A 57,671-nucleotide genomic window follows, 5' to 3' on the forward strand; every position below is an offset into this window, starting at 1 on the left:
TTTTTACTGTTCGGGGGCGTCCTTTGTCTGTTCCCGTGGTTTCTTTGATAAAAAAAAAGCAACTTCGGGTCCCACTATCTCTATCCATTGTTTTCTCAAGTGCCCTTCTATTGTTTCCAGGTTATCTAATGCTTCGGGGGGAGTGTTTCTGTATAAAATTTTGGCGATTTCAGCAGTATGAGCTTGTAAGCGTGCTCGGGTAGTCAGGCGTCATGTTTAGTCTCTCCAAATTATTTATTGACTATTGTAACTCTTGAGACACTCTATTCTTCAGTTCCTCTAAAATGGCTGATTGACTCTCAAACATATTTTTGGAGGAAGCTAAGTGTTGGCTTTTCCCAAAAGCAGCGCATTTTATCATACTTTTGTATACTTGCAAAATCGGGATGCTCCCCGTTAATCTGCGTGCATCTGCGGTAAAAAAAACTCCCTTATTTCAACATCAAAGCAACTTCCTTAGCAAAATAAGTCAAAATCAAATCGGCACCAGCCCGTTTGATACTGGTCAAAGTCTCCAAAATTATCCGCTTTTCATCAATCCAACCCAACTGTGCAGCAGCTTTTACCATTGCGTATTCGCCGCTGACATTATAAGCAGCTACGGGCAAATTAGTTGCTTCGCGCACTTGGCAGATAATATCCAGATAAGCCAAAGCAGGTTTTACCATCACAATATCTGCACCTTCTGCTATATCCAAAGCAACTTCTTTCAGTGCTTCTCGTGCATTAGCAGCATCCATTTGATAAGTCTTTTTGTCTCCAAATTTTGGGGCAGAATCGAGGGCATCTCGAAACGGGCCATAATAAGCAGAGGCATATTTTGCTGAATAAGCCAGGATTGCTGTATCGATGTATCCTGCCGCATCTAAAGCTTTGCGAATTGCGCCGATTCTGCCGTCCATCATGTCGGAAGGTGCTACCATATCCGCACCGGCGGCGGCTTGAGAAACTGCCATTTTTACTAAAACTTCAACAGTCGGATCGTTGAGAATTTTACCAGTTTCGTCAACTAAACCGTCGTGTCCGTGTGATGTGAAAGGGTCGAGGGCTACGTCGGTAATTACTACTATTTCTGGAATGTTTTGTTTGATAGCTTTGACTGTTTGCTGGACTAATCCTTCTGGGTTGTAGCTTTCGCTGCCATTGTCATCTTTTTTGCTGTCTGAGATGACTGGGAAAAGGGCGATCGCATTAATTCCTAACTCCCAACATTCAGCTATTTCTTTTAGCAATAAATCCAAGGAATAGCGATAACAACCCGGCATAGAAGCAATCTCAACTTTTTGCCCTTCCCCTTCCATCACAAACATCGGATAGATGAGGTCGTCAACTGTCAGGTGATTTTCCCGTACCATCCGCCGCAAAGCTGGTGTACGGCGGAGGCGGCGGGGACGGATGGTTGTGAGGGAGGGATTTTGATCGCTTGGAGTGGGAACGGCGGACTCGACGTTATTTGCAGATGACATAGGAACTGCGTGCAATAATGATAATCATTATTATTACATTATTGCACGCAGTGGTAGCGCCACGGAATTGAAAAAACAACTCCTCATGCCTGTGTGACAAGCTATTTCAGCAATCTGTTCTATTTTGAGCAGAATAGTATCGGCGTCGCAATCGTAAAATATTTGTTTGACTTTTTGGATGTGCCCGGATGTCGCGCCTTTGTGCCAAAATTCAGAGCGCGATCTGCTCCAATAGTGTGCTTCTCCTGTAGCTAGAGTCTGCTCGATCGACTCTTTGTTCATCCAAGCCATCATTAAAATGGTACCATCTCGATCGTCCTGGGCGATCGCCGGAATCAAACCTCGATCGTTAAATTTTAAAGCTTCAATCCATAAATATTTTTGATCCATATTCAGTTTACAGGAGTTGTATTTTCTCAAGTAAGATTTTTTACCGCAGAGGGCGCAGAGGGCGCAGAGGGAGGAAAGGGAAAGAAAAGAGAGATAACAGGATGGAAATCAAATTCTGACTCTCTTTTCTTTTGTCAGCGCGGGCGGACGAAAGTTTGTATATCAGCGAATTTTATTCGCAGATGATTCTAGTGAAAGCTTGATTTGTGCGCGATTAAACTCATAAATTCTTGACGAGTTCTGGAATCTTCAGCGAACACGCCACGCATTGCTGAAGTCGCAGTCCAAGAACCTGGTTTTTGCACACCGCGCATTACCATACACATATGAGTTGCTTCGATTACAACTGCTACACCTTGAGGTTTTAGCAATCCTTGAAGTGCATCCGCAATTTGTGCAGTTAAGCGTTCTTGTACTTGCAATCTGCGGCCGTACATTTCACAAATTCGAGCAATTTTTGACAGTCCAATTACTTTCCCGTTGGGGATGTAAGCAACGTGGGCGCGACCAATAATTGGCAGGATGTGATGTTCGCAAGAACTGAAAATATCAATGTCCCGCACTAACACCATTTCGTTAGCATTTTCTGTGAATACTGCTCCGTTGAGCAGTTCGTCGAGAGATTGACGATAACCTCCAGTTAAGAACTGCAAGGCTTTCACAACTCGTTTCGGTGTATCTCGTAACCCTTCACGGTCTGGGTCTTCTCCCAATCCTAGCAGCAATGTACGCACTGCTTGTCTCATTTCTTCATCTGAAACAGGGGGTTGAGATTGGGTAGGAATTGATGACACTACACCATTTGGAGAAGTCAGTTCGGGGCGAGTAGATAAAGTCATGCTTGCAGTTTGTGAAATGTTTAACACTGGGTATGGACTTTTATTTGGCATTTGATTATAACAAGATTTACAAAATAAAAAATTAAAATGGTTTAGTTTTTTTTAATGATTTTATAGATGAATATATGAAATTAACCGTTGGTATTTACACGGTTTTTGCTGTCAAAAACTGCAACTACTAACGGCGTAATTAAATCTAAAATCTCTTGGCTATGGACGTGATACTGAGATTGACGAAATCTTAAACTAAACAACTGTTAAGTTGTTCTCGAATTTGAGCGGTATCTAAGTTGCGGCCGATGACTACGAGTTGATTCTTAGGTGGAGTCAACCATTCGTAAGCATTTAGTTCATAGCGCGCGCCGCTAAGTTGAAAAATGTGTCTCATCGGACTTTCTTTAAACCAAAGAATGCCTTTTGCCCGAAATACATCGCAGGGCATTTCTTCGGTGATAAATTCTTGGAATTTGTCGAGATCAAAAGGTCGATCGCTCTGAAATGATAGTGAAACAAATCCGTCATTATCTAAGTGATTCGAGTGATGTCCGTGATGGTGATGTTCATGATGATGCTCGTGTTCGTGATGATGCTCGTGATGGTGATGTTCGTGATGATTTTCGTGTTCGTGATGCTCGTGTTTTTCCTCAGTTTCAAAACTATCGAAAAGATCGGCTTGGGTTAAACCTACACCCAAAATCAAGGGTAAAGGAACTTCACCATATTCAGAGTGTAAAATTCTCGCTCCTTCTTTCACAGTGCGAATGTAAGCTTCTAATTCTTCTACTTTTTCTGAAGGAGCTAAATCGGTTTTGTTCATCAGCACGATATCTGCAAATGCTACTTGTTTTAAAGCTGCTTCGCTGTCAAAATGGTCTGTGGTGAATGTTTCGCTATCGACTACAGTGAGTACAGAATCTAGACTGGTTAAATCCCGCAATTCCGTGCCGAGAAATGTCAATATAATCGGCAGTGGATCGGCAACTCCGGTGGTTTCAATTACCATGCAATCGATACGGTCTTCCCGTTCTAAAACTCGGTATACTGCATCAACTAAGCCTTCATTGATGGTACAACAAATACAGCCGTTGCTCAGCTCTACCATGTCATCTTCGGTAGAAATTAAAAGCTGTGAATCGATGTTAATATCGCCAAATTCGTTCACTAAAACTGCTACTTTTAAATCTTGACGATTTTTGAGTATTTGATTGAGTAAAGTCGTTTTTCCGCTGCCGAGAAAGCCGGTAATTATGGTTACGGGCATTCCTCTTTTGGGAAAATCGGAAACTAAATCTGGGGTTTGTACAGTGAGATTAGTCATTGTCCCTCGTTGATTAATTGTAGAAGCCCTGCTGTCAATTTGGAACGCCGCTAAGCATCCCAAAGCTCTTGTGGATAGCACTTCCTAGCCAAAATTTAGGTACGATCGCCTGTATCGCACTGGATCGACTATGATAATCATTATCATAATTTAGATGTGCTTTAAGCGCAAGCCCTAGAATTATTGCTCAGCTAGCTGATGACTCATAAACACTTCACTGTCATCCCTTTTCCAGATAAATCCCATGTTACAAACGGGAATTTAAAACAATGTATTGAGGGCGAGTGCGATCGATAATTCCCTCCTCCTCCAGCCGACACATCAGGCGCGTCACCGTAATCCGCGTAATTCCCATCGCCTCAGAAATCTCCTGGTGAGTCAATCTCAGATCGATCAAAACTCCTTGTGCTACTTCCCGACCAAATTTTTTTGCCAACCAAGCTAATAGTTGCAACAGTCGATCGCGCAGACATTCGCTGCGAACAATGCAGAAAAATTCTTGAGTTTGCTGAAGATGTCGGAAAACTTCATCTAAGGATTGATAGCACAAATTTTGAGGAATGTAACTAATTTCTACATGAGTTTTGCTCTCAATTTGATAAGGTTGAACGCCTGACAACGAATGACCGAGTACGTCTCCAACTCCCCAATATCCGAGGGTTATTGGTGTTCCCTGTTCGCTCCAAGTCATGGTTCGGACGGTTCCCCGCTCAATTCGCAGCAAGCCGTTAAAGGGCATGGGTATCAACTGACGGCAGGTGAAAGTCTGCTGTCTGAGATTAGGGCACAAGCCAGGAGTGCAGGTTAAAAGAGTCATAGGATTTAGGCCTAGCGTCACCGCTACTTTGGATAGAACGTACAGCTTAAGCTAATTGATAATTTATGTCAACTAACTGGAAGTAATTGCCATGCCCGACTGCTAAGCTTGAAACCCTTTGCGGGTGGTGTAAGAAACGTTTCGGAACTTGACAGTATCCGTGTCTGGGTCGTAGAGAGTATAATTTGCTTGTCCGCTGAGCCGACCCACATTCCCGACTCCGATCGCCCTTCGCGCTGTTGCAGACACGGTTGCAGGCGGCTCTTGAGAGTCCAGAGTCATTACCCAGTTATTGATAATGGTGGGCTGTAGTTGATACTCAAATGCTAAGCCCGATCGCCCGCAAAACAAAGTATTGGCATCAGCGCGGATAACGCGATCGAGCATCACAGGCGGCGGAGTCTCCGGGGTAAGCTCATCAGACGCGCTAACCGTACTCCCGTGAATCAACAAACAATCCAATTCATGAAAACCAAAATTCAAAGAGCGCAACCACTCTACAGTTTTCCGGCTGACAGAATCCCAGAGCAACTTAATCGTATCTGCGCCGTATTTTTGTCGCAATTCTGCCGCATCAGGGCTAGAACCTATTCCGTGTAAGTTGAAACACTGTTCTTCCCACCACCCGATACAAATTTGAGGTTCGATTTCTCCTCGTTTGGGCGATCGGACTCGCTGCACTAATTTTTCGCATTCGGGATTCGGACCGACTAAATCACCCAATATATACAACTCCTCAACACGAATTCTCAGGCGCTTGATGTCAGCTAGTACAGCTTCATAAGCAGCCAGATTTCCTTCGATTCCACTTATTATTGCCCAGTTTTTCATACTTGTTAATTGTTAGTAATGGTCGAGGTTTTTGCCTGGTTAGTTTAGATTTTTTTTTCTGAGCGTGTTTTGAACGGATATCTTACACCAATGTCAAAAACTTGTAGGGGCGGGTTTTACCAACAATAATCGCCAAAAACCAATAATCTTATAAACCCGCCCCCACCCAACGGTAAATCACAATCTACCTCTTTATTGAACAGTCAACAGTTAACTGTCAACTGTCAACTGTTTATCTATCTTTCACAAACATGAGTCGGATCGTCAGCTCTTTCGGCATATTCCAAACCCCTAGCCAAACGCCAAGCAAAAATTGGCGGCAAACCTTTTTCAATAATTGCAGCGCAAGTAGCTTGATAGTCATATTCGACTTCTCGCAATATCACTTGTTGAGCGTCAACATCGTAAATCACGTAGGTAGCATTCGGCCTCCCGTGGCGTGGTTCTCCCACGGAACCAACATTCACAATCCGCTTTAAAGGAGCAGTAAAACTTAAATCTTTTTCTCTATCAATACTCGGCCCGCTTACCCGAACCTGCATTTTTCCAGCATCTAAAGTACGAACGTAGGGAACGTGAGTGTGACCGCAAAACAGCACGTCAGCACTCGCAGAAAATACCCGCTCTAACGCAGAAAAAGCATCCATTGTCGGCAGTAAATATTCATGATTGCTGTGAGGGCTACCGTGGACAAAACACATATTGTCTTCTCGCAAACTGTGCGGCAAAGTGGCTAAATATTCCCGCGTTTCTAAGGGGATTTGTGCGTTTGTCCATTCGTGGGCTAATTTTCCTCTTTTTTCGGCTAAAACAGACGGATAGCTGCATTCGCAGGAGTTCAAACCTTCGACAATATCTTCGTCCCAGCAGCCGGCGCAAGTGGGAATGTCGAGGGAGCGAATCATTTCTACGACGGCGTGGGGATGGGGGCCGTAGCCGACTAAATCTCCGAGACAAAAGATTTTGTCTGCTTGTTGTTCGTCAATGTCTGACAAAACGGCATTTAAGGCTTCGTAGTTGCCGTGAATGCAGGACATAACTGCTATTTTCATGTTATTTATTCTGCTAATAAAAGTGCTTGTTTGACTTGTTGTTGGTAATTCAACAGAATTGTTTCGGACAGACAGCAATCTTCTAGGGTTTGTCCTAATGCTGTTTCATCGAGATTTTCGCCGACTATTTCTATGCCGCTAAATCTTTGGGGGCGGCCTTCGAGCCAGCGGGGAAGTGGCAATTCTTCGTGGGCGGTTTCTTTGAATTCGGCAGAGAAATCGAAGTAAAAAGATCGACCGTCGGCTATGTCAAAAATGCCTTTGGCTCTGTGAACCTTGCCGTAGGCTCCTTGGGTCATTTCTTGGTACCAAAACAGATCGAGGCTGGCTGGATCGAGGACTTGTCCGCTAGCGGGGCTGCGCCAAATTGATAGTTTTTCTGGTTCGCCGCTAACGGCTATTCCCTCGACAATTACATCTGCCCATTGATGCCATTCGGTGTCTTTGATTTCTGGCGGGACTACAGCAAATCGGCGGCTGGGAAAGCTTTGGAGTAGGTTTTCTACTGCTGTCAGTTGCAGGTAAAATCCCAGTTCGATGTAGGCTGAAACGCCGTTTTCTAGGTGTTTCGCGAGCTCGGATTCTTGGCCGTCTGTCAGGGTGGTGATTTGCCCAAATTCGGCGGCGATGCACGTTTGGTCGATCGGCACATTGCCGCTTCCGGGGCAAAAATACAGCAGGGGCGGGGTTTCGGCTGCTAGCTGCTGTCGAATCCAGGTTGTTTTTCCGCTTCCGGGCGGGCCCGCTACGGCGGTGATTGTTGATTGACTCATAAATACAATGATAATCGTTCTCAGCAAGGTTAGCTCTTCTATATTTAGATTTAATTTTGCGATCGGGCGGGATGCCCGCTCCACCAAGGTCAATCGATTTTAGATTTTAGATTTTAGATTTTAGATTTTAGATTTTAGATTTTAGATTTTAGATTTGACCCCACGGATAAATTCGGGGGGCAAGTTTCATCAGATACAGGTTTTTTATTTCTCCAGGGATGAATCCGGGGGCTTGTATCCTGGATGCTTTCGGTCATTGGATTTCAGATTTGAGATTGGTTCTGGGTGCCGGTGCGTCCTGGACTATAGATTTTAGATTTAAAATTCATCTTGATGCGAAGGTAAAAGTATGTGACAAGCATCACATACTTTTATGCGTTATATCACTGTAATTAAAATTAACAATTTGTTACATTTATTTACATAAAGCAACAAAACAAGGAAAAACACATGACTTCACGTAACATGATGGTCGATGACCAAGGTCTGCTCAACAACTTCGCGATCGAGCCCACGATGTATGTAGATGCCAACGTCAGCACCGGATTTACCGAGTATGCAGAGAAAGTTAACGGACGTTTTGCGATGATCGGATTTGTTTCTTTGCTGGCGATCGAAGTTTTGACTAAACAAAGCTTTATCGGCTTCATCAAAGATATTTTAGGATAGGGCGATTTATCAGCTTGAGATTTTATTCAGAAATAGGACAACTTTTTACCTACAGTCTAGCCGCTGTTGCCCTAACAATTGCTTTCTGAGTGTATATTTTAAAACTGTTTTAAATACAACAAATTAGAGAATAAAGTCTCAGCAATTGTTGAGGCTTTATTTGTTACTTTTACATCCATTACATCCGTTACATCTTGTACACTGCTCGTTGCGGAACTTCCTTGTGCTATTTTAATTCAAACAGCTTTGCTTGCCAAAAAAACTCTCATGTACCGATTCACTAACTGCGGCTGTTCCTGCTGCACCCAGTGGCTGCAATTAGGAATGTAATGAATCTGAAAATCTCGCACGTAATCTGCTGTCCCGTAGGTTAACTCTTTACCGAGGGCGACATCATTTTCTCCCCAAATCATCAGCGTCGGAACTTGCAGCACGCTCCAATTCTGGCGATCGAGAAATCCCCGAGCCATATTGCGGTAATAATTGATAGTAGCAGTCAGAGCGCCCCGTTTGGCTGCCGCATCTTTGTAAGCTTCGATATCTGAGGGGCTAAAGGTGCTTTTGTCCACTGCCATACCTTCCAAAGCAGCCGAAATTGCCTGATAGTCGCCCAACTGAATTAACAACTCCGGCAAAACTGGCAACTGAAACAAAAAGATGTACCAACTTTTCAGCAATTGTTGGGGAGTGCGTAGCCCTTCAGCAAACTTGGCCGGATGTGGTAGATTCATCACAATTAATTTATCCACCATTTGGGGATAAGCATAAGCAAAACTCCAGGCGATCGCACCTCCCCAGTCGTGACCAACTAAGACGCAACTTTCGTATCCCAAACCCTGAATAATTCCCTTGACATCTTGCACAAACTCTGACATCACGTAAGCAGATTTATTATTAGGTTTGTCGCTGTCGTTGTAACCCCTGAGATCCACAGCGACAACTTTATAGTCTGATGCAAATTCTGGGATTTGATGCCGCCAAGAATACCAAAATTCAGGAAATCCGTGCAGCATCAGCATCAGCGGCCCAGAACCTTGAGTGACATAGTGCAGTTTAATGCCGTTCGCAGCGATAAATTCGTGTTTCCAAGCAGCTTCTAGCACAGACATATTTGATCCTTTCTCTAGGTATCGAGAAATCGTAACAGTTCCTCTCTTTAAGAGGAACCAACTTTAGGCATATCTAGCAATTCTCCCAGCACTTGTAAACTCTTCCTTTTCGATTCATTTGTGGAACAGGCGTCCCGGCGGTGGTTCTTCGCGCAAAAAAAGCCGTAGCACGGGCGAGGGCCCGACGCCATCGCCCATTTCCCGAAAAGATTGCTGTATCGGTTAAAATATTAGTATAATGTTGCTGCCATCCCGACAAGTGTCAAGCCAAAAATAACTCATTTTCGAGCGGCTAAGAATCCCGAGACGCAAAAATTTGAGGATTTGTGAGAGTGCAAGGTAAATAATTAAGATCGGGCGAGTATACTAGGAATTGAAGGAGTTAATACCATGTCTGGCGATCGCCTGCAAAACATTGTTAACCGCTTGACAGATCGTCTCAAGCGCGACGTATTAATTGAACAATCCCTCTATGACATTCGAGAAATTTTGCAGAGCGATCGCGCGGTGCTTTATCATTTTTACAAGCAGTGGCAAGGTCGAGTGACTTACGAGATGTTGAGTGCGATGGAACTCTCAATCTTGGGTTTAACCGGGCCTGATGATTGTTTTAACGGCCACTACGCTGCTTTGTACGAAGCCGGCAGAGTTAGAGCAATTGCAGATATTGAAGTAGAACCAATTAACCCATGCCACCGAGATTTTCTGCTTAGCCTGAAAGTTCGCGCCAATTTAGCCGTGCCAATTTTAACAGCAAAAGGGCTGTGGGGGCTGTTAATTGCTCATCAGTGCAGCGGGCCCCGCACTTGGTCGCGATCGGACATTGAATTTATGCAAAAACAAGCGCAAAATATAGCAATGTCTCCCACAATTCAAGATAGTTAATCTTTCATCCAAAATCCTGCTTTGTGACTGTTCGGGTGCATTGTCTGTGCAATGGAAAATTACCAACTGTCCCAAAATATGGTGTTCTATTGTTAGGCAGAGGTTTGTAGCGACTCATAGGGCTGGATGAGAATCTCAGCGGGAATTCCTAACTCTTGATTCAGCTTCCGAATCATTTCCAGAGTCAAGGATCGTTTGCGAGATAATATCTCAGAAACTTTAACTCGACTGCCAATACATTGTTCCAAATCGCTACCAGACCATCCGCGAGCCTCCATGTAGTATTGAATGGCTGCAATTGGATCGGGTATTGCGATCGGAAAGTGTGCCTTCTCGTAAGCTTCTACTAGGGTACTGAGCACATCTAGGCGATCGGACTCAGGTGTATTAGGATCTGCATTAAACAGCAACTCAACCTCTCGAAGGGCTTCCTGATAGTCAGTTTGCGTTCTAATTGGGCGTATTTCCATATATCAATTTGTGTTTAGATTGTTTCTGCATCTATCTTGTCATACTCGGCATGAGTGCCAATAAAGCGGATAAAAATAATGCCGATGTCATAACGAATGGCAACAATCAGCCGATAGGAATTGCCTTTGATGTTAAACACAACACGATTGTTCGCAATGATGCTGGCATTACCATGAGCGGACTTAACATCGACTGGACTCTGCCAATCGGCGTGAGACGCTTCGTAGTACCAAGTTTTTAGTGCTTCTGAGGCATCTGGATGAGTTTCCCAGAAGTTTCGCAAGGTGCTGCGGGACAACATACGCATAGAACTTTGTGACTGGAACTCCCGAAACACGAGACAATTGAAATATCGGTTCTGCCATTGTCAGAGGGCAAAGAATAACGTGCTATCTCATCATTTTATCACAGCATCTTTGTCTCTAGGAATAGTTGGTGGCAAGGAGTTTTCGGATGCTGGGGGAGCGAAACCCAAGAATGATATCTTGAGGAGACACGCCACGTTTAATCAGTTCTCGATCGATATAGATTTCGGTACTGTTGTGTTGAATCCAGATTTGATTTTCGATGATATCAAGCTGCATGGCACAGCCATAGATGCGATATTCGTCGCGCCATTCGTTGTGCATCACGAGGTATCGATCGCGGGCGTAATCGAATATTAACTGAGCATTTGCATCATTTTTAGAAAAGTCTTCGAGAAAGTCACAAACAATTTTGCGGTATTCGTTTAGTCTATCCATTTTAATATCAGTTATCAACTTATTTTCCTAAAAATACTGTTAATATGTGCTTTAAAAATAGAATTTAGCTGAAATTTTGCTAGCTCTTTTCTGGGAATTTTTTCTACTAAACCGCGTCTGACTAAAGATTGTAGAATGTGCATAAATTTAGCTTGAGATACTTCCATATTAGCAGGTTTTTGGGAAATCTCTATCGGTTCATCTTGATGAGCCAACCAGTGTATCACATTTTTTTCTAAGTCTGATAACCGCTCTAAATGCGATTCTAAATTGGTTTCTATGTCACCCAAAAACAACTCATTTTTATCTGCCAGAAAAAGGGAAACCATCCCGTTCAAAAACTCTATAATAGTTGAAGAAATAATATTTAGCCAAGCTGGATGACTTTGATATAGTGTTATTAATTCATCCCATTTTCCCTCATCTTGTAAATCTTTTTGTCTCAAGATTTCTTTGGCTTCTTCTCCTAATCCTTGAAGTTGTAATACTCTTGTGTATTTGTTTTCTTTTTCTAAAGTCTCTATTTCTCCAGATTTTTCCCAACTAATTAAAATTAAACAACTCTCATGAGATAAGGTAGCAATTTGCTGAAAAAATTTACGATAATCTTTATATTCTGTTAAATACTGACCCGCGAAGTTACCAGTTTTAAAAATATTCTGCACGTCATCAAGGATTACTAAACAACGAGATGAGCGAAAATAATCTATTATTTCTGGGAATGGATTTGCGTGGGATTGAGAAAAAAACTGTTTAAGTTCATCTTTAAGGTTAATCAGTTTAGGCAAATGCTCAAGACTGCGATAAATAATATAATCGAATTGTGTGTTAATTTCTGAGATTAATTTCAGGGTTAAAGCCGTTTTTCCGATACCACTCAATCCATAAATTGTAATTAATCTAGTCTTATCTTCTAAAATCCATTCTTTAAGAGTATGAATTTCTGAATTACGCCCGTAATTATAGTTTAATTCTGGTGCTGTTGTTAGATCAATGATTGGGAGTTGATTTTGGACTTGGGAAGAGGGCGATCGCTTTTCTATATCCTCTAAAGATTGAGGATTTTCTCTGCAAATATTAACGTGACTATTAATATAATTACTAATAGTGTGTGAAGCATTACCGAAATTATTGATAGTAGAACCAGCTTTATTTTCCAAAATAGAACCAAGATTCTTTTGTTCAATCTCTTCTGAAAAAACATCGGAGAGAAGTTTCCATAATTTTGCTCCCTCTTTTTTAACATGATCGTAACTATACCCATTAGTTACCGCAATTTTCTGAAAATTTTGACGTTGTAAAACACTTTCTAATATAAATTTTTGTAAAGAATCAAGATGTTGTCCTTTTTTAGCGAATACCTGTTCATCAGTCCATTTTGACAATTCTTGAACGTCCATATATTTTTAACCTCACTCAATCTTTTTAGTTTAGCCACCCAAACCCACTTTTTGCCACTAAAAGTTAAGTTTTGTAACTATAGAACTAAACAGCACCACGCAATCCCACTATATCACACCAAATCCCACTATATCAATTTTCCTACTAAATGCCACTCTAATCTAAATCCTATCAATTACAATCTGAAATATTGCCCAATTTTTCAGAATCAATCCCATGAAAACACAAACTTTGGAGAGACCTGCAAGTTCAGTGCCTTTCACTCTAAATTTTGTCGAGAAACTAGACCCAGCATTGTACGATCGAGCTATTCAGGATTCAGATATCCTAAAACAATCCTACGATCCGGAAACTCAAACATCGAATATTCCTGTTTCTGCTGCTGGTACTTCGTTGAGCTATCGTGATACTACCACCGGTATTCTTGGGGCTAGAGATGATTCAAAGGAGGTTGATAGTTAAAGCTGACAGTGGCATTAGTTGAAAACCACGGTCTTTCTGCATCAAACAACATTGATTATACGGTACGGTGGAGTGCGGGGCATTCTATCGTACCCCTTTAAAGTGTTAGGGATTGTCAGTAGAGAAAGCCTGATGTAAACCATCAATATCAATTGACCACCAAACCTGATTTATTTCCCAAAAACGATGTGAGAAATTAAATATGCTCTTAATTTTTACGAATAAGCAGGATGTCCACAGTGATGAAGTTATTAGAAACCTATATAAAAAAGGGATTGAAGTTTTTAGGTTGAACTCAGAAGATTTACTGACAAAATATAAGATAAATCTTCATATTGATAAAAATGGGTTATGGACGGGACAGATTACTGACGAACTCGGGAGAATCTTAAACTTAGATCAACTAAAAGTAGCCTGGTTGAGAAAACCTGACTTTGATTTTTTTGGAAAAATTGATCGATCTACAGAGGAACAGTTTATCGCTTCAGAAACAAAAGCTTTTATCAATATACTATATTCTATACCCAGCATAAGATGGATAAACGATCCATTTATCGCCAATAAAGCGAAAGTAAAATTTCAACAACTTTTACTGGCTAATAAATACGGGATTAAAATCCCCAAAACACTGATAACCACCCAACCAGAAACAGCGAAAGAGTTTTTTATAGAGTGCGGAGAAGAGATTTTAGTTAAAACCATTTATACTGGAAATGTTACCATCGATGGGCTCGATCAAGGAATCCCCTCAAGAAAGATTGGCAAAGATGATTTTTATAAGTTCTATCAAAACATTTCTTTGTCACCGACTCAATTGCAAGAATATATCGAAAAAGCTTTTGAATTAAGGATTACAACTATTGGCAAAAAGGTATTTGCCGTTAAAATTGATTCACAAGCCCATGAAGAGACCAAAATTGATTGGCGGCTCCATACTCAAATTAATCCACATTCTATCTTTGAACTACCGGCAAAAATAGAAAAATTCTGCATCAAATTTTTGGAGGAGCAAAAACTATTATATGGGGCGATGGATTTTATTGTGACTCCCAACAATGAATATGTATTTTTAGAAAACAATCCTTTTGGTCAATACCTTTGGCTAGAAATAGAAACAAAAATACCATTAACGGAAGAGATTTGTAATTTATTAATAAGCTATCTTGATGCTTGATTACTTTTTTTGGGGCTTCACCCTTCGAGTATTTTAATTGTAGGGTGCGTCAGGTGAGTTTCTTAAACGATTATTGAAGGTTTAAATATCTGACGCACCTGACTAATTGTGATAATTGCGTAACCGTTGTTACTATTAACTAACAGCTACAGCCTCCCCTAAAGGATGCTGCTGCAAAACAGCTTGCAAATACTTCCCAGTATAAGACCTCGGATTTTCCGCCACATCCTCCGGCGTTCCCGCCACAATAATCTCGCCGCCCTTATCTCCCCCTTCCGGCCCCAAATCGATCGCCCAATCGCTGCACCGAATCACATCTAAATTGTGTTCGATTACCAAAATTGAATTACCCTTATCCACCAATCTTTGCAGCACATTTAACAAATGGTGAACGTCGTAAAACGACAAACCAGTCGTCGGTTCATCGATCAAATAAAGCGTCTTCCCAGTAGCGCGGCGCGACAGTTCCGTTGCCAATTTTACCCGCTGCGCTTCCCCCCCAGAAAGCGTCGGCGCCGGCTGTCCCAACTGAATGTAACCCAAACCAACATCAACCAAAGTTTGCAGTCTGGCGCCCGCCCTGGGAATATTTTTAAACATCTCCAAAGATTCCTCGACAGTCATGTTCAAAACATCAGAAATCGACTTGCCTTTGTACTTCACTTGCAGCGTTTCCCGGTTGTACCGTGCACCTTTGCAAACCTCACACTGCACGTAAACATCCGGCAGAAAATTCATCGAAATCACGTTCACGCCTTGGCCGCCGCAAGCTTCGCACCTTCCCCCTTTCACGTTAAAAGAAAACTGCCCCGCTTTGTAACCTCTTGCCTTCGCTTCAATGCTTTCGGCAAACAAATCGCGAATCACATCAAAGACTCCCGTGTAAGTAGCGGGATTAGAGCGCGGGGTACGACCGATGGGAGATTGGTCGATGACAATTACCTTATCAACCACATCCTCTAGAGAGCGTTCCCCTTTAGTTTTGAGGGCGTCCATGTCGGGCGGTAAAGGCACTTTTTTGGTGATATAGTGTTGCAGCGACGGGTACAGCAATTCATTGATTAAAGTTGATTTTCCCGAACCGGAAACCCCCGTCACGCAGACGAGTTTTCCCAGCGGAATTTCCACATCAATATTTTTTAAATTGTTGCGCCTCGCATTTGTGATTGAAAGAGCTTTGCCGTTGCCTTTTCTCCTTTCATTAGGGGTTTCAATTACTCGCTTTCCCGACAAATAAGCACCAGTCAAAGATTCCTCTGCCGTTAGCAAATTTTCTAAACTTCCTTGCGATATAATTTTGCCACCGTGAACGCCGGCACCGGGCCCGATATCGACAATATGGTCGGCCGCTCGCATGGTTTCTTCATCGTGTTCTACGACAATCAAAGTATTGCCTAAATCGCGCAATTTTGTTAAGGTTTGCAGCAGGCGAAAATTGTCTCTTTGGTGCAAACCGATGCTGGGTTCGTCCAAAACGTAGAGCACGCCCGTCAAACCAGAACCGATTTGAGTTGCCAGCCGAATTCGCTGGGCTTCTCCGCCAGAAAGTGTCATTGCTGCGCGGTCTAAAGTCAGGTAATCTAACCCGACATCGAGTAAAAATTGCAGCCTTGCTTTGATTTCTCTCAGGGCTAAATCGGATATTTGGAATTGCCGATCGCTCAATCCCAAATTATTTACTCGTTCGCGACATTCGCGAATCGAAATACTCGTTAAATCCACAATTCCGTACTGTCCCAACCGCACCGAAAGCGCCTCGGGTTTCAAGCGTTTGCCGTGACAAACCTCGCAAGAGCGATCGACCCGATACTGTTCCAACTTCTGCTTGATCAGATCGGAACCAGTATCGTCGTACTGGCGCTGCAACATGGAAATTACGCCCTTAAAATCTCTTCTCAAATCGGCGGTGTTGCCGTCTCGCTTCTTACTTTCGGAAGTACCCTTGGACTCATTGCCGTACAAAATCACCCGCTGGTGTTCGGGCTTTAATCGATACCAAGGAGTGTCGATATCAAACCCGCAAGTATCAGCAATACTGCAAAGCAAAGAAAGATAATAAGAATTGTCTTTGTCCGACCAAGGCGCGATCGCACAATAAAGAGGCGCTTTCTCGTCGGGAATTACCAACTCCGGCGCAAAAGTCCGCAAACTCCCCAAACCGTGGCAGTTTTGGCACGCGCCGTAAGGCGAGTTAAACGAAAATAACCTGGGTGAAAGTTCCTCCATTACTGCGCCGTGTTCGGGACAAGCAAAGTTTTCGGAAAATACGATCGGCCCCTGTGGTTGGGAATTTTCATCAGTCGGTAACTCTTCAATTATCGCAATTCCCTCAGAATGGCGCAAACAAGTTGCCAGAGAATCAACTAAACGTTCTTCTAAACCGGGTTTTTTAATTAACCGATCGACAACTATCTCGATATTGTGCGTATGATTTTTATCTAATTCGATATTTTCCGACAGTTCTAAAATTTCTCCGTTAACTTTGACGCGAATAAATCCTTCCGCAGCTATACTCGACAATAATTTGCGGTGAGTGCCTTTTTTTCCGCGCACAACTGGTGCCAGAAGGTGAAAGCGAGTGCCGTCGGGAAGTGCCATAACTCGATCGCACATTTCATCAATTGTCTGCGGCGCAATGCAGCGATCGCAAATCGGACAGTGCGGTTCGCCGGCCCTGCCGTACAGCAATCTGAGATAATCGTAAATTTCTGTAACAGTGCCGACAGTCGATCGCGGGTTATGAGAAGTTGACTTTTGGTCGATCGAAATAGCCGGACTCAACCCCTCGATCGCGTCCACATCTGGTTTGTCCAACTGTCCCAAAAACTGGCGCGCGTAGGCGCTGAGAGACTCGACGTAGCGGCGCTGTCCCTCGGCAAAAATTGTATCGAAAGCGAGGGAAGACTTGCCAGAACCGGAGACACCAGTAAAAACGATCAGTCGATCGCGCGGCAGTTCCAGATCGATATTTTTCAGGTTGTGCTGTCTCGCACCGCGAACCCGAATCGTATTTTGGTTGTTAGAGTGAGAATTCGTCACATTATGCCCGTTGCGGGATGCACTTGGCTGGCTGTTTGAGGTTTCGGCGCGTTGGGACATGAGAGTAGTGCAAAACAGTGCTTAACCATCTTAGCGCTGCCTTTGGAATAGCTGGCATCCAAACTCAAGAATATCAAAGAATTGTCCAATAGGTTTCCGTCGGCCCGTCGGGCAAAACCTTCAATTTTTGATTTTTCAAATCAATTTCAATTCCCAAGGCTTCCATCGGAATCACGCCTAAAAGTGGCGTTTTCCCCTCTGGCAATTCCAAACACTCAAAAGTCCCTTCGCGTCCGCACAGAGAAATCTTGGCATCTTGAAAAATCCTCGCCTCACTAATACCCGTGGCTGTTTCCACAACCACTTGCTTGAGAATTTTCAAACCCAGTCTGGCGAGGACATCTTTAGGCAAACACAAAGTAGTCGCGCCCGTATCCACCAAAACATTTTCTAGAGTAACAGACCTGACTTGCTCCATTGGTAGCAGACCATCTTCTGCTTTAGCTTCATCGATTCGATTCGTAATTACTAGGGTTGTGATAACTTTTCCCATTTGATTTTCAGTAGCTGCTTGCATAACTTTCATAATACAATAAATTACTTCTTTAATTTTAGCACATACTTATACGAATAGTAAGGTGATGTAATTTCTTTGCTTCGCTCCACCCATCGGCTGCTATCTGTGTCAAAATTATCAAATTATTGCACACCAATAAACTTGTGAGTTTGCAAAGATAACTTGTAACTAGGCTTTTGTTTGAGCAATTCCAATATAATGGGAATTGCTGATTTTTGTGAGTTCCATTCAGGTTGCAAAAAAACCGGAATATTCACATTACTTGCCAAATGCTTGTGATAAAATTTAACTTCTTCGCCAGTGCTAACCACGAGCTTAATCTCATTAGCTCTAGTCCAAAAAATCTCTTGCACCGGATATTTAGGATTGACGTGTTCCTTAGGAGAAAGAGTAATCCAAGCCTGCGGGGAAACATCCAGCCAGCAAGCGCCGGAAGTTTCAATACTCACCTGCTTGTCAGCTTCTAACAAAGCTTCAACTAACTCAGGCAAATTCTGGTGAATGAAAGGTTCGCCGCCAGTAATTACCACTCTCGGAGACTGCAATTGAGCGAGCAATTGTGCGATCGACTGCGGTACAGACGGCAAACCTTTGCCGCCATTGGCATAACCGGTGTCGCACCAAGGACACCGCACAGGGCAACCGGCCAATCTGATAAAATCAACTAAAGTCCCCGTCCAGTAACCTTCGCCTTGAACAGTACACTGAAAAGTTTCGTGAATCGGTATTTTAACCTGTAAATTTGAACCCAGCATTTGCGCCTCTGATTAACTAAAAAATACATTATTCTGTAGGGTGCGCAATGCGCACCTTACTCTATAGTTTTGAGTTGCAAGGGTGCGCAATCCGCACCTTACTCTATATACAGCAGATTCCACATTTATCAAGTACACCCGCCTATAGTTAGCTGCCCGTAGGGACACGGCACTGCCGTGTCCCTACACTTCACAAACCTGGAATACGCTGTATAAAACTGACTGGTATCTTCTTGAATAATTAGCAGTTTGTGGCAATTTAAAATGAACCGCAAACCGCAAACAACTCTTTAATTATCCTGTTCCGGTTCCATCATAGTAGCCCAGCGGCGTTTCAATGCCAAAGTCAGCCCGTCAGCAATGGGGACAACACTGAGAGTAACTCTGGGATCGTTGCGCAATTTGTCGTTAAAAGTACGAATGGCGAGGGTGCTTTCGTCTTGTACTTGAGGGTCAGCAACTCGTCCAGACCACAGAACGTTGTCAATTACAATTAAACCGCCATTGCGTACAAGTTGCAGCGATCGCTCAAAATAAGCCTCATAATTTTCTTTATCAGCGTCGATGAAGGCAAAATCAAAGGTTCCAGCTTGTCCCTCGGCTATTAGTTTGTCGAGAGTATTTATTGCGGGACCCAACTGCAAAGAAATCTTATTGGCGACACCCGCAGCTTCCCAATACCGTCGTGCGATCGCAGTATATTCCTCGCTGACATCGCAAGCAATAATCTGACCGTTTGAAGGCAGCGCCAAAGCTACGCACAGCGAGCTATAACCAGTAAAAACCCCAATTTCTAAGGTTTTGGTCGCTCCCATAAGCTGCACCAGCATCTCCATAAACTGACCTTGTTCGGGAGCTATTTGCATCATACCCATAGGGTGTTTAGCGGTTTCTTCTCGCAGTTTCTGGAGAAGATCTGGCTCCCGCAGAGAAATAGATAACAGATAATCGTAAAGTTGATTTTCTAAGCCAAGAGTTGAGTTTGCCATTGGTTTGTCCTTGCTGCTGACTGTTGATTTTAGATTGTAGACGCGCAGTTAATGAATATCGGACAGGCTACGCTTAAATTGGATGTATTTTGCTCTAGCTGTTGACAGGTTGCAGTAGTGGCTTCAAGGTTGCATGGAACTCACATCTTGCACCATTCTCGCTTAAAAAGCCCGACGGCCCGTGAAGCGAAGACTGAATTTTCTTGTGGGCCGTTGCTTTGACGCCGCCCGTAAAAAGCTTATTGAGAATGGTGCAACATCTCAAATGGAAGCAACTGACAGCACGCGCGCTCAACCTCCCAATCAGTTTATCTCAGCCGCAGGTGTTTCTGCTGCTGTGCAAAGCCATTAGCGCACCTAAATTTCAAATTCACCTACTCACTATTTCTCAAGTTGAACCCCTGACAACTCTATTTTTACCCTTTTTGGGATGTGCAGAAGTTAGAATTTAACAGGCGAGTCATCTTAGTTGAATATGAAACTTTTTCAACTGTCACATTATTTTTACATACCAACAGGGCGATCGCAGCGGCTGCAAATCCAGTTTAATATGAAGCTTTCGTAACTGTCACATCCTTTTCACCTAACCCTGGGAACGCACACACAATCAAAACAACATTTCGCAAGGGCGATCGCCATGTATTACACTTTCGCAGGTTTTGGTGCCGTCACAGCTATATTTTTGCTGCTAGTTTTTGCCATTCTGCAATGGCTGCACATTCCCGCCGGCAGCTTTATCGATTGGGTAATTGCCATTGCTAGTTTTGAATGGCTGTTGTTGATAGTTACAGTTCCCTGGAATATCCATTTTGAAGCTAAAGAAGTTTTAGCGCAAGCCGCCGAATCAACAGCAAAAGGGATTGCAGTAGACGAGAAACAAGTCAAATATGTTAATTTATTAGCTAGCCGTTCCTTGTGGGTTGCTCTCGGACTTCACCTCTTGAGCGCGATCGCACTTTACGCCCTAGCAGCCGCCGGAATTAGCGCTGTTGGCTATCTGAGTTCCGGTGCAGCGCTGCTGTTAACTATACTGCGCCCCGCGATTAGAGGTTATCAGTATTTAGCGGCGCGGCTGACAATGATTCGCAGTCAATTTTTGCATCCCCGCGAAGATATTCTCGAACTCCGCACCCGTTTCGCCAACTTAGAATCTACCCTTAAAAATTTGGAAGCTAGATTCAATTCTAACGATCCGAATTCTTGGGTAGCTGTACAAGAGCGGCAGCAGGAAGCGACTAGAAGAGAATTAACTCGACTAGCAGCATCTCTGGAAAATTTCCGATCGACAAATCAGGCCGAACACACTGCACTGGCAAGAAATGCAGAAAGTGCGATCGCTCAACTCACCGATGACGGACAATTTCTCAACCACGTTCGCGAAATCATCCGCTTCTTTAAAGAATCCTGAAGTCCTGTTATCTCCGGTCAAATAACCGCAGTAAAATTGGTTCGTAGTGAGGACTTTAGTCCTGATAAAAATCTGAAGACCAAAGTCCTCACTGCAAACCCCTTGATTAGAGATAATTGACCTGAAAGGATATTATCTCTCTTTAGATAGATGTCCGCAAGTCGCAAAATGTGAAAGTTTCAATAAAAAGAGAAATTTATCTGTCTTGAGGAAGACTCACTAAATGTATTGGAGATCGCAGCAATTTCTCGCAAACTATAACCAAAGATAGTTTGTTAATGAGTTAGCTTACACTTAATATTTAAACATCAGCCAAAGACCTTTTTGAAAAGATAACCCAGGAATAAATCATGACTAATCGCCAACCAATACCCCCCAAAGAAGAAGTTAGCAAATCAACACCGACCGACGAACAAATCGAAGCAAATATGGAAGCCCCCCACTACGACAGGGGCATTACTCCTGCGGAGACAGCAGCGCGGCAAGAGCGGGAAGGCGCTAACTTCATGCACGCAACCACCGAAGGGAAGCAGAAAAGTGCAAAAACTGATGACCAAACCGATGACCAAAGCATTCACACCACAGATGGTTATACAGTAGACAAGGAAGGTCTAGTTAACAATTACGCGATCGAACCGGAAATGTACGTCAACGAACCGGGCGATTTGAGAGCAAAAGAGGAAGCCGAAGCCCAAGAACGCGCTCGAATTCTCGCAGAAATCAAAGATAAAAAAGGCGAAGAAGGAAAACTAACAAATGAAGAAGACACCCGCACTAAAGGGCCGGGAATTATCTAGGCTATCTGGTTGCTAGTTGCGTTTCAGCGAGCGAGACTGCAACTGCAAAGCGAAGGGGGCGGTTTTATATCCGGCAGTTCTCGATCGAGATTTCCGGTAAAACCAGCCCCTATTTTGCTTTCGACTTCTGTTTTTAGACTTAAGATTTTACATAGATAAATTACCGTATCCATGGGCCAGTTTTCACTCCCCACTCAAAAACGATCGCCTTAAAATTAATCAAGCCCTAACATTTTCCCTCAGCCAATTAAACTTAGCCTCAGCTAGAGCCAAATTTTCCATGATGTTCGGATTAATATCCTCCCGATCTAACTCCGGTTGAGCCAATTCAATATTGCGACCGTATTCTATATGTCTGATCGTACCGCGCATCCGGTCTGCCAGACAGAGTGAAATTCCATAATAAAACCGGGAAGCAAAGCCCATATCGTGTTGAAGTTTGGTTACTAACTGCCGCCTAGGAATTGCCAGCAAGTGAGTTTCTGCGATCGCCTTCACCGTTGCCAAAGGAGGACGAGTATCAATGAAAGAAACTTCTCCAACCAGTTCTCCGCTGGCTATTTTAGCAAGTTCTTTAGTCTGCTCAGCTTCGATCAAAACGGTCAAACTTCCCTTCAAAACAATGTATAGCGCATCTATCTGTCTCCCTTCGTGGATCAAAATCGCGCCCGGATCTAGAACTTCCTTTTTGCCTTTTTGGACGATCCAGTCGATATCGTCATTATTTAACTGGCTCAAAATGAAAAGTGCTTTTTTTCTGCTGCTGTCGGCCATAAGTTTAGCTCCCGATCGCTTCTTTTTTATATAAAATTTAGAGGGGGCGCGGTCGCAACTTCTTCCGCAGCAGTTACTCCTCGCTCAATACAGTTTTTTTATCCTGCCTAACTTCTTGGCAAAACGCTTCTAGGGCCGGTCTTGCCAATAGCAAATGAATCACGCTGAATAATAATCTCTCAATACTAGCATTTGTTGAACAATCTTTTTTTAGTCGATCGGCCTCTAAAAAATCCTGCGAAATGCCCGTCTCAAAAGCAATCGGGTTCGTCCGCACAGCTTTGGTACGGGATCGGGCGCGGGAAACCTTGTTCCGCGCCCAGTCTTGCTCGCTAAATCGATCGCAAATCAGGATAGCCCGCCAACATATCGTCAGCAGTCAGAGTGTCCCCGTTGGCTTGAGGAGTCCACAGCACCTCAACCGCCAGCAACTGCTCGCTCGATACTCCCCCAATCTGGCGCAAAGCTTGGCGCAAATCTTCAGAGTTTTTCACTGCTGGCAATTGCAGTTTACCTTGAGTACCGACAATCACCGTCACCACAATAAATTCCCCGGGATCTGAATTCAAATCAGAGGCAACCAGCGCCCCATTTTCCTGCAAACCTGGCAGGATATTGCTGCTCCCTGCTTGCCGAAGCTGGTTGTTATAATTCGAGAGCGTCTCTTCAGTAAATTTACTGCGTTCTGCCAAAGAAAATTGATTAAACTTAGCTTCGGCTGCTTCCAAGCGAGTTTGCACAGATTCAGCGCCCGCGTAAACCCAGTATTCAGGATGCCGCAGCAGCGCCAGAGTAGATTCTTGCACCACTTGAGCGCGACCGGCCGCTGTGTCGGTATCCGCTTTTCGCGCTAGGGAGTCGAGTTCGGCTTGCAAACCGCGGGCCTCTGCTAGCAAACCAACTTGCAAGCGGGCGACAGATACGGTGGTAGTGGGGGCGCTGTTGCCGAGTTCGTCAGTTCCTCCCCCGGCGCGGCGGAAGCTTTGGACGAGAAAATTAGCGATCGAAATAAAAATCAAAATCGAGAACAGGCCGCCAAACCCGCCCCCAAAGCCAAAAAACGGCAGCAAGAACGGGAAGCCGAAGCCGCCCCCAAAGCCGCCACCCGGGTAGTAACCCCCTCCCGACGGCGCGTAAGTGCGACTGGGAGGCGAGTAACTGCGCGCCGGAGCTCTAAAAGATCCGCCCCCGATGCGTCCTCCGCTGCGGGCCGCCAGAGCTCCGTCAGCGTTACCGAGGGCTAGCGTCAGTACCAGACCGATCGCAAATAGTGGTTTCAAAAGGGGTTTCATCTTTGAAATTAGTTGCTTGTACATAAGACCGTTACTATTCGATACATTTATAATTTACAGTCTATCCTCGCTTCTGGGCAGCCTGGTTGCAGGTGTGAAGCCAGCGAGATATCCGTACCAACCGATCCCAGCACCGTTAGGGCTCGGTCTGGGAACAGGAAAGACTAGAAAGGACTGGCTTTCCTGAGTGGGAACAACAGACATCCAGACTTTCACAGAACTTTACTTAAGTACAGGGCGATCGGCCAACAATAAGCTTTAGACTTTTAAAGAAACGCCGCGAGTCCTAGAAAACAGGGCTTTATCTACCGTAAAAAAAACATTATGTTTCCAACTCACCGCCCCCGCCGCCTCCGCAACCATCCCCAAATCCGCCGGATGGTACGCGAAAATATCTTGACAACCAGCGATTTAATTTACCCTCTATTTGCCGTACCGGGGGAAGCTTTTGCTAAAGAAGTCACATCGATGCCAGGAGTTTACCAGCTATCGGTAGACAAAATAGTAGAAGAAGCAAAAGAAGTCTACGACCTCGGCATTCCGGCGATTATTTTATTCGGCATTCCCGCAGATAAAGACACAGACGCTACAGGTGCTTGGCACGACTGCGGCATCGTCCAAAAAGCGACGGAAGCAGTTAAAAAAGCCGTACCGGATTTAATCGTCATGGTCGATACTTGTCTGTGCGAATATACCAGTCACGGTCACTGCGGCTATTTGGAAGTCGGAGATTTAAGCGGCCGCGTCTTGAACGATCCGACACTAGAATTGCTGAAGAAAACCGCAGTTGCTCAAGCTAAAGCCGGTGCAGATATTATCGCACCTTCGGGAATGATGGACGGTTTTGTCGGAGCAATTCGCGAAGGATTGGACTCTGCTGGATTTGAAGATATTCCCATCATGTCTTACGCGGCAAAATACGCCTCAGCTTATTATGGCCCGTTCCGGGATGCGGCCGATTCTGCTCCGCAATTTGGCGATCGGCGCACCTATCAAATGGACCCGGGAAACGGCCGGGAAGCACTCAAAGAAATTGCTCTCGACATTGCCGAAGGCGCAGATATGCTCATGGTTAAACCCGCTTTAGCTTACATGGACATCATCTGGCGCGTGAAGGAAGCAACTAACCTGCCAGTTGCTGCTTACAACGTTTCTGGAGAATATGCGATGGTCAAAGCCGCCGCCCTCAACGGTTGGATAGATGAAGAAAGAGTAGTGATGGAAACATTGACAGGATTCAAGCGTGCTGGTACTGATTTGATTTTGACTTATCACGCCAAAGACGCCGCCCGCTGGTTGCAAAACTGATTCAGTATTTGAGATTAGAGAATTGACTCCACAGCACAATCTTCCGGTGTTATCGTGGAGTCAATACCTCTCTCGATAGATGATTTTTGAGTCTTTTCACACCACAGAAGCTCTCGTTTACGCATCAAGACGCTCAGAAAAAGACTTTTTTGTCGTGGCGGTGGGCTGTAACTACAAAAAAACCGGTTTCTCTATCAGCGAACTCTAAACCCATACAAAATCAGTGATTCCGATCTAAAATCTAAAATCTAAAATGGTATGAGTTATGAGTTGGCAATTTTGACTCAAAGAGTTTTTTACAAAATCAACACAAAAAAGTATTAATAATCACCGAAATTAGTTAGATAATATGTATCAATAAAAATAGTTTTGTAAATAGGGAATTCAATCCTTGATGGTTCCCAAGCAAAATCAACTTTCACTCCTGTAAGACAGTAAAAGTAACACAGTTTAGATACAACTTGAAGGTACTGCAGAGCATGACATCAACGACTAGAGATTCCAGTCACATTCAATTTTGTATAGGTCGCGATCGCGCCGACATCGCACAGATCCAAGAACTATTTAAAGCCGCCGCCTTTTGGGCGAGGGCACGCAAGATAGAAGATTGGGAAATCGCGATCGCCAACAGCGAACCAGTTGTTACAGTTTGGGACGGCTCGCGGGCGATCGGCTTTGCCAGGGCCACTTCAGACGGCATCTATCGAGCCACCATCTGGGATGTCGCCATTCATCCAGATTACCAAGGTGCAGGACTCGGCCGCAAATTAGTCCAAACCGTCTTAAGCCACCCTCGAATGTGCCGAGTAGAGCGCGTTTACCTGATGACAACTTACAAACAAAGCTTCTACGAGCGCATCGGTTTTCAGAAAAACGCCAGCACCACAATGGTACTGGAAAATCAGCTTCTAGAAGAGAATCTTCAATTAGAAATTAGCAACGGCGAATTGCTAACTGCTAATTGTTAAATAAGCACAAAAATTGCACCAAAATCTATAATATGTAGGGTGCGCGCTTGCACGCACCTTACTCCCTATAAATCATTTTCTTCTTGCTTCTTCCCTCTTCCCGACCTCTATTAAATCTCTTAAATCCGTTGCTCTCTTCCCGACCTCTGTTAAATCCGTTACATCCGTTACATCCCACATCTTGCACCGTTCTTGCTTAACAGGCTTTCGGGCCTGTGAAGCGAAGAGTAGATTTTCTCGCTTCACAGGCCCGAAAGCCTGTTCGTAAAATGATTATTGAGAATGGTGCAAGATGTTAGTTACATCCCACATCCTGCACCATTCTTGCCTGTTCGTAAAAGGATTATTGAGAATGGTGCAACATCTCAGTTACATCCCACATTCCGCTCCAAAGCCTGACGGAGTGAGTGTTGCAAACTATCAACCAGCAAACACAAACCCATCACCATTGCCAGAGCCGCCACTGCCTCAGGATTAGTGAGTTGAGGGTTAGGTAGTGGCTCGGACAAGACGCACGCCGCCGTTAGAGCCTGACTGTTGACAGGCAAATTTTCTACTATCTTTTTAGATATCAAATGGGTTTTAACGCGAACAGGATATCAGAGGTTAATTACACGCTGCCACATTTGTCGATCGAATTAACCGAAAAAACCTCAGTCTGCACAAGCAAACTGAGGTTTCATCAGCGACAGGTTGAAACCTGCCGACTACATTCTGTGACTACTTGATAGAAATCTTTGCGCCCACAGCTTCAAGCTGTTTCTTCAGTTCTTCAGCAGCTTCCTTAGCAATAGCTTCCTTAACTGCTTTCGGTGCGGCTTCTACCAAATCTTTTGCTTCCTTCAGGCCCAGACCGGTAATTGCGCGGACTTCCTTCAGAATTGCGATTTTCTTGTCAGCAGGAACTTCTTCTAGCATGACAGTAAATTCGGTTTGCTCTTCTACGGGTTCAGCAGCGGCCGCAGCAGGGCCGCCCATCATCATCATGCCGCCGACAGGAGCAGCAGCGCTGACGCCGAAAGCTTCTTCAATTTGCTTGACCAATTCAGAAGCTTCGAGCAAAGTCAGAGACTTAAGTTTTTCCAAGATTTCGTCAGTTGCAGTAGACATTCGTTAAACTCCTAGTTCGATTGTAGATTTGGGATTTGGGATTTGAGATTTGCTCACTCATCATTAGTTTTTCGTCTCCAGCCTTCTATCTATTGCTAAATACTAATGACTGAGGACTAATGACTAATTACTAATGACTTATGCAGATGCGCTTTCTGCTACTGCTTCTGCTTCTGCTTCTGGTTGTGCTTCTGCTGCTACTTCTGCTGAATCGCCGTCTTTTTCAGCATAAGCTTTAAGACCGCGAGCGATCGAAGTAGGAACTTGATTGATACCCACAGCCAACTTGGTGGCGACACCGTTGATAGCGCCAGCAATTTGAGCCATGAGTTGTTCTTTGGACGGCAGATCGGCTAATGCTTTAACATCAGCTTCTTTCAGCACCCGTCCTTCCATTACGCCGCCGCGAAGTTCTGTCTTCTTAGAGACTTTTTGGAATTCTTGGTAAGCTTTAATCGCGCCGCCAATATCTTCTTGCACGAACACAAACGCCGACGTACCCGTCAGCAATTCCTGTATCGGCTGCCAGGTTTCGTTGCCTTCAACAGCAATTCGCATCAGCGTGTTTTTTGCCACTTGGCAACTGCTGCCTTTCGGACGCAAACGCCGACGCAAATCTGTGATTTCAGCAACAGTTAAGCCCGTGTAGTCAATCACGATCGCCAGTTGAGATTCGCTCAAGGTTTGCTTGAGGTCTGCAATAATCTCATTTTTTACTGCTAAAGTTTTGCCCATACTTATTTCACCTCCTTTCAGGATAGAAAATTGCCCGTCAAAAACCCCGACCTTCGAGCCGGGGCAGAGAATTAAAAATTAACAAGTCAGAATTAAAAAATAGAAATTTTCTAATCTTTGAGTCTTGAGTTTTTATTTCTTCAGCCTCGGCAGGAAATTAAGCGGTCGGCACCTGCGGTCTTCAGCTTATTGATTTTTGATTAGGCTATCACCAGAAGGCAGACATAGCAAGGCTATGAAGCAAATCTTGTGAGAGATTTACACAGACAGCCGAAACTGTCTTTTACCTTCTGCCTTCTGCTTAATTCTTTCTAGGCAGCATCAATTTTGGTATCGCGCAGGGCATTGATATCGACTTCGATCGACGGGCCCATTGTTGCCGATACGTACAAACTGCGCCAGTAGCGACCTTTAGCACCAGAAGGACGGTTGCGGTCAACAGTTTCTTGCAAAGCATGAAGGTTGACCAGCAAATCTTCCGCTGAGAAAGCTGCCTTGCCAAACATAACATGAACGATGCCAGTTCGATCGGCACGGAATTCTAGTTTACCACCTTTAAACTCGCCGATCGCCTGAGCAATGTCAGTCGTCACCGTCCCACCTTTCGGAGAAGGCATCAAACCGCGCGGGCCCAACAACCGACCCAATTTTGCCACCAACGGCATCACGTCTGGGGTAGCAATCAGGCAATCGAAGTCCATCATGCCCTTCTGAATTTCATCGATCAACTCTTCAGAACCAGCAATATCCGCGCCGGCATTCAGAGCTTCTTTAACTTTTTCGCCCTTAGCAATCACCGCAATTCTGACTACTTGACCAGTTCCTTTTGGTAGCGATACTGTTGTCCGCAACTGTTGGTCAGTATATTTCGGGTCAATTCCCAAACGGATGTGAGCTTCAGCAGATTCGCCAAACTTAGCGGTTGCTGTTTCTTTCAAAAGTTGCAGAGCTTCCAGCGGTAGGTAAGGTCTATCTTCAACTTTCTTTTGAAGTTCTTGCAGTCTTCGAGATACTTTCTTTGCCATTGTTGTTTTTTGGGGTTAGTCGATTTTAGATTTTAGATTTTAGATTTTAGAATTGAGCCGTTTTGGTCATTTCAAATCTAAAAAATTTGCGATTCCTAGCGAAGCTTTGCTTCTCCCCCTGAATCGATCAATTTTGGATTTTGGATTTTGGATTTTGGATTGAAGATTTTACCTTCAAAATCAGGAATTTTGGATTAGCAATTTGGAACTTGGACTAGGAAAACTCTTCCTTGTTCCTTCTTCCTTCAATCCGCGATCGCCACGCCCATATTTTTAGCCGTTCCTGCCACAATTTTCATAGCAGCCTCAACATCATTAGCATTGAGGTCAGGCATTTTCATTTCAGCGATTTCTCGTAACTGAGCCTGTGTAATTTTCCCTACTTGCTTGCGATTAGGTTCTCCCGAACCCTTAGCAATGCCAGCCGCTTTTTGAATCAAAACCGACGCCGGCGGGGTTTTGAGAATAAACGTAAAACTGCGGTCTTCAAAAACCGAAATTTCTACCGGAACCACTAGACCCGCTTGGTCTGCGGTTCTAGCATTGTACTCCTTGCAAAACATCATAATATTGACGCCGTGCTGACCCAGGGCTGGGCCGATCGGAGGAGCTGGGTTGGCTTTTCCCGCCGTAATCGCCAACTTAATTACTGCAACAACTTTCTTTGCCATTAGTTAGTTCTGTTTCTGAACCTGATTGAACTCCAATTCTACAGGCGTATCGCGCCCAAAAATCGAGAGTAAAACTTTGAGCTTGTTTCGTTCCGGGCTAACTTCAATCACATCACCTTCAAAATCCTTAAATGGCCCGGAAAGTACCACAACGTGGTCTCCAGCAGACATCGATACTTTGACAACTGGTTCTGATTCCTGAGCGTTTCTGAAGATCCGTTCTACTTCCGAATGACTCAGAGGTAGCGGTTTGACGTGACCCCTGCCGCGCCCGTAGCGGCGTTTCTGCTCGGCCCCGACAAAATTAATTACATTCGGGGTATTCTTGATCACCTGCCACGTATCCTCGTCCATAAACATACGGATGAGTACGTAGCCGGGAAAGATTTTTTCATCTGACTGCCGCCTGGAACCATCTTTGCCGACTTTGATCGCCGGAGTTTGCGGAATTTCGACTTGAACGATGCGATCGGCAACATCCAAAGTTTGAATCCGCTGCTGCAAGTTTGCCTTCACGCGCTTTTCGCAGCCCGAGGCAACCTGAACAGCATACCAGCGAGCATCAATCTCCGGCACATCTGGCGATGCTGCCTGTCCAGTCGCTTCTGTGGAATACTCAGATTCTTCTGATGCAAAAGTCATGGCCCAAACACCTTTCCCGCGCCCCAGTTAAAGAAGTTATCCACCAAATAGATCAGGCTTGCTGAGAGGATTACCATCAAAAGCACGGCCAAAGACTCGCTGATTAGCTGCTGCCTGCTGGGCCAAACCACTTTGTCGAGTTCTTCTCTAGTTTCCTTTAAAAAACCCGCAGGGTTAAACCCAGGCGCCGTTATTTCTTGAGTTTCTTGAGCTTCGTCTTTTTTCGCCACTATTTAATCCCCCTTGCGATTTTAGATTTTAGATTTTAGATGGTGTGAGTGGCCCGCGGCTCTCAGATTTTTTGACAGTAACCACTTACGCTCAAGTCCAAAATCTCAAATCTAAAGCCACGACTTTTTTACAAGCCCAACCTATCAACTGTGTAACAGCCGATCGCCGAAACCGACGATCTAGAAGCGACACCGAGCATTTGTTGATGGCATTTTTTGCGAACCGCCCACAAAAACTAATTCTACCCGAAAGTTTGCGGTTTTGACTGTTGCCAGCCAATAGTCCGGGCGCTTTCGGGCAGAATTTAAAGTTTGGTGATTCAGCGCGCCCTGGAGGACTTGAACCCCCGACATCAGGTTTTGGAGACCTGCGTTCTACCAACTGAACTAAGAGCGCACAGGTGAGGTTGCTGAAATTCGCTTAACCTCTAGATTTCTATTTTAACACAGTGCGCTCGTAAATGGGAAACTTTTTTTTTGAAATTTTTTAATTTCCCATGAACCATGAACCAAGAGAAAGCAGGGTGCATTCCTACAGGGAGCGATCGAACCGCTGTTTGACGCGAGTAGCTTTGCCCACCCGATCGCGCAGGTAGTAAAGTTTTGCTCTGCGGACTTTCCCGCGGCGCATCACTTGGATGGTGGCGATGCGGGGCGAGTGAATCAAAAACACCCGTTCCACTCCTACGCCCTGAAACACGCGGCGGACGGTGATTGTTTCATTAATCCCGCCGTTGCGCATGGCAATCACAGTTCCTTCGTAGGGCTGAACCCGTTCTTTGTTACCCTCTTTAATTTTCACGCCGACTCGCACTGTGTCGCCGACGTAAATTTCGGGAACTTGTTTATTGAGTTCTTGCTTGACTCTATCTATTTCTGCCGTTTCGATAGAACGGATTATTTCTGCGCCTTTCATGGGATTTACCAAAACTCACAATCCCTTATCATATATCGAAATGCCCGTTTTATGTCAAAAAATTTCTATGTTAGATAGCTCTGAGGTCGTATTTCTGCAACTGGGGGCAATGGCTGCACTGGCCTTGTACGTCGCCGCCAACTTGGGGGCCAACGATGTCGCTAACTCGATGGGGACATCCGTAGGCTCGAAGGCGCTAACGCTGCGACAGGCAATAATTGTTGCAGGCATACTGGAGTTTTCCGGTGCAGTGCTCTTCGGGCAAGGAGTTTCCGAAACTCTCGCAACAGGAGTGGTGAATGCAGAAGTGTTCGCGGCCAAACCGCAAGTATTTTTAATCGGGATGGTGTCAGTGCTGATAGCTTGCGGGATCTGGCTGCAAATCGCTACCAGTCGAGGTTTACCAGTTTCTTCATCCCATGCAGTGGTGGGCGCGATCGCGGGTTTTAGCTGTGTTGCAGCCGGAATTAATGCAGTTGATTGGCGAACCATCGGCACTATCTCGCTAACTTGGGTGGCGACACCTGTTGCTAGCGGTGCTTTAGCCGCACTATTTTACAGTGTCGTGAAGTATTCGATTCTCGATCGGCCAGATCCTCTATCTCAAATGCGCGAGTGGATACCTTGGCTGAGTGCAGCAATGCTGAGCGTATTTGGGATAATTGTACTGCCGTCTGTTGTGAATGTCGCTTTGGTGCAGACAGGGGCGATCGCCCTAGCACACGATCGATTTGGCTGGAATCTTCCCATTCACGATATTGTCATTGGCATCGGGAGTATTGGGGCGATCGTCCTCACACTGACTAGCTGGAAAAAATTAGAATCCGTTGAGAAGGAAGAAGGTTCGGCAGCGGATTTTGTAACGGATGTAACGGATGTAACGGATGCAAGGAATAAGAAAGAGGGAATATTTTCCCAATCTCCCCCTCTCCCCCACTCCCCCTCTCCCCCTCTCCCACTCCCCCCCACTCCCCCTCTCCCACTCCCCCCCACTCCCCCTCTCCCCCTCTCCCCCACTCCCCCTCTCCCACTCCCCCCCACTCCCCCTCTCCCCCACTCTCCCATCGAGCAACAAATGGCGAGATTTCAAGTCTTGAGCGCCTGTTTTGTAGCATTTTCCCACGGTTCCAACGACGTAGGAAATGCAGTTGCTCCCCTAGCTGCGATCGCCTACATCCGGCGCACAGGTTCCTTTCCCTCAGAGGATTTCAGCGTTCCCCTGTGGATTTTAGTCCTCGGAGGCGCAGGAATAGTCATCGGTTTAACCATCTGGGGTAAAAATGTAATTGCCACAGTCGGCGAAAAGATCATCGAGCTCCAACCCAGCGGCGGATTTTGCGCGGAATTAGCCACAGCCACCACAGTCTTGCTAGCATCCCGCTTCGGTTTGCCAGTTTCCACATCCCACGCTTTAGTCGGTGCAGTCGTCGGAGTCGGGCTGATCAAAGCTTGGAAATCAGTACGCTTGCAAACTTTGCTGTCAATTGGTTCGGCTTGGCTGGTGACAATTCCGATCGCAGCAGGTTTGGCTGCTATCATCTTCAGCATCGCCCAATCAATCGATTTTAGATTTTAGATTTTAGATTTTAGATTGAAGAATTGGAGGTAGATGGGGATTTACTGTTGGGTGGGGGCGGGTTTACGAGATGATTGGTCTTAGACCGAGATTGTGGGTAAAACCCGCCCCTACTGTCCACTGTCAACAGACTAATCTTTCTGATTGCCTCGGTTGGGATAAACTCGCGAAGGCAAAAGCTTCCAACCCGCAGCATCTGCACCCCAGTTGCGAAAAATCTTCACTGAAGCGAAAATTTTAGCGAAACGCCAATTATAGCAACGCTTCCAGTCAGCGGGCCACTGGGCGGTTTCGTCAGCGGCTTGCAAAGCTCTGACTTCAGCTTCGAGTGCTGCGGCGTGGCGTTGGATGATGATTTCTAGTTGCAAAAAGTGTTCTTCGGGCGATCGCAATTTTTTTACATCCTAACTACAAGCGTAATAACAGTGATTTTACCGGACATCGATTGCGTACTTCTTCATGACTAATAGCGCTTTCGCACATCAAACCCGGTTGCCGTGCACAAGCAAGCAAAACTGCCACTCAATCACTTAATTCCTTATCCAAGCAATGCTTTAGCTGTTGAGCCAGCACCTCGACCCCTGGCTTTCTCAACATAGTCAGGTGATTCCCAGGAACCCTAATCACCTCTACTTTTTGAGCCGTTAATTCACTCCAGCCAAGAGTCGGATCATGATGACCCCTGCTTAGCTTTTCCCTCGATCTAAACAGAGTAATTCGCTGCGGATAAATTTTCGGTACATAGCTGAGAGTTGCTTGACTGTTAGCTTGAAATACAGTAAACATCGAAGGAATTGCCAGCTCGCGCCAGCTCCGTTCTTTTGACTCCTGAGATAGGATGCTAACCATAACCGCCTGTTTCCAATTCCAGCGAGACAAAAAATTAGCTGCAAAATTAAGCATCTTATTTAATTTCTGAAATTTGGCAGCAATACCGCCACTTTGAACATTTTCCGCAGCAGCCACCAAGCGAAAATAATCTACTACAAAAGGCCAGATAGAGCGCGAAACAGTAGTCAGAATAAACTTGCAACCGTCCCAAAAAGAAGGTTTGTTAGCAGAAACCGGCGCTAAAGTATCCAGCACAGCAAGTAAAGCCACTTCATCCCCCGCTGCGAGCAACTGTTGAGCCATCTCAAAAGCAACCAAACCTCCAAAAGACCAGCCTCCTAAAAAATAAGGCCCTTTTGGTTGAACGGTACGCAAGGCTGCGATGTAGTCACCCGCCATGTCTTCAATGCTAGTTAGCGGAGAACTTTCGCCGTCAATCCCCTTTGGTTGCAGCCCGTAAAACGGTTGATTTTCTCCTAGCTGAAACGCTAACTCGACATAAGGAAATACCACGCCAAAGATGGGATGGACGCAGAAGAACGGGGGATTTTTACCGCGAGGCTTAATTGCAACTAAAGGCGACCATTCCAGAGATTTTTTTTCTGAAGATAGCGAATCTGCTAAACCTTCAATTGTCGGATAAAAAAAAAGAGCAGACAGCGGCAACTCGCGCTGAAATTGCTGGTTAATCTCATTGATGAGGCGGATTGCCAGCAGGGAATCTCCACCCAAATCGAAGAAGTTGTCGCGAATGCCAACGCACTCTGCGTTGAGGATTGTGGCCCAAATGTGGGCGAGGGTTGACTCGGTTGGTGTGCGAGGTGCAATGCAGCTTTTATCTATTGAATTGCTAGTTAGATTTCCCGGTGCAGGTAGGCGCAGGCGGTCAATTTTGCCATTGGGAGTTAGGGGCAGAAAATCCATCGCCACAAAAGCACTGGGAATCATGTAATTGGGCAGTTGTTGTTTGAGGAAATTGCGTATTTCCCCGGGATTAAGTGTCCGATCGCGATTGGGGACGACATAAGCAACTAGGCGTTTGTTGCCCGACAAATCATCCGCAGCAACCGCCGCTGTTTCTTTGACTGCTGGATGCTGAACCAGCAGGGCTTCAATTTCTCCCAATTCTATTCGATAACCGCGAATTTTTATTTGTTCGTCTGTGCGGCATAAAAACTCAATATTGCCATCGGGAAAATAGCGCGCTAAGTCACCAGTTTTATAAATTCGTTCTCCTGCTTTCTGGCTAAACGGATTAGCAATAAATCGCTGGGCGGTTAATTCGGGGCGGTTCAGGTAGCCTCGCGCCAATCCGCTGCCGCCGATGTACAATTCACCGGGAATTCCAACGGGTACAGGCTGTAAATTTTTATCTAAAATATAGAGTTGAGTGTTAGCTATTGGGCGGCCGATTGGCGGTTTTTTGCTATCGCTAATTTCGGCCAAACTTGACCAGACTGTCGCTTCTGTAGGGCCGTAAGCGTTAAAAAATCTGCGCCCAGAAGCCCAGCGTTTAACAATATCCGGGGAACAGGATTCGCCAGCACAGATGATTGTTTGCAGTGCGGGAAGTTCGGCGTTTGGAATGACAGCTAGCAGCGAGGGCGGGAGGGTAGCGTGGGTAATAGCATTGTCCTGCAAAAATTGGATTAATGTTTGTCCGGGCAACAAAGATTCTTTCTGGGCACAGTAAAGTGTTCCTCCGGTTCCCAATGCCATGACAATCTCAAACATTGAGGCATCAAAACTTAGGGAGGCGAATTGCAAAATGCGGTGATTTGAGTTTAAGTTAAAAGCTTCTATTTGAGCTAGGGCTAAGTTGTAGAGTCCCCGATGTTCGATTAAAACGCCTTTGGGTTTTCCGGTTGAACCAGATGTGTAAATGACGTAGGCTAGGTTTTCTGGTAGGATATTTGTAGTTGGGTTTTCTGGGCTTTGTCGGGCGATAATTTCTCTGTCGGAGTCCAAACACACTACTGAAAAAACTCCGAAATTTTCCGGCTGCGTCAAGTTTTTTGCTAAGTGCTGCTGAGTTACCAAAATCGACACCTGAGCATCTTCTAACATGAAGTTAAGGCGCTCTTGAGGATAAGTTGGATCTAAAGGCAGGTAGGCTGCGCCTGCTTTGATAATGCCTAGCAATCCGACGATCGCATCTAAGGAACGTTCTACACAAAGGCCCACTAAAACTTCTGGTGCTGCTCCCAATTGCTGCAAGTAACGTGCAAGTTGGTTGGCTTGGCTGTTGAGTTGGCGGTAGGTTAACTGCTGGTTTTCAAAGACGGCGGCGACAGCATCGGGCGATCGCGCGACTCGCTCTTCAAATAGCTGATGGAAACACTGGTTTTGCGGATAATCTCTCTGAGTGTCATTCCAGTCATTTAATAATTGCTGGTATTCTGGCGCTGTCAGCAAAGCCAAGTCGCTGAGGTGCTGTTTGGGATTGGCAACAATGGCTTCAAGCAGCGTTTGGAAATGTGCCGCCATCCGCGCAATTGTGCCGCTATCAAATAAATCTGTGCTGTAGACAAATTGCCCTTGAATATTTCCTGCATTTTCCCACAAGTGGCACTCTAAATCTAGCTTGGCGGTTCCGGCGTCAAAGTCGATCGCCTCTGCAACGATTCCCGGCAATTCTAGCGCTGCTACAGGAGTGTTTTGCAGGCTGAAACTAACTTGAAATAGGGGGTTGCGACTCAACTCGCGATCGGGGTGCAATTCCTCAACCAACTTCTCGAAGGGCAAATCTTGGTGGGCGTAGGCTGCCATGGCGACGTTTTTTACCCGATGCAATAGTTCCCGAAAAGTTGGATTTCCTGATAAATCTGCACGCAGCACCAAACTGTTGACAAAAAAACCGATTAATGCTTCTATTTCGCTCAGGTTGCGATTGGCGATCGGCGTTCCTACTGCAATATCTACTTGTCCTGTATAGCGGTACAGCAAAGTTTGAAAAGCGGTTAGTAGAGTGATAAATAAAGTCGCATTTTCTTGCTGGCTCAATGACTTTAGCGCCTCGCTCAAAGCAGGTGATAGTGTTATAAATTGTTTGGCGCCGCGGTAGGATGGAACGGCCGGTCTTTGCCTGTCTGTTGGTAGATTAAGTGTGGTAATTCCGTCTAACTGCTGCCGCCAATAAGCTAACTGAGTTTCTAATACTTCGCCCTGCAACCATTGGTGCTGCCACTCTGCAAAGTCGGCGTACTGCACGGGCAGTTCTGGTAAGTGCGATCGTTCATTTTTTACAAATGCTGTGTAGAGCGTTCCCAGCTCTCGAATTAGCACTCCAATCGACCAACCATCAGCCACAATATGATGTAAATTCAGTAACACTATATGTTCTGTTTCACTCAGTTGTAACAGCGTTACTTTAAATAACGGCCCAGAGGCTAAATCGAAAGGGCATTGCGCTGCATCAGTTGCGAGTTGCAGCGCTGCGGTTTCCTGCTGAGTTGGCGAGAGATTTTGTAAGTCGATGGTGGGGATAGATACGGTTAAAATGGGAGCAATAACTTGTACGAGTTCCCCTTCCAAAAGCGTAAAAGTAGTGCGTAAAGTTTCATGCCGCTGCACAATTTCATTGAAGGTTTGCTCTAAAGATCTTAAGTTGAGGGAACCTGTTAAGCGGAGCGCTGTTGAGACATTGTAGAAAGGATTTCCCGGTGCTAATTGATTGAGGAACCAAAGCCGCTGCTGAGCAAATGAGGCCGGGAAGACGAAAACATCTGTTTCTTGCTGCATATTTATCGAAATTGCACCCGTTCAACCGCCTTAATTTTTATTTAATTTCTTGATTAAAAGATGATAGCTTCCTCCGCCGACTGTCCCGAGAAATCGCAACTAAAGCAGGAGCTTTAATATTAGCCTCGCTCTCTTTTAAACTTTCCACAATCTTAGATAATTCTGCAATTGTCGGTGCTTCAAAAACGCGGCGCAAAGGCAACTCTACCGCGCAAGCATCTCGCACTCTAGAAACAAGCTGAGTCGCCAGCAGCGAATGGCCTCCCAATTCAAAAAAATTGTCCCGGATACCCACTCGCTTTATCCCCAAAACCTCAGCCCAAATTTTCACTAAAACTTCCTCAATAGAAGTATGAGGCGCAACATAACCGCCAGCCCATTCTAACTTAATCGGCTCCGGTACAGGCAAAGCGAGGCGATCGACCTTTCCGTTAGCCGTCACCGGTAGCGACTCCAGCACAACAAAAGCCGACGGAATCATATATTCCGGCAGTTTTTCTGCTAGATAAGCCTGCAACTGTGGTACTAATTTACGCGCTGCTTTAGCTTGTAAGGGATTGTTAGCATAAGAGCGCCAAGGACGCAAGTTATCGCTTCTGGTTTCTGGCACAAAATCTCTGGTTTCGCCCCGTGCAAACACTACATCGTAGCGCCCTTGACCGTCGGAATTAGACCAACTAATATTAACATTATACGGAACTTCCAAAGCATACCACGCTTCGGGATCGACTCCTAAATCATCGATTTTTTCCACGGCTTTCTGCAACTGACCTGCAGTTGAAAATTTATCGACAACAGACAGCAACTCTGCCGCCTTAACTGCTGCCGTTACCCGCGCATTAGGCACATTAGCAATTCTTAAAAGATCGAGTTGATTTTGCAATAATATTTGTTGCACCTTGGTAACAGTCAGCTTCTGATTTTCGTCCAACCAATCCAGCAGTTTTTCGGCGCCCCGCTCCCCTTTTGGCGATGATTTGGGGCGTGCTGTTTCAGACGCAATATGCAGAATAGCATTGTACCGAAAATCTGTTAACTCATTGTGATAACTACCGCGAATTAATTGAATCTCTACGCCGCCAATCTGCGGAAAGCGGTGCTTTAATGCGCTAAAAAACTCTGGTTCAATAACTAACTCTGTTTCTTGAAAAATTTGCATTTGTACTCGCTGCTGCAACTGTTGGCCCGCGAGAGAAGGTTCGGCTTGATACAGTTGTACCGAAGCATGAAAAGCTGCCAGCAACGGCAAGCTGCGGACATCTCCGATGAATATAAAGCCGCCGGGGGCAGTTGCTTTCACGGCACCTTCTAGCACCTCCACGAGATAGTCGATAGTCGGGAAATATTGCACGACTGAGTTGAGAATCACCGCGTCAAAAGCTGCTGTCTCTACTCCTTCAAAGTCTGTCGCCATTTTCTGAAGCAGCGTTACATTAGTTAACTGTTGATTTGCCAAGTGCTGCTGAATATAGTTGAGCGAAATAGGTGAAAAGTCTGTGCCGCAATATTGAGTGCAGCGAGAGGCAATTTGGAACAGCAACAAACCTGTGCCGCAGCCAATTTCTAACACTCGGCTAGGCTGCAAAGCTAAAATTTGGGCTGCTTGATTGTTCGCCCAGTCGCGCATCTGTTCTGCTGGGATTGGTTGATTAGTATAGCTGCTATTCCAGCCGACAATATTAAATGTTGGATCTGAGTCAACTGCAGGTTGATTGTAAGTTTCATTGTAGAGCATTTGCCACTGCAAAACCTGTTCGTCCTGCAATTGCATGATTTGGTTTTTTTCGCGGGCAACGCTATATTCAGGATTCAGGGCAATATAAGCTACTAAACGTTTATCTCCCTGTCCATCTTCCGAAGCTATTGCTACAGTTTGCTGCACGGCGGGATGTTGAGTTAATACTGTCTCGATTTCTCCTAATTCGATGCGGAAACCGCGAATTTTTACTTGTTCGTCAATGCGTCCTAAAAATTCAAGGTTGCGATCGGCTCTGTAGCGCACTAAGTCGCCGGTTTTGTAAAGTCGCTCTCCTGAATTTGGTTTAAAAGGATTGGGAATAAAGCTTTGTGCGGTTAAATCAGGGCGGTTGAGGTAGCCGCGAGCGAGTCCGTTTCCGCCGATGTACAATTCGCCAACAACCCCCATTGGTACGGGCTGCAAATATTTGTCTAATATGTAGATTTGAGTGTTAGCAATGGGGCGGCCAATTGTCGGGGCGATCTCTGTTTGCTCTGTTGCAGGAATATAACCGGAAGTTGTGACGACGGTGTTCTCGGTTGGGCCGTAATTATTTACTAGCTTAAATGGATGGAATTTTAAAGGATGTTGTTGCAGTTTTTCGCCGCCTGCGAGCAAGATTCGCAACGCTGTTGTTTGAGGCCAATCTAATAGCAAAACTTTCTCGGCTAAAGGTGTTGGCAAAAAGCTAATTGTAATGGCATTTGATACTAACCAGTTTTGGAGTTTTTCAGGATCTCGCCTGATGTCATCTTCTGGAAAGTAGATGCTAGATCCGGCGGCGAGATAAGGCCAAATTTCCCACCCGCAAGCATCAAAGCCGATCGCTGCTATTTGCGTTGCTCGATCGCCCGCTGACACCCCAAACTCTCTTTGATGCCAAAAAACGAGATTTAACAAGCTCCCGTGCTCAATTTCAACTCCTTTCGGCTTTCCCGTGGAGCCGGAGGTGTAAATCGCGTAAACCAGATTTTCTGCTGTGACTGCGCTGGTGGGATTGTCGGCGATTTCTTGGGAAATCATCTCCCAGTCTGTGTCTAAACAAACTATCTGTAAATTGGGCGAGCGCAATTTCTCTACCCATTGCTGCTGAGTTAACACAACAGATAATTGAGCGTCCTTTACCATCAAGCTCGATCGCTCAGCAGGATAGCTCGGATCTAAAATTAAGTAAGCTCCTCCCGCTTTCAGGATACCCAACATCCCCACGATCAGATCGAGCGATCGCCTGCAGCAAAGCCCGACTAAAACTTCCGCCCCAACCCCCATTTTTTGCAGATAACGTGCTAGTTGGTTGCTGCGGAAATTGAGCTGCTGGTAGGTGACTCGCTCCTCTCCAAATACCAGCGCCACCGCATCCGGTGTCCGATCTGCCTGCATTTCAAATAGCTGATGGATGCACAAATCTTGCGGATAATCTGCCTGAGTATTGTTGCATTCAACTAACAACTGATAGCGCTCTTGGGCGCTCAAATATTGCAAGTTGGCTATGCGCTGTTCGGGATTTGCCACAATGCTTTCTAACAGAGTTTGAAAATGCCCGATCAGGCGCGCAATCGTAGCTTCATCAAATAAATCGGCGCTGTAAATAACCATGCCGCTGATGCCCTCGGAGCTATCAACCCACAGCTTATTGCTGGGCGATTGGTTGCTTCCCGAGCTGTTGGGCGATCGCTCCCACAAATGAAACTCCAAATCAAACCGCGCTGTACCCACATCTAACTGCTGCGGGCTGAGTGTTAATTCTGGCAATTCTAACCGATTCCCCGGCGCGTTTTGCAGCGCAAACGCCACCTGAAATAAGGGGTTTTGGTTCAGCGCGCGATCGGGGTGCAGTTCTTCTACTAACTTCTCAAACGGCAAATCTTGGTGAGCGTAAGCTCCTAATGCTACCTCTTTGACTCGGTTTAAAAGTTCCCGAAAAGTTGGATTTCCCGACAAATCTGTACGCAGCACCAAACTGTTGACAAAAAAACCGATTAATGCTTCTATTTCACTGCGGTTGCGATTGGCGATCGGCGAACCTACTACAATATCTTCTTGCTGCGCGTAATGGTAAAGCAGCGTTTTAAAAGCTGCCAGCATTGTCATAAACAGCGTCACTCCTTCGCGCTGGCTCAACGTTTCTAAAGCCTCGCTCAGTTGTTTTGGCAGTTGCAAAAATTGCCTTTTGCCTCGGTAACTTTGAATTGCTGGCCTGGGGCGATCCGCAGGCAAATTTAGCATAGAAATGCCGTTTAACTGCTGTCGCCAGTAAGCAAGCTGCGTTTCTAAAACTTCCCCTTGCAGCCATTCGCGCTGCCATTTTGCAAAATCAGCGTACTGGATCGATAAAGCCGGTAAAGGCGAAGGTTTTTCGCTAGCCAATGCCGTGTAAAGCGCGCCTAATTCCTGAATAAGCACTCCGATAGACCAACCATCGGAGACAATGTGGTGCATATTCAGCATTAGTAAATATTCGGCATCATCTAACTGCAATAATGTGACTCGCAGCAACAAGTCCTCGGACAAATTGAAAGAGCGTTGAGCTTCCTGGGCGGTGAGCCGGTTTGCTTCAGTTTGTCGAGATTCCTTTGGCAAGTTTCGCAAGTCCACTACATTAATTGGAAGGTGAAAAGCAACAGCTATTCTCTGAACAGGTTGGCCCGAAACTACTGCTAAAGTCGTGCGTAAAGCTTCGTGGCGGCGCACAATTTCATTGAAGGTTTGTTGCAGCGCCGCAAAATTGAGCGAACCTGTCAAACGCAATGCTGCTGGAACATTATAGAAGGGATTGTTCGGGACTAATTGGTCGAGAAACCACAAGCGCTGCTGTGCAAAGGAAAGCGGTAGATTTCCGTCTCGCCCCGTAGGAACAATCGGTGTAGGAGTGAAACTAGAAGTACGATTAGCTGCTTTTAAAAATGAAACTATTTCGGCTTTTTTCTGAGAAATTTCGGCGCGCAGTTCGGGTGTAATAATTCCTTCGGGAGCGTTGCAGCGCAGGATCTCGCCCTCAACAAAAATATTAATATCTAGACTGCGAAGGTAAGATAAAAACTCAACTAACTCCACCGTGACAGAATCTCTGGCATTTGCCGATGAACTCGATATTTTTGGATCGGGCATTTTGAGTCATCCTATCAATCGATTTTAGATTTTAGATTTTAGATTTTAGAATTGAAGCATTGACCCCACAGATAAATTCGGGGGCAACTTTCATCGGATACAGGTTTTTTATTTCTGGACGGATGAATCCGAGGGCTTGTATCCTGGATGCTTTCGGTCATTAGTTGGGCAAATCAATAAAAGAAATTCCACCAGCACACAAATTAAGAGCTTAACTTACCGCTTGCTTACTGTGGCCTAACCTGAGTATGATCCTGTTTGAATCCGCAACCAAAATCCTACCAAAGGTTTCAGCTTATGCCGTTCATGCCCTTCAATTTCCTGTTCCTATGGCTGGTGGGACTGCTGTCCGTCGGGGTACTTGGCGGAGGTATATACATTATTTACGAATGGTACATCGGCGCACTTGTAGGGATTTCCTACTTAGTCAGCGGAGTGTTGATGGTTCTTTGGTCTGTTGGCGGCCGCTTTATCAGTTTGCCGCTATTCCGCCGCCCCGGTGCTGACGAACCGAAGCCGACGCGGACGGGTACGGTGCAGCGGGTAGAGAGGCCTGATGGCACTATTTTACAAGTAGAATTCTACGGCCCAGAGGACGGACAGCCGATTATTCTCTCCCACGGTTGGGGGCCCAACAGTATGGTTTGGTATTACGCGAAACGGCAACTAAGCGATCGCTTCCGAGTGATTGTTTGGGATCTTCCAGGTTTGGGAAAATCCACTCGACCAAAAAACAGCGACTACTCCCTAGAAAAATTTGCCCGCGATCTCGAAGCCGTCATTGCCATAGCAGGAAATAAACCTGTTATCCTACTCGGACACAGCATGGGCGGCATGATTTCTCTAACATTCAGTCGGCTTTTTCCAGAACTTCTCGGTAGTCGAGTAGCTGGTTTAATTCTGGTAGATACCACTTATACTAATCCCGTCAAAACCGCTATTTTTAGCGGCTTATTACGCGCTTTGCAGAAGCCGCTGCTCCAACCTATCCTCTATCTCACAATAGCTCTGGAACCCATTATGTGGGGAATGACTTGGCTGAGCTATCTCAATGGTTCACTGCACATCAGTGTAGAATTATCGGGATTTAAAGGCACTGAAACGCGCGGTCAATTAGAGTTTTCCGCTTTCTTATCAGCCTTGGGTTCTCCCGGCGTTCTCGCTCGCGGCACATTGGGAATGCTCAAATTTGACGAAACAAAAACTTTGCGATCGATTGACATTCCAGTGTTGGTGATCTGCGGCGATTCAGATATCGCCACTACTCCCCCAGCTAGCCTGCGAATGAAAGCAGAATTACCTCAAGCAGAGGTAGTTACTATACAGAAAGGAGGACACATGGCATTAATGGAGCATAACCAGCAGTTTGCCGAAGCTGTTAGGGCATTCTGCACTGAAATTTCGTGACTAAAAAGGTGAGTTAAAATCCTGTAGGTTCTGGCTGGGGATACCTTAAAATTCGGCGTTGCACAAAAGGAAAATTGTAGCGAAAATGTTGGGCGGAGTGAAACGGAGGGTTCGTTCCCTTGGGGCCCAACCCACGCACGATTCGGTCTAGTTCCTAAACCTCCTTCTCACCCTCCCACCTTTAACTGAAAATGCGCTTGAGGGCAGGAATACGAGCCAACACGAAATAATCCAACAGCAGAACGGTGACGAGTGAAAGTCCTACAAGCGGGAAGGCAATCCCTAAAACAGCAACGATTGCGAGTGGCACTTTCCATCCCTGAACATGGGTGGGCATTGCAGGCGCACCGAGCCAACCCGCCCCTTTCGGACGGCGCTGCCACCACATCACCGTACCGCTGACTGAAAGCACAATCAAAATTAACGCTGCAAACAACATCAGCAGTTGATTGCTCAATCCAAAATATTTGCCCATGTGAATGGAAATTCCCATTTCTACGGCTTTGGGTATTAACCCGTAATCCTTCCACCGCACATCTGCTAACACTTTGCCACTGTATCTATCGATGTGCAGAGTGACTTCTTGCGCCGGATTGTTGGGAAATGCCGAAACAGTGTACACACCGGTTTGGGATTCTGGAAAACTAACACTAAATCCAGGGGGTGCGCCTTTTGCTCGGGCTAAAGTTACAACAGAATCTAGATTTACGGACGTACCAGCAGGAGTTCCCCTGATAATTTCGTTGTGTCCTGAATGATGCTCCTTTCCAGGCTTACTAGATTTGGGAATTGGTAATTGCTCTACTGCCCAAGGCACAATTAGATTGCCCTGTTGATTGAGCGAGCCTGTGAGTGTTGTTGATTGAGGCACGTTATCCCACATTTGTGCAGGATAGTGACTCGACAAACGAGCGAAGGTATCTCCCCAAAAACCTGTCCAGGGTAGTCCGCTAATGATGAGAAAGCCAATTAGCAATACGCCATAAAATCCCGAAACGGCGTGTAAGTCCCGCCAAAATACCCGCTTGTTCTGGCTCCACACGCGCGGAATTAATGTTCCTAAAAAATTTACTTTGTGGCGAGGCAACCATAAATATAATCCGGTAATTAGCAAAATCAGTCCCCAACAGGAAGCAAGCTCTACTAAATAATCTCCCAATTTTCCGATCATCAGTTCGCCGTGAATCTTGCGGGCGATCGCTTGGAGATTATTATTTTCATCGCGATCGCCTAAAATCTCAGCCGTATAAGGATTCACGAAAACGGCTAGTGTTCTTTCATCTTCAGTCGCGATCGTCACTTCAGCACTGCGATTAGACGCAACGCTCGGCGTAAATTTTGTTACTTTGGCATCAGGATAAGTTTGTTGAACAACTGCCACCTGTTGAGTATAAGGCATCACCACATCCGCAGGCTGCACAAACATATTCTGGTGATACATCGCAGCATCTAATTGCGGTTTAAACAGGTAAATGATGCCTGTGATTGACAAAATCAGCATGAAAGGAATAACAAACAAGCCTGCATAGAAGTGCCACCGCCAAACGGTGCGATAAAAACGATTACTGGGAGGTTCAGCAACCAGTGAAGGGTTCAAAACGCTGTTCAATTTACTCATTGTCTTTTGCCAAAATATCGAAAAACAACCATTATTCTATACAATTATGAACAATGTCAAAAGACAGGCTGTCAAACAGAGTTGCTGCTTCTAAAGTTTTTAGCCGCCAGTAATCTTGATCGAGATTTATTCAACAGGGAAAGTAACTAAAGACCAGTCTATTGCAATACCGTTCAGTTAAGGCTGCCTATTTTTTTTTAGCATCAGCGATGCTCAATCTTTACTCCATCAGGGTTTGAGGAGGGTTGTCATCCCCTCAGCGAAAAAGATTGAGGTTGCTGCAACTAGGGCGTCATTCCACAAAACCATCAAAATCATCCCGCAATTATGCAAGCCCTTAAAATTCCACATCTTCGCGCTCATTTTCCTCTGTTCTGGGAGTATCCAAACCTTTCGCAGCCCAGCGCATTGTTTCCATGTATTTTGCCAGACTCGCCACAGTCGGGGCCTCAAACAAATTGCTGACCGATAACTCGACTTGCAAAGCGTCTCGAATGCGAGAAATTAACTGAGTTGCTAGCAGGGAATGCCCGCCTAGTTCAAAGAAATTATCGTAGATACTAACTTGCTGTTTTCCCAAAACTTTAGCCCAAATTTTCGCGATCGCCTTTTCGATCTCGGTCCGAGGCGCTACATAATTTTCTGTTATATCCTCGCTGTCTGTATCTAGATCGGGCAAGGCGCGGCGGTCTACTTTGCCATTAGGCGTCAGTGGCATATTCTCCAACACTGCATAAGTTGCAGGAACCATATATCCTGGTAACTTTTCTTTCAAAAACTGGCGCAAGTCACTTGACTTAAGATTGGGAATTTCTAATTTTTCATTAATGCCGTCAGGAATAACATAAGCTACCAAATGTTTATCGTCGGGGATGTCTTCCCTGACAATTACTACTGCTTCGCGCACTTGTGGATGCTGGCACAAAGCCGCCTCAATTTCTCCCAACTCGATGCGGTAGCCGCGAATTTTTACTTGGTCGTCAACGCGGCCTAAAAACTCGATGTTGCCGTCAACCCGATAGCGACCTAAATCACCTGTTTTATAAAGGCGGGAACCAGATTTATTGCTAAAAGGATTGGGAATGAATGCAGCAGCGGTTAAATCCGGCTGGTTGAGGTAGCCTTTCGCCAGTCCGTCACCGCCGACGTACAATTGACCTATAACACCGATCGCCACCGGCTGCAAATCCGCATCGAGGAGATAAATTTGCGTGTTGGCGATCGGGCGGCCGATGGGAATAGATGTTGCGGTTTCGGGTACGTCTTGCACGCAATAATAAGCCGAAAATGTGGTATTTTCTGTAGGCCCGTAAACGTGAATTAATTTAGTGGTTGGCTTTTGTTGGAGAACTTTTTTAACCCATCTCATATCGACGGCTTCTCCGCCAAACAGCAAGCAGCGCAGCGAATTAAAAGCTTGCGGTAAAACTCTAGCAATTTGTTGAAATAAGGCAGTTGTTAAAAACAAAACTGTGATGCCTTGTTGGCGCAGTTCTAAGGCTAAATCGTGCGGCGAAAGAGTAATATTTGTGCTAATTCCCACGAGTTGAGCGCCGTTAAGCAAGGCTCCCCAAATCTCGAAGGTGGCTGCATCGAATGAAGCGTTTGATGCTTGGGCAATTTTATCGGTAGGTTCTATTTTTATATAGTTGGTGTTGAGTACCAGCCGATTTACTGCTTTGTGGGTGACAGCAACTCCCTTGGGTTTTCCGGTTGAGCCAGATGTGTAAATAACGTAAGCTAGGTTGTCTGCTGTTGCGGTGTTGGCGGGATTTTCGGCGCTTTCTTTGGCTATGTCTTCCCAGTCGCGATCGAAGTAAATCACCGAGTTTGAGAAGTCTCGGAAATTCTCAATCAATTTATCCTGAATTAGCAAGACTTTAACTCGAGCATCTTCCAGCATCAAGTTTAGCCGATCGCGCGGATAGCTCGGATCTAACGGTAGGTAAGCCCCTCCCGCTTTCAGTACAGCCAACATCCCGACAATTAGGTCGATCGATCGTTCTGCACAAAGCCCCACTAAAACCTCCGCCCCCACGCCCAGTTTTTGTAGGTAGCGCGCCAGTTGGTTGCTGCGACTGTTGAGTTCTCTGTAAGTGAGGTGCTGGCCCTCGAAAGTTAGGGCGACATCCTCCAGATGCTGCTGGACTTGCTCTTCAAATAACTGATGAATGCACTTATTTTGAGGATAATCTGTGCGAGTATCGTTCCATTCTCTGAATAATTGATTCACTTCATCCTCGCTCAATAAAGGTAAGTTAGCGATTCTTTGTTCTGGATTAGTCACAATGCTTTCCAGCAGCGTTTTAAAATGCCTCAGCATTCGGGCGATCGTAACTTCATCAAATAAATCCGTATTGTACACAGCTAAGCCTCTGAGACCTTCCGAATCTTCCCAATGTTCGCCGTACCTGCTCCTAAAATTATCGGAAGCTTCCCACAAATACAGCTCTAAATCAAAGCGCGTTGTTTGAGTCTCCAAAGGAAAAGAACTCAACTTTAATTCTGGCAATTGTAGCTCGTCCAGCGGCGCATTTTGCAGCCCGAATACTACCTGAAACAGCGGGTGGCGATTCAACGATCGCTCTGGGTGCAATTCCTCGACTAGCTTCTCAAAAGGCAAATCTTGGTGAGCGTAAGCTCCCAGGGTTACTTCCCGCACCCGGCCCAAAAAATCTCGAAATGTCGGGTTTCCCGAGCAGTTTGTTCGCAGCACTAAAGTATTGACAAAAAAACCGATTAATGCTTCTATTTCGCTGCGGTTGCGATTGGCGATCGGCGAACCTACCACAATATCTTCTTGTTGCGAGTAGCGGTAAAGCAAAGTTTGAAATGCTGCCAGCACTGTCATAAATAAAGTCGCTCCTTCTCGCTGCGAGAGCGCTAAAAGTGCGTCCTTCAAGTTTTTTGGCAGTTCTAAATATTGAGTTTTTCCGCGATAATTTTGCCGAGCTGGTGCAGGGCGATCTGCGGGCAAATTTAACACAGAAATTCCGTGCAATTGCTGCCGCCAATAAGCTAGCTGAGTTTCTAATACTTCACCTTGCAGCCATTCGCGCTGCCACTCGGCAAAGTCGGCATATTGAAGCGATAATTCTGGGAGGGGAGATGGCTGTTGATTTATAAATGCTGTATAGATAGCTTCTATTTCTCGAATTAGCACCCCGATCGACCAATCATCGGAGGCTATGTGGTGCATATTGAGCAAGAGAATATGCTCGGTTTCTGTCAGCCGCAGAACGGTGACTCGCATCAGCGGCCCGGTGGATAAATTGAAAGGGCGAAGAGATTCTGCTGCGGCGAGTTTCTTTGCTTCTGTTTGCCGTTGTTCTGGCGGCAAATGTTGCAAGTCTAATACTTTTAAATTAGTCTTGAAAGTGGCAGATATTATCTGCACTGGTTGGCCTGATACCGCTGCAAAAGTGGTTCGCAAAGTTTCGTGTCGCTGCACTATTTCGTTGAAGGTTTGCTCTAACGCTGTTAAGTTGAGGGAACCCGTTAAGCGCAGTGCTGTTACTACATTATAGAAAGGGTTTTCCGGTGCGAATTGGTCGAGAAACCACAAGCGCTGCTGGGCAAATGAGGCGGGAAACACAAAGACTTCGGCTTCTGAGGAAATATTCAGTTTTTGTATATCGCTTGTAAAGGAATTGTCATAAATTTCGGATGCCATATCTGTTGCTCTTGGGAGATGAGATGTGTTAATTTTTTGATGGCGCGGGGTGGCTTTTTGACCGACAGCATCCAGGATACAAGCCCGCGGATTCATCCGTGGAGAAATAAAAAACCTGTATCCGAGAAACTGGCCCCCCGAATTTATCCGTGGGGTCAATGCTTCAATCTAAAATCTAAAATCTAAAATCTAAAATCGATTGACGGTGCGATCGCCTCTAAAAACTTTCGCGAGCAAAAGATCGGAACCTTTAATATAATAAATCTGGGTGCGGGAGTGCGGGAGAGACGCGGGCAAAAAAAACCCGGTTTCTGGCTGTACGATCGAGTTATCCGTTGAGGGGCTAGGAGTGCCACCCCCCAATCAAATTTAGTCGCGGAAGGGGTCATTAGGCTTGTGATTCGGGTGCAATCGGGTGAGTTAGATGTGAGAATTTCCGGGAGCAATCCGTAGAGAGGTCAAGCTGTAGTATGATTTCTAATTGCACAAAGTGTTCTTGGGGCGATTTCTTGCGGGATAGCTTCGCTTCACGCAAATTTTTCACATCTCCAAGTGAGCGACTACTATTGATTAAACAGTGTTCGCAATCTTTTAGATCGACTCACTATAACTTGCGACCTGATTTGCCAAAATACTTAAGAACACTGAACGTGCAGTTTAAATTAGAGGTTATAGGCTAATGGCGCAGCGGAACGTATACTCGTCAAAGGGCGAGCCAGAGGATGCACAATCAGCAGAAGAAGTCCTCCACTCAGTAATGCAAGAACTGGACGCTTTGCATGAAAATGTCAAAGGCCAGTTAAATCAAGACATTACTCGGCTGCAAACTGAAAAAAATCACCTGATTGAAGATATTGAAGACCTCCGGGAGCAATATCGCAAATTGCAGTCTCAGCAAATGGAATCTCTGTCTGGGCGATACATTCAGCAGCAGCAATTGTGGCTGAAGCAGTTGGCTCAAGTTTTGGCTCACAATTTGCAGGATTTGTTGGTGCAGCGGTTCAACGAACTCAGCGCTAACTCGGGAAATTCTCTCAGCAGCCCGATTCCCAGCGGCGAGTTCCCGATACCCCTGCCGCCGAGCAACTACGACGAACGCGCCTCGCAGTTGCTGGCGGCGCTGGATGAAAGGATCGATCGCAGTTTCCAGATGCTGGAACAAGATTTAACCAGTTACGAAAGCGAGCTTTCCGTGCGGCTCAACAACATGAAAACCCTGGAACTGCAAGGGGAAGAGCTGTTACAAAATCTCGTCAACCGCATCAGGGAAGAACTCGAAGAAGAAGAAGCATATCTTGAGAATCCTTTCGATGCTCAAGATTCCTATCCCGAGGAATCAACTAATTCTGTTAATTCTGTCCGCCCGCAATTTCAGCAGCCAACACCTGCGGATGCGCCGCGGGAAGCTGTGCCACCGACGGCAACCGCTAAAGCATCTTCTCAAGTGCAGGCAGGTTTGGTGCTGGCTTTGTCTTCGGCGGTGGTATTGTCGCTGTTTAATGTTTGTTTGAGAATTTTGATTAAAAGCAAAAATCCTCGGGTGGTTTTTGGCTTGTTTGAATTTCCGGGGGTGGTGACTCCGGGTTTTGGAAATTCTTTGTTGATTTTGTTGATGCGGCTGATCGTGGTGATGGCTTTGATGCCGATATTGGCGACATTTTTGTATCCTTCTGTGTGGAAAGATATTAGGCGGTTGTTCCAGTCGGGCGATCGAGCTTTGTGGAGTAAGGTTTTAGGAAGCGCATTTTTTCTGTTTTTGTCTCAGGTTTTGATTTATTTGGCGATCGGCAATATTCCAGCCGGGATTGCGATTACGATTTTCTTTATTTACCCGATCGTCACCGTACTAGGTTCTTGGATCTTGTTTGGTTCTCGCCCTAGCAAAGTCGGCTTTTTCGCGATCGTCGGGATTACCGCAGGTCTGATTTTAGCTGGGTGGCCGAGTTTTGCTGCCCCAGCTCCGGGCGGCGGCAATGTTGGAGTGGGAGTCGCTGCGGCACTGGCTTCTGGGATTACGTTTGCAGGTTACGTATTGCTGACGCAAATGGCCGCGGGCAAGCTGCACCCAATTCCTTTTAGTTTAGTTAATTTCGCCGCTATTTTTGTATTTTCCTCCCTGAGTTTGTGGGTGCCGCTGTCGGAAAGTTTTTCTCCTAAAATCGACCAAAATGTTTGGCCTGGTTTGATTATGGGAGGTGTTGTCTTAGGGGTACTGACGCTGTTTAGCTATCTTTTGAATAATTTTGCCATCCGGTTTGCGGGGGCAGCTTTAGCGTCAGTAATTGGCACTTTAGGGCCGGCGATGACCGCACTCTTCGGTTTTCTAATTATCAATGAGAAGTTGCAGCCTGTGGCAATTCTGGGCATGGCTGTGGTGACATTGAGCGTTGCTGCTATGAGTGTGGAACGCATAGTCGCTCCTCAGAAGAAAGCTGGTTGAGGTAATATTTTTCTTTAACGGTATAGCCTTTCTCAGGTACATGAGCTGCCAACCCAACATACAGAAGAAAAACTAATACCAATTTTCTGTGAAGCTGCATAGAATAGATCCTTGACCAGAAAAGATTTCAGGCTTCCCATTCTATGCAGCTTCATACATAATTGGTATTAGTTGATACTGTAGGTTGGGTTTCCTTCCTCAATCCAACACAGGGTGTATCCACGATTTTTCATAGAAACCGGTTTTTTTGCCTTAGTCTTAATCTATTCAGTCTAGCTAAAACCCATGCAAAAATTAACCATAAAATCGACATTTTTACTGTTGTCATTAGTCTTATCTTTAGGACTATCTTTGCCTGCGCGTGCAGATGTGCTGACACCAGGATTTACTAACGTTTATGCCTGTTTTAAAATTGATAACTTAAATAAATATCCTCAGTATTTATTTATAGCTGTCGTCCGCTCTGTTCACCCGGACCCGACATTCCCAGGTAGTCATAGAATCCTCAAGCCAAATCTGTGTTTTGGTGACCGCGGATATCGGATGTATAGCAAAGTTTACGCCCTGCCAAAATCAGCGGTTAAACCTGGAGAAATTCTCGCCGAACAACTTAAAAAATTTGATGAAAAAGATCGACGTTTAATTCCATCAAAACTACAAATTGAGCACTCGCGATCTGTCGCCGCCATCTTCGTTGGGGACATTACTGATGTATTGGAAATTGTTTCTATCAGTAACAACAATCTAGAATTAAGGGAGAAAAGCAGTAATTCTCAAATGTTTATTTTGGGGCTTTTAGTGCTTTCCAGCCTCGTCGTAACAGCTATAGTAATTTTTAGATGGCGCAAGCTGCCTAAATAGTTTCGCTTTAATGCTATCCGTTCTTGCTATAGCAATCCTTGCACCTCATGGAGACGATGGAAACCTTACCGCCAAGACATAAGTTGGTGCTAACAGCAGCAATTGTGCTTGTGCTAGCCTGCGCTCTGATATCAGTTGCTTTGCCACTAGCAACTTACACGATCGCCCTGGCAATGTTTGGACTAGCTCACGTCATCACCGAATTGCGCTATGTTGATGGTCGTTTTAATTCTCGCCTGGGAAACAACTTACGTTTGGGGATGATTTGGCTCCTGCTGCTAATTGTTAGCTTCCGCACCTGCTTTATGCTGGGCTTGATTTCTAGCTTGCAGATCGCACCTTTAGAATTAACTTGCGTTGCGTGCCTAGCAGGATTAGTCGTTCCTAAACTCGCCTTGCGTAGTTGGCTGTGGGGTGCTTTTGGCATAGCAGTGGTGGCGGGAGTGACGGCAGGCATTGCGATCGCGCCTGCTATGTTGCTGTTGGTTTTTAGTATCTTGCACAACCTAACACCAGTTGGTTTCATCGCCGAAAGACTACGAGGCGAACGGCGACAGCGCGCTTTATGCTGCTGTTTGCTAGTTTTTGTTACCATACCGCTGCTAATTCTTTCCGGCTTGCCACACGCCGCCTTAGCTCAACTTCATCTGCTATCTCCCTCAGTTTCGCTGCTGAAAGCAGGGTCACTTTCCTCTCACTTGGGCGTATTTGTACCTCCAGAGCTGCACGGGGAAGCTATGGGCGACCGAGCTTTCTCTGCCGCCGTGTTCCTTCAGTGTATGCACTATGCGGTTGTTCTCGGCGTACTGCCTCACTGGGATGATGCTGCGAGTTGGGCAAAAGCTCGCACTTTCTTTCCTTGGCAAAGGGGCTGGCTGTTTCGCGGGACAGTTGCTATCTTGGGAACACTTTTATTTGTGGCTTTTACTCAATCTTTTACAGGTACTCGCAGCGTTTACTCGTTGGTAGCTGCTATTCATGCTTGGTTAGAAATTCCCATTTTGTTGCTGGCTATAGTTTGTCCTGCGGAAACAGGGTTCATCGAAGTTAAAGCAGTTGGTAGATAGCCAAGCCGCCGAAGAAAGAGGTGGCATTAGCAATTGCTGACAGAAAAAGTCCTTGCCGCCAGCCTATTTTACCTACTAGCGCGTAGAAAGCCCCTTCCGCGATCGTCACAATGATTTCGATCGATCCTGCTCGTTCTGGAAATCTCAAATAGGGAATCAGCATTTGGGAGCCGATCCAAGCTAGGGGATGAGTTACAAGAGTAGCAATGCCAGCGCAGATTAGCAGCAAGAGCAGCTTTTTGTCAGGTCTTGGTTCCATAAGCTGTGCTAACAGCAGAACAGTTGGAACTTCAATTGCTAGCGAAATTAATAGTGCTAAATTTTGGGTCATTTCTTCTAGAGTTACAAAGGTGGGCGATTTTTGAACGCGATAAATAATTGCCCTTGGACTCTGATCACTCAAAACAAACAGCTACTCGAAAACCCACAATACTAGCCTTGCAATCCGGCTGATATCTGAGCCGACACGCGCTGCGACAATTCGGAGGATGATCGTTCCAAGAACCGCCCCGCAACAACCTCAGCGAAGAGTCCCCGTCAGACTCCCAAACGCTGCCATCAGCAGGCGCACCGTTATAATTATTGTGCCAAGAATCCGCGCACCATTCCCAAACATTTCCGTGGAAATCGTACAATCCGAAAGCATTAGGTTGAAAACTGCCAACATCTGTCGTTTGAAAGCGATAAATTCCCTTCGGCGCTTCAGCGTAATTAGAACTTCCGTTGTAATTTGCTAACTCGCTGGTAATCGTTTCCCCAAAGTGAAACGGTGTCATAGTTTCCCCCCGGCAAGCATATTCCCATTGGGCTTCGCTAGGCAAGCAATAATTATTACCAGTTTTGCGAGAAAGTCTAGCGCAAAACTCCACAACCTCATACCAAGATACATTTTCTACAGGTCGATTTGCACCTTTAAAACGGGCTGTATCTGGATTGAGAAATATTTTAATTTGCGGCAGTGCCGCAACTGCTTTCCACTGGGCCTGAGTGACTGGAAATTTGCCAATATAGAAAGATGCTAAAGTTACTGGGTGCTGGGGTTTTTCGTCGCTGTCACCCCGATTTTTTGGGGAACCCATCAGGAAAGTACCGCCAGGAACAGATACCATTTCCAGGACTGTACTGTTACCGAGAGGTTCTTCAAAAAAACGCGCTTTGCCACTGTTAAGGTTAGTTGGCTGCCCGCGCTTGTCTACTGTCACTACCTGAAATTCAAAAGTGCTTTTGACAGCCGCAATTCTCTGCGATGCCTTGTTATGAGGCGGATTGGTGTTGGATTTTTCCCTAGGATTGACAGAGATACTGCTATTGATTTGCCCGCTTTGATTGAGCGGAGTATTAATAGCAAGTGGCCCTCCCTTTGTCACAGAAGAATTTAAAGCAAGTGGCCCTCCCTTGGTCACAGCAGAATTTAAAGCAAGTTGTCCTCCCTTGACAAAAGGGGGTTGGGGAGGTAAAGAATAGAGATTTAAAGCTTTGATTACTTCATCAGCAGATTGATATCTATTTTTGAGATAATCTTGAATTAACTTATCTAAAATTTTTGTCAACTTGCTGCTGAGTTTTGTGCCTGCGGGCAACCGTTCTCTCCAAATCCAGCCGCCATTTATCGGGTCGTAAAGGTCATCGGAACCGTCAACTTTTGGCAAACATTGAGTTAGCAGTCTCAGGCAACTTATTCCCAAACTGTACAAATCGCTTCCGGGGAAAACTTGACCGCGCATTTGTTCTACCGGCGAATATCCGGGAGTTCCTACAGTTGTGCCTACTTTGCTCATCAGCGAGCCCGTCACTTGTTTGGAAATGCCGAAATCTATCAAAACTAACTCTCCGCGCCCTCCCCTTCGGAAAGCTGAATTGCGAAAATTTCCCGCCTTGGGCAGGGATGAGCTAACAGAGGTGCGGCGGCGCATGATATTCTCAAGTTTGATGTCTCGGTGAATGACATGGCGATCGTGCACAAATTTCAGAATCGGCAAAATATCTGCCAGTAACTGCCAAATTTTTTCTTCGCTAAAAACACCCTGCTGAGTTAATTCTGCTAGTAAAGTTTGCCCCTCAATCAACTCTTGTACTAAATAAAGTCGCTGGTCTTGTTCAAAATAAGCAATTAATCGAGGAATTTGGGGATGTTCGCCGAGTTCGTAAAGTCGTTTCGCTTCTGCCTTAAACAATTCTGTGGCTTTTTTAAGCGCCGAGGTTCCTTGAAATTGGGGTACAAACTGCTTGATTACGCACGGATCGTCCATTCGATCGGTATCTACCGCTTCATAAGTTCTGCCAAATCCCCCTTCGCCCAACAGTCGAATCACGCGGTAGCGGTTTCTGAATAGAGGGTTGAGGCCTTGAGCTCCGCAACTTTGACAAAATTTAGAGTTGTCGGGATTGAAAGGATTAGAGCACCTGGGATTAGAACAGTAGAACATATCTGGGAAGAAATGATCCGGTTAAGGTTATGATATATCTTTTTGGCTTCCTCAAGGAAGACTAACAATTCATAATTGGTTATTGACAATTGACGCTAGGGAGGGCATTACCCCCCGCTTGTGTAGCCCCAAGGGAGAAAGTAGAAGGCAGAATTTAAAACGCCAATTAATCCAAATAAAGCGATTTGAGGGCAAAAAATGCCAGCCCGATCGACCGATTTTAGCAACCCGCTTACCGTCGATATGCGTCTGGGGATATTGGTAATTGCTTTACAGAGGCTAGTATAGTACAACTTGGCGATCGCCCAAACTAAAAAGCGATTGCACTCAAATAACTATCCCACTAAAAACTAAGAAAGCGATTTCAATAACCCATTCAATCGCTTCATCGGGGCGTAATAATTCTATAAGCTCGATCGTCTTTAAAGGCGATCGGGGTAATTTCCACCTAAAATGCCCTATTTCTGCTGCTTTAACCAATTTTGTATTACCGCTAAATAACTTTATTTTTGAAGGCTTTGATTGCGAAAATAAGTGATAAGAATAGACCACAGCATGATACTGCCACTATTGTTTCGGTGATATTTGGTGATATGAATACGATAAATCCCTGCTCTTCGATCAAGGCAGAGAAGCTTGAGACACAAAAGGGCATGAGATATAACCTGAATGTCTGCCAATCATCTCTTTTGCCTTTACTAGAGGAAACACTTAGCATCAGACCCGTACCGATTACCACACTTATACCAAGTGAATTAATCCAGATATTAACCGAAGGATCGAAATGAAAAAAAACTACTACAACATACCAAATGAGATAGCACCAGAGAATAGCTTTATCTAATTTGATTCCGTAAAGATATTGAATCTACCATTTCATGGATCTAAAAATGCTTTTATTTTTTCAACCTGATTGATGAATACAACCCGGTAGATTGAATAATTAAGGATGGATAGCAAAAGAGTTTTCTAACGAGACAAGTTGATACCCCGCATCGGCTGGTGTCACAATTGAGATAAAAACCAACGGCTCATCACCGTTGTTGAATACTCCATGTACACATCCGGTATGAGCGACTACAACATCCCCAGCAGCGATCGACTTCGTAGTGCCTGCTTTATCCAAATAGTAGTCTCCCTTCCCGCTTAAAACAGTCCAAGTGTCTTGCCCGTTGGGATGGATGTGCGCGGGGATTGCCTGACCTGGCTTGATATACCAGGCGACAACGACAGCATCCTTAGATTCGGTAACGATCGAACGAACAGGCTCTCCATCACTCGGTTGAAAAAATTTAGAACTGCTGAATATCCTAGTTATACTCATCTTTGCATCACTCTTTGAAAAACTTCTCAAGAGCGATCGTCTCACCGATCGCCTACAAAGAACTGTCTCACCGATAACTTTACGGAAAAAAGTTTCCCTGATTTGTCTCGATCACCCCAAAAAAATAAAAAACCCTCAAACTAATTTAAAAATCGTGGTTTCGGGGTTTTCTTCCTAAAACCCGATCGAATCACAACTCGCAAGCAGCGCGATCGCCCTTGATAA

At 45.3% G+C, this 57,671-nt stretch carries 48 protein-coding genes, 1 tRNA gene and 1 other annotated feature; of the genes, 13 read left to right on the plus strand and 36 right to left on the minus strand.

What is annotated here, in order from left to right:
- Positions 1 to 431 precede the first annotated feature (431 nt).
- From hemB (QUA99_RS03685) to QUA99_RS03720, 8 genes are all read right to left on the minus strand, one after another.
- Positions 432 to 1,466, minus strand: coding sequence for a porphobilinogen synthase (gene hemB, locus QUA99_RS03685; RefSeq protein ID WP_333234797.1), 1,035 nt, complete (start codon positions 1,464 to 1,466; stop codon positions 432 to 434).
- Between the two features lie 33 nt (positions 1,467 to 1,499).
- Positions 1,500 to 1,856, minus strand: a complete 357-nt coding sequence (gene hisI, locus QUA99_RS03690) for a phosphoribosyl-AMP cyclohydrolase (protein WP_333234798.1) — start codon at positions 1,854 to 1,856, stop codon at positions 1,500 to 1,502.
- A gap of 188 nt (positions 1,857 to 2,044) precedes the next feature.
- On the minus strand, positions 2,045 to 2,695 hold the full coding sequence (gene folE / locus QUA99_RS03695) for a GTP cyclohydrolase I FolE (protein ID WP_333234799.1): 651 nt from the start codon (positions 2,693 to 2,695) through the stop codon (positions 2,045 to 2,047).
- A 241-nt stretch (positions 2,696 to 2,936) separates the two neighbouring features.
- Positions 2,937 to 4,013, minus strand: coding sequence for a GTP-binding protein (locus tag QUA99_RS03700; protein WP_333234800.1), 1,077 nt, complete (start codon positions 4,011 to 4,013; stop codon positions 2,937 to 2,939).
- Between the two features lie 247 nt (positions 4,014 to 4,260).
- Entirely contained in the window at positions 4,261 to 4,830 is a 570-nt protein-coding gene (locus tag QUA99_RS03705) for a Crp/Fnr family transcriptional regulator (protein ID WP_333234801.1), read from the minus strand.
- A gap of 102 nt (positions 4,831 to 4,932) precedes the next feature.
- Positions 4,933 to 5,661: a metallophosphoesterase family protein gene (locus QUA99_RS03710; RefSeq protein ID WP_333234802.1), complete on the minus strand. Its 729-nt coding sequence runs from the start codon at positions 5,659 to 5,661 to the stop codon at positions 4,933 to 4,935.
- Positions 5,662 to 5,897: 236 nt separating this feature from the next.
- Entirely contained in the window at positions 5,898 to 6,713 is an 816-nt protein-coding gene (locus QUA99_RS03715; protein ID WP_333234803.1) for a metallophosphoesterase family protein, read from the minus strand.
- Between the two features lie 5 nt (positions 6,714 to 6,718).
- A complete protein-coding gene (locus QUA99_RS03720) occupies positions 6,719 to 7,486 on the minus strand; it encodes a GTP-binding protein (RefSeq protein ID WP_333234804.1) in 768 nt (255 codons plus the stop codon).
- Between the two features lie 450 nt (positions 7,487 to 7,936).
- Here QUA99_RS03720 and QUA99_RS03725 point away from each other — a divergent pair, with 450 nt between their 5' ends.
- Positions 7,937 to 8,155 carry a chlorophyll a/b-binding protein gene (locus QUA99_RS03725; protein ID WP_333234805.1) on the plus strand — a complete coding sequence of 73 codons (219 nt, stop codon included), beginning with the start codon at positions 7,937 to 7,939 and terminating at the stop codon, positions 8,153 to 8,155.
- Positions 8,156 to 8,391: 236 nt separating this feature from the next.
- Here the strand turns inward: QUA99_RS03725 and QUA99_RS03730 are convergent, their stop codons facing one another.
- On the minus strand, positions 8,392 to 9,264 hold the full coding sequence (locus tag QUA99_RS03730; RefSeq protein WP_333234806.1) for an alpha/beta hydrolase: 873 nt from the start codon (positions 9,262 to 9,264) through the stop codon (positions 8,392 to 8,394).
- A 390-nt stretch (positions 9,265 to 9,654) separates the two neighbouring features.
- On the opposite strand from QUA99_RS03730, the gene QUA99_RS03735 reads away from it, so the two are divergent.
- Complete coding sequence (locus QUA99_RS03735; protein ID WP_333234807.1) at positions 9,655 to 10,149, plus strand: GAF domain-containing protein; 495 nt, start codon at positions 9,655 to 9,657, stop codon at positions 10,147 to 10,149.
- A 92-nt stretch (positions 10,150 to 10,241) separates the two neighbouring features.
- Here the strand turns inward: QUA99_RS03735 and QUA99_RS03740 are convergent, their stop codons facing one another.
- From QUA99_RS03740 to QUA99_RS03755, 4 genes are all read right to left on the minus strand, one after another.
- Complete coding sequence (locus QUA99_RS03740; RefSeq protein ID WP_333234808.1) at positions 10,242 to 10,619, minus strand: transcriptional regulator; 378 nt, start codon at positions 10,617 to 10,619, stop codon at positions 10,242 to 10,244.
- A gap of 14 nt (positions 10,620 to 10,633) precedes the next feature.
- A complete protein-coding gene (locus tag QUA99_RS03745) occupies positions 10,634 to 10,927 on the minus strand; it encodes a type II toxin-antitoxin system HigB family toxin (RefSeq protein WP_333234809.1) in 294 nt (97 codons plus the stop codon).
- 115 nt (positions 10,928 to 11,042) lie between these two features.
- Entirely contained in the window at positions 11,043 to 11,363 is a 321-nt protein-coding gene (locus QUA99_RS03750) for a XisI protein (protein WP_333234810.1), read from the minus strand.
- A 14-nt stretch (positions 11,364 to 11,377) separates the two neighbouring features.
- Positions 11,378 to 12,763, minus strand: a complete 1,386-nt coding sequence (locus tag QUA99_RS03755) for an NB-ARC domain-containing protein (RefSeq protein ID WP_333234811.1) — start codon at positions 12,761 to 12,763, stop codon at positions 11,378 to 11,380.
- A 217-nt stretch (positions 12,764 to 12,980) separates the two neighbouring features.
- Here QUA99_RS03755 and QUA99_RS03760 point away from each other — a divergent pair, with 217 nt between their 5' ends.
- Positions 12,981 to 13,226 (plus strand): hypothetical protein, encoded by a 246-nt coding sequence (locus tag QUA99_RS03760; RefSeq protein ID WP_333234812.1) that lies wholly within the window; start codon positions 12,981 to 12,983, stop codon positions 13,224 to 13,226.
- 202 nt (positions 13,227 to 13,428) lie between these two features.
- Positions 13,429 to 14,400 carry an MvdC/MvdD family ATP grasp protein gene (locus tag QUA99_RS03765; RefSeq protein WP_333234813.1) on the plus strand — a complete coding sequence of 324 codons (972 nt, stop codon included), beginning with the start codon at positions 13,429 to 13,431 and terminating at the stop codon, positions 14,398 to 14,400.
- A 135-nt stretch (positions 14,401 to 14,535) separates the two neighbouring features.
- Here QUA99_RS03765 and uvrA read toward each other — a convergent pair whose 3' ends face one another.
- The 4 genes from uvrA to QUA99_RS03785 form a co-directional block, all read right to left on the minus strand.
- The gene (gene uvrA / locus QUA99_RS03770) at positions 14,536 to 17,499 is read right to left on the minus strand and encodes an excinuclease ABC subunit UvrA (RefSeq protein WP_333234814.1); all 2,964 of its coding nucleotides are present in this window, start codon (positions 17,497 to 17,499) and stop codon (positions 14,536 to 14,538) included.
- Between the two features lie 73 nt (positions 17,500 to 17,572).
- Positions 17,573 to 18,016, minus strand: coding sequence for a retroviral-like aspartic protease family protein (locus QUA99_RS03775; RefSeq protein ID WP_333234889.1), 444 nt, complete (start codon positions 18,014 to 18,016; stop codon positions 17,573 to 17,575).
- Between the two features lie 122 nt (positions 18,017 to 18,138).
- A complete protein-coding gene (locus QUA99_RS03780) occupies positions 18,139 to 18,771 on the minus strand; it encodes a 7-carboxy-7-deazaguanine synthase QueE (RefSeq protein WP_333234815.1) in 633 nt (210 codons plus the stop codon).
- 290 nt (positions 18,772 to 19,061) lie between these two features.
- Entirely contained in the window at positions 19,062 to 19,760 is a 699-nt protein-coding gene (locus QUA99_RS03785; protein WP_333234816.1) for a class I SAM-dependent methyltransferase, read from the minus strand.
- Positions 19,761 to 20,397: 637 nt separating this feature from the next.
- On the opposite strand from QUA99_RS03785, the gene QUA99_RS03790 reads away from it, so the two are divergent.
- Together QUA99_RS03790 and QUA99_RS03795 are read left to right on the plus strand one after the other, a co-directional pair.
- Positions 20,398 to 21,168, plus strand: coding sequence for a hypothetical protein (locus QUA99_RS03790; protein WP_333234818.1), 771 nt, complete (start codon positions 20,398 to 20,400; stop codon positions 21,166 to 21,168).
- A 350-nt stretch (positions 21,169 to 21,518) separates the two neighbouring features.
- Positions 21,519 to 21,965, plus strand: coding sequence for a hypothetical protein (locus tag QUA99_RS03795; RefSeq protein ID WP_333234819.1), 447 nt, complete (start codon positions 21,519 to 21,521; stop codon positions 21,963 to 21,965).
- 219 nt (positions 21,966 to 22,184) lie between these two features.
- Here QUA99_RS03795 and QUA99_RS03800 read toward each other — a convergent pair whose 3' ends face one another.
- Together QUA99_RS03800 and QUA99_RS03805 are read right to left on the minus strand one after the other, a co-directional pair.
- A complete protein-coding gene (locus QUA99_RS03800; protein WP_333234820.1) occupies positions 22,185 to 22,739 on the minus strand; it encodes a cyclic nucleotide-binding domain-containing protein in 555 nt (184 codons plus the stop codon).
- Between the two features lie 332 nt (positions 22,740 to 23,071).
- Complete coding sequence (locus QUA99_RS03805; RefSeq protein WP_333234821.1) at positions 23,072 to 24,055, minus strand: DUF1517 domain-containing protein; 984 nt, start codon at positions 24,053 to 24,055, stop codon at positions 23,072 to 23,074.
- 300 nt (positions 24,056 to 24,355) lie between these two features.
- Between QUA99_RS03805 and hemB (QUA99_RS03810) the strand changes: the two genes are divergently transcribed.
- Together hemB (QUA99_RS03810) and QUA99_RS03815 are read left to right on the plus strand one after the other, a co-directional pair.
- The gene (gene hemB, locus QUA99_RS03810; protein WP_333234822.1) at positions 24,356 to 25,339 is read left to right on the plus strand and encodes a porphobilinogen synthase; all 984 of its coding nucleotides are present in this window, start codon (positions 24,356 to 24,358) and stop codon (positions 25,337 to 25,339) included.
- A gap of 479 nt (positions 25,340 to 25,818) precedes the next feature.
- On the plus strand, positions 25,819 to 26,307 hold the full coding sequence (locus QUA99_RS03815) for a GNAT family N-acetyltransferase (RefSeq protein WP_333234823.1): 489 nt from the start codon (positions 25,819 to 25,821) through the stop codon (positions 26,305 to 26,307).
- Between the two features lie 365 nt (positions 26,308 to 26,672).
- Here the strand turns inward: QUA99_RS03815 and QUA99_RS03820 are convergent, their stop codons facing one another.
- The 9 genes from QUA99_RS03820 to rplS all read right to left on the minus strand — a co-directional run bounded on the left by QUA99_RS03820 (position 26,673) and on the right by rplS (position 31,636).
- Positions 26,673 to 26,882, minus strand: a complete 210-nt coding sequence (locus QUA99_RS03820; protein ID WP_333234891.1) for a hypothetical protein — start codon at positions 26,880 to 26,882, stop codon at positions 26,673 to 26,675.
- Between the two features lie 145 nt (positions 26,883 to 27,027).
- A complete protein-coding gene (rplL, locus tag QUA99_RS03825; protein ID WP_333234824.1) occupies positions 27,028 to 27,417 on the minus strand; it encodes a 50S ribosomal protein L7/L12 in 390 nt (129 codons plus the stop codon).
- 138 nt (positions 27,418 to 27,555) lie between these two features.
- Positions 27,556 to 28,152, minus strand: coding sequence for a 50S ribosomal protein L10 (gene rplJ, locus QUA99_RS03830; RefSeq protein WP_333234825.1), 597 nt, complete (start codon positions 28,150 to 28,152; stop codon positions 27,556 to 27,558).
- Positions 28,153 to 28,181: 29 nt separating this feature from the next.
- Positions 28,182 to 28,355: a sequence feature (ribosomal protein L10 leader region), on the minus strand.
- A gap of 108 nt (positions 28,356 to 28,463) precedes the next feature.
- Complete coding sequence (rplA, locus tag QUA99_RS03835) at positions 28,464 to 29,177, minus strand: 50S ribosomal protein L1 (protein WP_333234826.1); 714 nt, start codon at positions 29,175 to 29,177, stop codon at positions 28,464 to 28,466.
- A 245-nt stretch (positions 29,178 to 29,422) separates the two neighbouring features.
- Positions 29,423 to 29,848 (minus strand): 50S ribosomal protein L11, encoded by a 426-nt coding sequence (gene rplK / locus QUA99_RS03840; RefSeq protein ID WP_333234827.1) that lies wholly within the window; start codon positions 29,846 to 29,848, stop codon positions 29,423 to 29,425.
- Positions 29,849 to 29,851: 3 nt separating this feature from the next.
- Positions 29,852 to 30,490, minus strand: a complete 639-nt coding sequence (gene nusG, locus QUA99_RS03845) for a transcription termination/antitermination protein NusG (RefSeq protein WP_332953948.1) — start codon at positions 30,488 to 30,490, stop codon at positions 29,852 to 29,854.
- Positions 30,487 to 30,720 carry a preprotein translocase subunit SecE gene (gene secE / locus QUA99_RS03850; RefSeq protein WP_333234828.1) on the minus strand — a complete coding sequence of 78 codons (234 nt, stop codon included), beginning with the start codon at positions 30,718 to 30,720 and terminating at the stop codon, positions 30,487 to 30,489. Before secE ends, nusG begins: the two co-directional genes overlap by 4 nt.
- Positions 30,721 to 31,044: 324 nt before the next feature.
- Positions 31,045 to 31,117, minus strand: a tRNA-Trp gene (locus tag QUA99_RS03855).
- A 135-nt stretch (positions 31,118 to 31,252) separates the two neighbouring features.
- The gene (gene rplS / locus QUA99_RS03860; RefSeq protein ID WP_333234829.1) at positions 31,253 to 31,636 is read right to left on the minus strand and encodes a 50S ribosomal protein L19; all 384 of its coding nucleotides are present in this window, start codon (positions 31,634 to 31,636) and stop codon (positions 31,253 to 31,255) included.
- Positions 31,637 to 31,676: 40 nt separating this feature from the next.
- On the opposite strand from rplS, the gene QUA99_RS03865 reads away from it, so the two are divergent.
- The gene (locus QUA99_RS03865) at positions 31,677 to 33,212 is read left to right on the plus strand and encodes an inorganic phosphate transporter (RefSeq protein WP_445250975.1); all 1,536 of its coding nucleotides are present in this window, start codon (positions 31,677 to 31,679) and stop codon (positions 33,210 to 33,212) included.
- Between the two features lie 131 nt (positions 33,213 to 33,343).
- Here QUA99_RS03865 and QUA99_RS03870 read toward each other — a convergent pair whose 3' ends face one another.
- From QUA99_RS03870 to QUA99_RS03880, 3 genes are all read right to left on the minus strand, one after another.
- Complete coding sequence (locus QUA99_RS03870; protein WP_333234831.1) at positions 33,344 to 33,604, minus strand: hypothetical protein; 261 nt, start codon at positions 33,602 to 33,604, stop codon at positions 33,344 to 33,346.
- A gap of 130 nt (positions 33,605 to 33,734) precedes the next feature.
- Positions 33,735 to 37,784 carry an amino acid adenylation domain-containing protein gene (locus QUA99_RS03875; RefSeq protein WP_333234832.1) on the minus strand — a complete coding sequence of 1,350 codons (4,050 nt, stop codon included), beginning with the start codon at positions 37,782 to 37,784 and terminating at the stop codon, positions 33,735 to 33,737.
- A gap of 37 nt (positions 37,785 to 37,821) precedes the next feature.
- Positions 37,822 to 42,630: an amino acid adenylation domain-containing protein gene (locus QUA99_RS03880; RefSeq protein ID WP_333234833.1), complete on the minus strand. Its 4,809-nt coding sequence runs from the start codon at positions 42,628 to 42,630 to the stop codon at positions 37,822 to 37,824.
- 306 nt (positions 42,631 to 42,936) lie between these two features.
- On the opposite strand from QUA99_RS03880, the gene QUA99_RS03885 reads away from it, so the two are divergent.
- Entirely contained in the window at positions 42,937 to 44,037 is a 1,101-nt protein-coding gene (locus QUA99_RS03885; protein WP_333234834.1) for an alpha/beta hydrolase, read from the plus strand.
- A gap of 181 nt (positions 44,038 to 44,218) precedes the next feature.
- On the opposite strand, the gene QUA99_RS03890 is transcribed toward QUA99_RS03885, so the two are convergent.
- Both QUA99_RS03890 and QUA99_RS03895 read right to left on the minus strand, forming a co-directional pair.
- Entirely contained in the window at positions 44,219 to 45,655 is a 1,437-nt protein-coding gene (locus QUA99_RS03890) for a PepSY domain-containing protein (RefSeq protein ID WP_333234835.1), read from the minus strand.
- A gap of 337 nt (positions 45,656 to 45,992) precedes the next feature.
- A complete protein-coding gene (locus tag QUA99_RS03895; protein WP_333234836.1) occupies positions 45,993 to 49,328 on the minus strand; it encodes an amino acid adenylation domain-containing protein in 3,336 nt (1,111 codons plus the stop codon).
- Between the two features lie 679 nt (positions 49,329 to 50,007).
- Between QUA99_RS03895 and QUA99_RS03900 the strand changes: the two genes are divergently transcribed.
- The 3 genes from QUA99_RS03900 to QUA99_RS03910 all read left to right on the plus strand — a co-directional run bounded on the left by QUA99_RS03900 (position 50,008) and on the right by QUA99_RS03910 (position 53,696).
- The gene (locus tag QUA99_RS03900) at positions 50,008 to 51,768 is read left to right on the plus strand and encodes an EamA family transporter (protein WP_333234837.1); all 1,761 of its coding nucleotides are present in this window, start codon (positions 50,008 to 50,010) and stop codon (positions 51,766 to 51,768) included.
- Between the two features lie 285 nt (positions 51,769 to 52,053).
- Positions 52,054 to 52,629, plus strand: a complete 576-nt coding sequence (locus QUA99_RS03905) for a hypothetical protein (RefSeq protein WP_333234838.1) — start codon at positions 52,054 to 52,056, stop codon at positions 52,627 to 52,629.
- 56 nt (positions 52,630 to 52,685) lie between these two features.
- A complete protein-coding gene (locus QUA99_RS03910; RefSeq protein WP_333411371.1) occupies positions 52,686 to 53,696 on the plus strand; it encodes a hypothetical protein in 1,011 nt (336 codons plus the stop codon).
- Here QUA99_RS03910 and QUA99_RS03915 read toward each other — a convergent pair.
- The 3 genes from QUA99_RS03915 to QUA99_RS03925 form a co-directional block, all read right to left on the minus strand.
- On the minus strand, positions 53,677 to 54,027 hold the full coding sequence (locus tag QUA99_RS03915; RefSeq protein WP_172186522.1) for a hypothetical protein: 351 nt from the start codon (positions 54,025 to 54,027) through the stop codon (positions 53,677 to 53,679). The two genes, QUA99_RS03910 and QUA99_RS03915, sit on opposite strands and share 20 nt — an antisense overlap.
- A gap of 64 nt (positions 54,028 to 54,091) precedes the next feature.
- Positions 54,092 to 56,122 carry a bifunctional serine/threonine-protein kinase/formylglycine-generating enzyme family protein gene (locus tag QUA99_RS03920; protein WP_333234840.1) on the minus strand — a complete coding sequence of 677 codons (2,031 nt, stop codon included), beginning with the start codon at positions 56,120 to 56,122 and terminating at the stop codon, positions 54,092 to 54,094.
- A gap of 943 nt (positions 56,123 to 57,065) precedes the next feature.
- Entirely contained in the window at positions 57,066 to 57,446 is a 381-nt protein-coding gene (locus tag QUA99_RS03925) for a cupin domain-containing protein (RefSeq protein ID WP_333234841.1), read from the minus strand.
- Positions 57,447 to 57,671: the final 225 nt, after the last annotated feature.

It is taken from the genome of Microcoleus sp. F10-B2, from assembly GCF_036704965.1.
In the GTDB taxonomy this organism is placed as follows: Bacteria; Cyanobacteriota; Cyanobacteriia; order Cyanobacteriales; family Microcoleaceae; genus Microcoleus.

Excerpts from the sequence above, each read along its gene's own strand:
- QUA99_RS03755 (WP_333234811.1), bottom strand. The coding sequence starts at position 12,763 with ATGGACGTTCAAGAATTGTCAAAATGGACTGATGAACAGGTATTCGCT.
- QUA99_RS03780 (WP_333234815.1), bottom strand. The coding sequence starts at position 18,771 with ATGCTGGGTTCAAATTTACAGGTTAAAATACCGATTCACGAAACTTTT.
- rplL (WP_333234824.1), bottom strand. The coding sequence starts at position 27,417 with ATGTCTACTGCAACTGACGAAATCTTGGAAAAACTTAAGTCTCTGACT.
- QUA99_RS03890 (WP_333234835.1), bottom strand. The coding sequence starts at position 45,655 with ATGAGTAAATTGAACAGCGTTTTGAACCCTTCACTGGTTGCTGAACCT.
- hemB (WP_333234822.1), top strand. The coding sequence starts at position 24,356 with ATGTTTCCAACTCACCGCCCCCGCCGCCTCCGCAACCATCCCCAAATC.
- rplA (WP_333234826.1), bottom strand. The coding sequence starts at position 29,177 with ATGGCAAAGAAAGTATCTCGAAGACTGCAAGAACTTCAAAAGAAAGTT.
- QUA99_RS03730 (WP_333234806.1), bottom strand. The coding sequence starts at position 9,264 with ATGTCTGTGCTAGAAGCTGCTTGGAAACACGAATTTATCGCTGCGAAC.
- QUA99_RS03715 (WP_333234803.1), bottom strand. The coding sequence starts at position 6,713 with ATGAAAATAGCAGTTATGTCCTGCATTCACGGCAACTACGAAGCCTTA.
- rplJ (WP_333234825.1), bottom strand. The coding sequence starts at position 28,152 with ATGGGCAAAACTTTAGCAGTAAAAAATGAGATTATTGCAGACCTCAAG.
- QUA99_RS03865 (WP_445250975.1), top strand. The coding sequence starts at position 31,677 with ATGCCCGTTTTATGTCAAAAAATTTCTATGTTAGATAGCTCTGAGGTC.
- QUA99_RS03915 (WP_172186522.1), bottom strand. The coding sequence starts at position 54,027 with ATGACCCAAAATTTAGCACTATTAATTTCGCTAGCAATTGAAGTTCCA.
- nusG (WP_332953948.1), bottom strand. The coding sequence starts at position 30,490 with ATGACTTTTGCATCAGAAGAATCTGAGTATTCCACAGAAGCGACTGGA.
- QUA99_RS03735 (WP_333234807.1), top strand. The coding sequence starts at position 9,655 with ATGTCTGGCGATCGCCTGCAAAACATTGTTAACCGCTTGACAGATCGT.
- QUA99_RS03895 (WP_333234836.1), bottom strand. The coding sequence starts at position 49,328 with ATGGCATCCGAAATTTATGACAATTCCTTTACAAGCGATATACAAAAA.
- uvrA (WP_333234814.1), bottom strand. The coding sequence starts at position 17,499 with ATGTCCCAACGCGCCGAAACCTCAAACAGCCAGCCAAGTGCATCCCGC.
- QUA99_RS03785 (WP_333234816.1), bottom strand. The coding sequence starts at position 19,760 with ATGGCAAACTCAACTCTTGGCTTAGAAAATCAACTTTACGATTATCTG.
- hisI (WP_333234798.1), bottom strand. The coding sequence starts at position 1,856 with ATGGATCAAAAATATTTATGGATTGAAGCTTTAAAATTTAACGATCGA.
- QUA99_RS03900 (WP_333234837.1), top strand. The coding sequence starts at position 50,008 with ATGGCGCAGCGGAACGTATACTCGTCAAAGGGCGAGCCAGAGGATGCA.
- QUA99_RS03805 (WP_333234821.1), bottom strand. The coding sequence starts at position 24,055 with ATGTACAAGCAACTAATTTCAAAGATGAAACCCCTTTTGAAACCACTA.
- QUA99_RS03700 (WP_333234800.1), bottom strand. The coding sequence starts at position 4,013 with ATGACTAATCTCACTGTACAAACCCCAGATTTAGTTTCCGATTTTCCC.
- QUA99_RS03910 (WP_333411371.1), top strand. The coding sequence starts at position 52,686 with ATGGAAACCTTACCGCCAAGACATAAGTTGGTGCTAACAGCAGCAATT.
- QUA99_RS03745 (WP_333234809.1), bottom strand. The coding sequence starts at position 10,927 with ATGCGTATGTTGTCCCGCAGCACCTTGCGAAACTTCTGGGAAACTCAT.
- QUA99_RS03905 (WP_333234838.1), top strand. The coding sequence starts at position 52,054 with ATGCAAAAATTAACCATAAAATCGACATTTTTACTGTTGTCATTAGTC.
- QUA99_RS03815 (WP_333234823.1), top strand. The coding sequence starts at position 25,819 with ATGACATCAACGACTAGAGATTCCAGTCACATTCAATTTTGTATAGGT.
- QUA99_RS03740 (WP_333234808.1), bottom strand. The coding sequence starts at position 10,619 with ATGGAAATACGCCCAATTAGAACGCAAACTGACTATCAGGAAGCCCTT.
- QUA99_RS03725 (WP_333234805.1), top strand. The coding sequence starts at position 7,937 with ATGACTTCACGTAACATGATGGTCGATGACCAAGGTCTGCTCAACAAC.
- folE (WP_333234799.1), bottom strand. The coding sequence starts at position 2,695 with ATGACTTTATCTACTCGCCCCGAACTGACTTCTCCAAATGGTGTAGTG.
- QUA99_RS03920 (WP_333234840.1), bottom strand. The coding sequence starts at position 56,122 with ATGTTCTACTGTTCTAATCCCAGGTGCTCTAATCCTTTCAATCCCGAC.
- rplS (WP_333234829.1), bottom strand. The coding sequence starts at position 31,636 with ATGAAAGGCGCAGAAATAATCCGTTCTATCGAAACGGCAGAAATAGAT.
- QUA99_RS03790 (WP_333234818.1), top strand. The coding sequence starts at position 20,398 with ATGTATTACACTTTCGCAGGTTTTGGTGCCGTCACAGCTATATTTTTG.
- QUA99_RS03750 (WP_333234810.1), bottom strand. The coding sequence starts at position 11,363 with ATGGATAGACTAAACGAATACCGCAAAATTGTTTGTGACTTTCTCGAA.
- QUA99_RS03795 (WP_333234819.1), top strand. The coding sequence starts at position 21,519 with ATGACTAATCGCCAACCAATACCCCCCAAAGAAGAAGTTAGCAAATCA.
- QUA99_RS03925 (WP_333234841.1), bottom strand. The coding sequence starts at position 57,446 with ATGAGTATAACTAGGATATTCAGCAGTTCTAAATTTTTTCAACCGAGT.
- QUA99_RS03705 (WP_333234801.1), bottom strand. The coding sequence starts at position 4,830 with ATGACTCTTTTAACCTGCACTCCTGGCTTGTGCCCTAATCTCAGACAG.
- QUA99_RS03880 (WP_333234833.1), bottom strand. The coding sequence starts at position 42,630 with ATGCCCGATCCAAAAATATCGAGTTCATCGGCAAATGCCAGAGATTCT.
- rplK (WP_333234827.1), bottom strand. The coding sequence starts at position 29,848 with ATGGCAAAGAAAGTTGTTGCAGTAATTAAGTTGGCGATTACGGCGGGA.
- hemB (WP_333234797.1), bottom strand. The coding sequence starts at position 1,466 with ATGTCATCTGCAAATAACGTCGAGTCCGCCGTTCCCACTCCAAGCGAT.
- QUA99_RS03885 (WP_333234834.1), top strand. The coding sequence starts at position 42,937 with ATGCCCTTCAATTTCCTGTTCCTATGGCTGGTGGGACTGCTGTCCGTC.
- QUA99_RS03775 (WP_333234889.1), bottom strand. The coding sequence starts at position 18,016 with ATGCAAGCAGCTACTGAAAATCAAATGGGAAAAGTTATCACAACCCTA.
- QUA99_RS03720 (WP_333234804.1), bottom strand. The coding sequence starts at position 7,486 with ATGAGTCAATCAACAATCACCGCCGTAGCGGGCCCGCCCGGAAGCGGA.
- QUA99_RS03800 (WP_333234820.1), bottom strand. The coding sequence starts at position 22,739 with ATGGCCGACAGCAGCAGAAAAAAAGCACTTTTCATTTTGAGCCAGTTA.
- QUA99_RS03760 (WP_333234812.1), top strand. The coding sequence starts at position 12,981 with ATGAAAACACAAACTTTGGAGAGACCTGCAAGTTCAGTGCCTTTCACT.
- QUA99_RS03765 (WP_333234813.1), top strand. The coding sequence starts at position 13,429 with ATGCTCTTAATTTTTACGAATAAGCAGGATGTCCACAGTGATGAAGTT.
- QUA99_RS03710 (WP_333234802.1), bottom strand. The coding sequence starts at position 5,661 with ATGAAAAACTGGGCAATAATAAGTGGAATCGAAGGAAATCTGGCTGCT.
- QUA99_RS03875 (WP_333234832.1), bottom strand. The coding sequence starts at position 37,784 with ATGCAGCAAGAAACAGATGTTTTCGTCTTCCCGGCCTCATTTGCTCAG.